The organism is Bradyrhizobium sp. (assembly GCF_035935975.1).
Lineage (GTDB): Bacteria > Pseudomonadota > Alphaproteobacteria > Rhizobiales > Xanthobacteraceae > Bradyrhizobium.
Genome location: NZ_DASYWN010000055.1, coordinates 227452 through 282484, shown reverse-complemented (window position 1 = coordinate 282484; position 55033 = coordinate 227452). Strand labels below are relative to the sequence as shown.

The 55033-nt window shown below is 63.6% G+C and carries 59 protein-coding genes and 1 tRNA gene (2 of these 60 running past the window's edge); 34 read left to right on the top strand and 26 right to left on the bottom strand.

Annotated elements, in window-relative coordinates; translation table 11 throughout:
- Positions 1-34, bottom strand: partial view of a DMT family transporter gene (locus VGR99_RS34945; RefSeq protein WP_326904499.1) — the 5' end (the start) only. Its footprint begins 842 nt before the window's first position; 34 of the gene's 876 nt are visible here — the first part of the coding sequence; the start codon lies at positions 32-34; its stop codon lies off the left edge, out of view.
- Between the two features lie 153 nt (positions 35-187).
- Between VGR99_RS34945 and VGR99_RS34940 the strand changes: the two genes are divergently transcribed.
- Positions 188-586, top strand: coding sequence for a RidA family protein (locus VGR99_RS34940; protein WP_038955466.1), 399 nt, complete (start codon positions 188-190; stop codon positions 584-586).
- A gap of 55 nt (positions 587-641) precedes the next feature.
- Here the strand turns inward: VGR99_RS34940 and VGR99_RS34935 are convergent, their stop codons facing one another.
- The 3 genes from VGR99_RS34935 to VGR99_RS34925 all read right to left on the bottom strand — a co-directional run bounded on the left by VGR99_RS34935 (position 642) and on the right by VGR99_RS34925 (position 2253).
- On the bottom strand, positions 642-1187 hold the full coding sequence (locus tag VGR99_RS34935; protein ID WP_326904498.1) for a hypothetical protein: 546 nt from the start codon (positions 1185-1187) through the stop codon (positions 642-644).
- Entirely contained in the window at positions 1132-1482 is a 351-nt protein-coding gene (locus VGR99_RS34930; RefSeq protein ID WP_326904497.1) for a hypothetical protein, read from the bottom strand. Before VGR99_RS34930 ends, VGR99_RS34935 begins: the two co-directional genes overlap by 56 nt.
- Before the next feature lie 183 nt (positions 1483-1665).
- Entirely contained in the window at positions 1666-2253 is a 588-nt protein-coding gene (locus VGR99_RS34925) for a formyltransferase family protein (RefSeq protein WP_326904496.1), read from the bottom strand.
- 189 nt (positions 2254-2442) lie between these two features.
- Between VGR99_RS34925 and VGR99_RS34920 the strand changes: the two genes are divergently transcribed.
- The gene (locus VGR99_RS34920) at positions 2443-2727 is read left to right on the top strand and encodes a hypothetical protein (RefSeq protein ID WP_326904495.1); all 285 of its coding nucleotides are present in this window, start codon (positions 2443-2445) and stop codon (positions 2725-2727) included.
- A gap of 337 nt (positions 2728-3064) precedes the next feature.
- A complete protein-coding gene (locus VGR99_RS34915) occupies positions 3065-3295 on the top strand; it encodes a hypothetical protein (protein WP_326904494.1) in 231 nt (76 codons plus the stop codon).
- Positions 3296-3300: 5 nt separating this feature from the next.
- Here the strand turns inward: VGR99_RS34915 and VGR99_RS34910 are convergent, their stop codons facing one another.
- The gene (locus VGR99_RS34910; protein ID WP_326904493.1) at positions 3301-3603 is read right to left on the bottom strand and encodes a hypothetical protein; all 303 of its coding nucleotides are present in this window, start codon (positions 3601-3603) and stop codon (positions 3301-3303) included.
- A gap of 206 nt (positions 3604-3809) precedes the next feature.
- Here VGR99_RS34910 and VGR99_RS34905 point away from each other — a divergent pair, with 206 nt between their 5' ends.
- Positions 3810-4025: a hypothetical protein gene (locus tag VGR99_RS34905; protein WP_326904492.1), complete on the top strand. Its 216-nt coding sequence runs from the start codon at positions 3810-3812 to the stop codon at positions 4023-4025.
- Between the two features lie 7 nt (positions 4026-4032).
- Here VGR99_RS34905 and VGR99_RS34900 read toward each other — a convergent pair whose 3' ends face one another.
- The 3 genes from VGR99_RS34900 to VGR99_RS34890 form a co-directional block, all read right to left on the bottom strand.
- Complete coding sequence (locus tag VGR99_RS34900; protein WP_326904491.1) at positions 4033-6078, bottom strand: acetoacetate--CoA ligase; 2046 nt, start codon at positions 6076-6078, stop codon at positions 4033-4035.
- Positions 6079-6398: 320 nt separating this feature from the next.
- The gene (locus VGR99_RS34895; protein WP_326904490.1) at positions 6399-9053 is read right to left on the bottom strand and encodes an autotransporter outer membrane beta-barrel domain-containing protein; all 2655 of its coding nucleotides are present in this window, start codon (positions 9051-9053) and stop codon (positions 6399-6401) included.
- Between the two features lie 530 nt (positions 9054-9583).
- The gene (locus VGR99_RS34890) at positions 9584-9811 is read right to left on the bottom strand and encodes a hypothetical protein (protein WP_326904489.1); all 228 of its coding nucleotides are present in this window, start codon (positions 9809-9811) and stop codon (positions 9584-9586) included.
- 246 nt (positions 9812-10057) lie between these two features.
- Between VGR99_RS34890 and VGR99_RS34885 the strand changes: the two genes are divergently transcribed.
- Positions 10058-11143, top strand: a complete 1086-nt coding sequence (locus tag VGR99_RS34885; RefSeq protein WP_326904586.1) for an AI-2E family transporter — start codon at positions 10058-10060, stop codon at positions 11141-11143.
- 98 nt (positions 11144-11241) lie between these two features.
- Positions 11242-11634 (top strand): NUDIX hydrolase, encoded by a 393-nt coding sequence (locus tag VGR99_RS34880; protein ID WP_326904488.1) that lies wholly within the window; start codon positions 11242-11244, stop codon positions 11632-11634.
- An 83-nt stretch (positions 11635-11717) separates the two neighbouring features.
- Here the strand turns inward: VGR99_RS34880 and VGR99_RS34875 are convergent, their stop codons facing one another.
- The 4 genes from VGR99_RS34875 to VGR99_RS34860 all read right to left on the bottom strand — a co-directional run bounded on the left by VGR99_RS34875 (position 11718) and on the right by VGR99_RS34860 (position 13968).
- Complete coding sequence (locus VGR99_RS34875; RefSeq protein ID WP_414645208.1) at positions 11718-11963, bottom strand: hypothetical protein; 246 nt, start codon at positions 11961-11963, stop codon at positions 11718-11720.
- Between the two features lie 188 nt (positions 11964-12151).
- Entirely contained in the window at positions 12152-12391 is a 240-nt protein-coding gene (locus VGR99_RS34870) for a hypothetical protein (protein ID WP_326904486.1), read from the bottom strand.
- Positions 12392-13172: 781 nt separating this feature from the next.
- Positions 13173-13343, bottom strand: coding sequence for a hypothetical protein (locus VGR99_RS34865; protein ID WP_326904485.1), 171 nt, complete (start codon positions 13341-13343; stop codon positions 13173-13175).
- Between the two features lie 154 nt (positions 13344-13497).
- A complete protein-coding gene (locus VGR99_RS34860) occupies positions 13498-13968 on the bottom strand; it encodes a hypothetical protein (RefSeq protein ID WP_326904484.1) in 471 nt (156 codons plus the stop codon).
- Between the two features lie 301 nt (positions 13969-14269).
- Between VGR99_RS34860 and VGR99_RS34855 the strand changes: the two genes are divergently transcribed.
- The gene (locus tag VGR99_RS34855) at positions 14270-14935 is read left to right on the top strand and encodes a hypothetical protein (RefSeq protein WP_326904483.1); all 666 of its coding nucleotides are present in this window, start codon (positions 14270-14272) and stop codon (positions 14933-14935) included.
- Between the two features lie 86 nt (positions 14936-15021).
- Here the strand turns inward: VGR99_RS34855 and VGR99_RS34850 are convergent, their stop codons facing one another.
- Both VGR99_RS34850 and VGR99_RS34845 read right to left on the bottom strand, forming a co-directional pair.
- Positions 15022-15507, bottom strand: coding sequence for a hypothetical protein (locus VGR99_RS34850; RefSeq protein WP_326904482.1), 486 nt, complete (start codon positions 15505-15507; stop codon positions 15022-15024).
- A 227-nt stretch (positions 15508-15734) separates the two neighbouring features.
- Complete coding sequence (locus tag VGR99_RS34845) at positions 15735-16238, bottom strand: hypothetical protein (RefSeq protein WP_326904481.1); 504 nt, start codon at positions 16236-16238, stop codon at positions 15735-15737.
- Positions 16239-16723: 485 nt separating this feature from the next.
- Between VGR99_RS34845 and VGR99_RS34840 the strand changes: the two genes are divergently transcribed.
- From VGR99_RS34840 to VGR99_RS34770, 15 genes are all read left to right on the top strand, one after another.
- Positions 16724-18100 (top strand): site-specific integrase, encoded by a 1377-nt coding sequence (locus tag VGR99_RS34840; protein ID WP_326904480.1) that lies wholly within the window; start codon positions 16724-16726, stop codon positions 18098-18100.
- Complete coding sequence (locus VGR99_RS34835) at positions 18093-18434, top strand: hypothetical protein (protein ID WP_326904479.1); 342 nt, start codon at positions 18093-18095, stop codon at positions 18432-18434. Before VGR99_RS34840 ends, VGR99_RS34835 begins: the two co-directional genes overlap by 8 nt.
- Before the next feature lie 86 nt (positions 18435-18520).
- Complete coding sequence (locus VGR99_RS34830) at positions 18521-18733, top strand: hypothetical protein (RefSeq protein WP_326904478.1); 213 nt, start codon at positions 18521-18523, stop codon at positions 18731-18733.
- Positions 18730-19104 carry a transcriptional coactivator p15/PC4 family protein gene (locus VGR99_RS34825; protein ID WP_326904477.1) on the top strand — a complete coding sequence of 125 codons (375 nt, stop codon included), beginning with the start codon at positions 18730-18732 and terminating at the stop codon, positions 19102-19104. The genes VGR99_RS34830 and VGR99_RS34825 overlap by 4 nt, the downstream gene beginning before the upstream one ends.
- Positions 19101-19337 (top strand): hypothetical protein, encoded by a 237-nt coding sequence (locus VGR99_RS34820; protein WP_326904476.1) that lies wholly within the window; start codon positions 19101-19103, stop codon positions 19335-19337. Before VGR99_RS34825 ends, VGR99_RS34820 begins: the two co-directional genes overlap by 4 nt.
- Positions 19337-20596, top strand: a complete 1260-nt coding sequence (locus tag VGR99_RS34815) for an AAA family ATPase (protein ID WP_326904475.1) — start codon at positions 19337-19339, stop codon at positions 20594-20596. The genes VGR99_RS34820 and VGR99_RS34815 overlap by 1 nt, the downstream gene beginning before the upstream one ends.
- A gap of 821 nt (positions 20597-21417) precedes the next feature.
- A complete protein-coding gene (locus tag VGR99_RS34810; protein ID WP_326904474.1) occupies positions 21418-21606 on the top strand; it encodes a hypothetical protein in 189 nt (62 codons plus the stop codon).
- A gap of 4 nt (positions 21607-21610) precedes the next feature.
- On the top strand, positions 21611-21829 hold the full coding sequence (locus VGR99_RS34805) for a hypothetical protein (RefSeq protein WP_326904473.1): 219 nt from the start codon (positions 21611-21613) through the stop codon (positions 21827-21829).
- Positions 21830-21897: 68 nt separating this feature from the next.
- Positions 21898-22257, top strand: coding sequence for a hypothetical protein (locus VGR99_RS34800; RefSeq protein ID WP_326904472.1), 360 nt, complete (start codon positions 21898-21900; stop codon positions 22255-22257).
- Between the two features lie 258 nt (positions 22258-22515).
- Positions 22516-22917 (top strand): hypothetical protein, encoded by a 402-nt coding sequence (locus tag VGR99_RS34795; RefSeq protein ID WP_326904471.1) that lies wholly within the window; start codon positions 22516-22518, stop codon positions 22915-22917.
- Positions 22918-23059: 142 nt separating this feature from the next.
- Positions 23060-23266: a hypothetical protein gene (locus VGR99_RS34790; protein WP_326904470.1), complete on the top strand. Its 207-nt coding sequence runs from the start codon at positions 23060-23062 to the stop codon at positions 23264-23266.
- Complete coding sequence (locus VGR99_RS34785; RefSeq protein WP_326904469.1) at positions 23263-25620, top strand: hypothetical protein; 2358 nt, start codon at positions 23263-23265, stop codon at positions 25618-25620. The genes VGR99_RS34790 and VGR99_RS34785 overlap by 4 nt, the downstream gene beginning before the upstream one ends.
- The gene (locus tag VGR99_RS34780; protein ID WP_326904468.1) at positions 25617-28094 is read left to right on the top strand and encodes a hypothetical protein; all 2478 of its coding nucleotides are present in this window, start codon (positions 25617-25619) and stop codon (positions 28092-28094) included. Before VGR99_RS34785 ends, VGR99_RS34780 begins: the two co-directional genes overlap by 4 nt.
- Positions 28094-28516: a hypothetical protein gene (locus VGR99_RS34775; RefSeq protein ID WP_326904467.1), complete on the top strand. Its 423-nt coding sequence runs from the start codon at positions 28094-28096 to the stop codon at positions 28514-28516. The genes VGR99_RS34780 and VGR99_RS34775 overlap by 1 nt, the downstream gene beginning before the upstream one ends.
- Positions 28509-28964 (top strand): hypothetical protein, encoded by a 456-nt coding sequence (locus tag VGR99_RS34770; RefSeq protein WP_326904466.1) that lies wholly within the window; start codon positions 28509-28511, stop codon positions 28962-28964. The genes VGR99_RS34775 and VGR99_RS34770 overlap by 8 nt, the downstream gene beginning before the upstream one ends.
- 7 nt (positions 28965-28971) lie before the next feature.
- On the opposite strand, the gene VGR99_RS34765 is transcribed toward VGR99_RS34770, so the two are convergent.
- Together VGR99_RS34765 and VGR99_RS34760 are read right to left on the bottom strand one after the other, a co-directional pair.
- A complete protein-coding gene (locus VGR99_RS34765; protein ID WP_326904465.1) occupies positions 28972-29355 on the bottom strand; it encodes a hypothetical protein in 384 nt (127 codons plus the stop codon).
- A 15-nt stretch (positions 29356-29370) separates the two neighbouring features.
- The gene (locus VGR99_RS34760) at positions 29371-30000 is read right to left on the bottom strand and encodes a DUF6680 family protein (RefSeq protein ID WP_326904464.1); all 630 of its coding nucleotides are present in this window, start codon (positions 29998-30000) and stop codon (positions 29371-29373) included.
- 129 nt (positions 30001-30129) lie between these two features.
- Here VGR99_RS34760 and VGR99_RS34755 point away from each other — a divergent pair, with 129 nt between their 5' ends.
- The 3 genes from VGR99_RS34755 (at position 30130) to VGR99_RS34745 (ending at position 32227) form a co-directional block, all read left to right on the top strand.
- Positions 30130-30357 carry a hypothetical protein gene (locus VGR99_RS34755; protein ID WP_326904463.1) on the top strand — a complete coding sequence of 76 codons (228 nt, stop codon included), beginning with the start codon at positions 30130-30132 and terminating at the stop codon, positions 30355-30357.
- A gap of 48 nt (positions 30358-30405) precedes the next feature.
- Positions 30406-30768 (top strand): hypothetical protein, encoded by a 363-nt coding sequence (locus VGR99_RS34750; protein WP_326904462.1) that lies wholly within the window; start codon positions 30406-30408, stop codon positions 30766-30768.
- Positions 30769-31375: 607 nt separating this feature from the next.
- Complete coding sequence (locus tag VGR99_RS34745) at positions 31376-32227, top strand: hypothetical protein (RefSeq protein WP_326904461.1); 852 nt, start codon at positions 31376-31378, stop codon at positions 32225-32227.
- Positions 32228-32861: 634 nt separating this feature from the next.
- Here VGR99_RS34745 and VGR99_RS34740 read toward each other — a convergent pair.
- From VGR99_RS34740 to VGR99_RS34730, 3 genes are all read right to left on the bottom strand, one after another.
- Positions 32862-32937 (bottom strand) — tRNA-Lys (locus tag VGR99_RS34740).
- 326 nt (positions 32938-33263) lie between these two features.
- Positions 33264-35927, bottom strand: coding sequence for a glycosyltransferase (locus VGR99_RS34735; protein WP_326904460.1), 2664 nt, complete (start codon positions 35925-35927; stop codon positions 33264-33266).
- A 215-nt stretch (positions 35928-36142) separates the two neighbouring features.
- Entirely contained in the window at positions 36143-36739 is a 597-nt protein-coding gene (locus VGR99_RS34730; RefSeq protein WP_326904459.1) for a beta-1-3, beta-1-6-glucan biosynthesis protein, read from the bottom strand.
- A 223-nt stretch (positions 36740-36962) separates the two neighbouring features.
- Between VGR99_RS34730 and VGR99_RS34725 the strand changes: the two genes are divergently transcribed.
- Complete coding sequence (locus VGR99_RS34725) at positions 36963-38630, top strand: beta-(1-6) glucans synthase (protein ID WP_326904458.1); 1668 nt, start codon at positions 36963-36965, stop codon at positions 38628-38630.
- Here VGR99_RS34725 and VGR99_RS34720 read toward each other — a convergent pair.
- Entirely contained in the window at positions 38590-38970 is a 381-nt protein-coding gene (locus VGR99_RS34720; protein WP_326904457.1) for a hypothetical protein, read from the bottom strand. The two genes, VGR99_RS34725 and VGR99_RS34720, sit on opposite strands and share 41 nt — an antisense overlap.
- Before the next feature lie 114 nt (positions 38971-39084).
- A complete protein-coding gene (locus VGR99_RS34715) occupies positions 39085-40473 on the bottom strand; it encodes a hypothetical protein (RefSeq protein WP_326904456.1) in 1389 nt (462 codons plus the stop codon).
- Between the two features lie 174 nt (positions 40474-40647).
- On the opposite strand from VGR99_RS34715, the gene glmU reads away from it, so the two are divergent.
- On the top strand, positions 40648-42003 hold the full coding sequence (glmU, locus tag VGR99_RS34710; RefSeq protein WP_326904455.1) for a bifunctional UDP-N-acetylglucosamine diphosphorylase/glucosamine-1-phosphate N-acetyltransferase GlmU: 1356 nt from the start codon (positions 40648-40650) through the stop codon (positions 42001-42003).
- 48 nt (positions 42004-42051) lie between these two features.
- The gene (locus VGR99_RS34705; protein ID WP_326904454.1) at positions 42052-42246 is read left to right on the top strand and encodes a hypothetical protein; all 195 of its coding nucleotides are present in this window, start codon (positions 42052-42054) and stop codon (positions 42244-42246) included.
- A 12-nt stretch (positions 42247-42258) separates the two neighbouring features.
- Here the strand turns inward: VGR99_RS34705 and VGR99_RS34700 are convergent, their stop codons facing one another.
- Entirely contained in the window at positions 42259-42474 is a 216-nt protein-coding gene (locus VGR99_RS34700; RefSeq protein ID WP_326904453.1) for a hypothetical protein, read from the bottom strand.
- A gap of 220 nt (positions 42475-42694) precedes the next feature.
- Here VGR99_RS34700 and glmS point away from each other — a divergent pair, with 220 nt between their 5' ends.
- The 3 genes from glmS (at position 42695) to VGR99_RS34685 (ending at position 46360) form a co-directional block, all read left to right on the top strand.
- Positions 42695-44521 carry a glutamine--fructose-6-phosphate transaminase (isomerizing) gene (gene glmS / locus VGR99_RS34695; RefSeq protein WP_326904452.1) on the top strand — a complete coding sequence of 609 codons (1827 nt, stop codon included), beginning with the start codon at positions 42695-42697 and terminating at the stop codon, positions 44519-44521.
- Positions 44522-44610: 89 nt separating this feature from the next.
- Entirely contained in the window at positions 44611-45387 is a 777-nt protein-coding gene (locus tag VGR99_RS34690) for a DUF502 domain-containing protein (RefSeq protein WP_326904451.1), read from the top strand.
- Between the two features lie 115 nt (positions 45388-45502).
- Positions 45503-46360 carry an NAD(P)-dependent oxidoreductase gene (locus tag VGR99_RS34685; RefSeq protein ID WP_326904450.1) on the top strand — a complete coding sequence of 286 codons (858 nt, stop codon included), beginning with the start codon at positions 45503-45505 and terminating at the stop codon, positions 46358-46360.
- Positions 46361-46370: 10 nt separating this feature from the next.
- On the opposite strand, the gene VGR99_RS34680 is transcribed toward VGR99_RS34685, so the two are convergent.
- Positions 46371-46892, bottom strand: a complete 522-nt coding sequence (locus tag VGR99_RS34680) for an AAA family ATPase (protein ID WP_326904449.1) — start codon at positions 46890-46892, stop codon at positions 46371-46373.
- A 253-nt stretch (positions 46893-47145) separates the two neighbouring features.
- On the opposite strand from VGR99_RS34680, the gene panE reads away from it, so the two are divergent.
- Positions 47146-48075: a 2-dehydropantoate 2-reductase gene (gene panE / locus VGR99_RS34675; RefSeq protein WP_326904448.1), complete on the top strand. Its 930-nt coding sequence runs from the start codon at positions 47146-47148 to the stop codon at positions 48073-48075.
- Positions 48076-48097: 22 nt separating this feature from the next.
- Here the strand turns inward: panE and VGR99_RS34670 are convergent, their stop codons facing one another.
- Complete coding sequence (locus VGR99_RS34670) at positions 48098-48772, bottom strand: HEAT repeat domain-containing protein (RefSeq protein ID WP_326904447.1); 675 nt, start codon at positions 48770-48772, stop codon at positions 48098-48100.
- A 1-nt stretch (position 48773) separates the two neighbouring features.
- Positions 48774-50882, bottom strand: coding sequence for an ATP-dependent DNA helicase RecG (gene recG, locus VGR99_RS34665; RefSeq protein ID WP_326904446.1), 2109 nt, complete (start codon positions 50880-50882; stop codon positions 48774-48776).
- Positions 50883-51066: 184 nt separating this feature from the next.
- Here recG and VGR99_RS34660 point away from each other — a divergent pair, with 184 nt between their 5' ends.
- Together VGR99_RS34660 and mfd are read left to right on the top strand one after the other, a co-directional pair.
- Complete coding sequence (locus VGR99_RS34660; protein WP_326904445.1) at positions 51067-51357, top strand: succinate dehydrogenase assembly factor 2; 291 nt, start codon at positions 51067-51069, stop codon at positions 51355-51357.
- Entirely contained in the window at positions 51354-54872 is a 3519-nt protein-coding gene (gene mfd, locus VGR99_RS34655; protein ID WP_326904444.1) for a transcription-repair coupling factor, read from the top strand. Before VGR99_RS34660 ends, mfd begins: the two co-directional genes overlap by 4 nt.
- 117 nt (positions 54873-54989) lie before the next feature.
- On the opposite strand, the gene VGR99_RS34650 is transcribed toward mfd, so the two are convergent.
- Positions 54990-55033, bottom strand: partial view of an SDR family oxidoreductase gene (locus tag VGR99_RS34650; RefSeq protein WP_326904443.1) — the 3' portion only. 796 nt of this gene lie beyond the right edge of the window; 44 of the gene's 840 nt are visible here — the last part of the coding sequence; the start codon falls outside the window, past its right edge — the gene reads right to left on this strand; its stop codon occupies positions 54990-54992.

Here is a 55033-nt window from a genome sequence, read left to right as displayed (position 1 = left end):
GTGCAGCCATCGGTTTGGACGGTGTCGTGCTCATCGGGCGGAATGCAGGGAGAGTTGAAGCTGAGAGGACGGCCGGTATCGGCGACATCTTGGCCGTTTGCAACGGCCAAATCTGCGGATGCAGCGATGCAGGGCGGCGTGCTAAGGCTTGGCTGAACAACGACAAGAAAAGGGGAGAACTTCGCTCATGCAAATCCTGCAGCCGGCCGAATGGAAGAAACCTCGTGGCTTTTCCCATGGCGTCGTGGCCGAAGGGCCGGGGCGCTGGGTGGTGCTGGCCGGACAGACCGGCGGCGACGAGACCGGCAATTATGCGCCCGACATGGCCGCGCAGGTCGCCACCGCCCTGAAGCGGATCATCAAGCTTCTCGGAGAGGCCGGCGCCGGCCCCGAGCATATCGTTCGTCTCACCTGGTACCTGACCAGCCGCAGCGAATATGAGGCTGCGGGCGCCGGCATCGGCGCGGCCTGGAAGGAAACGCTGGGGCGCAATTTCCCGCCTTCGACGCTGCTCTATATCGGCGGTCTCGTGGACGAGCGCGCCAAGGTCGAGATCGAGGTCACCGCCTTCGTCCCGAACGCATAAAAAAATCGGCCCGGCGATCTCGCCGGGCCGATTGTCGTCTGACCGTGCTGTCGTCTTACTTCGACAGCGAGATGTTGGCGCCGCGGAACTGGCTGTCCGCGCGCATCGTGACATTCTGCCTGTTGCCGCTCGTCTTCAGCGAGATGTTGGCGTTGAAGCCGGCGGTGGAGGCGACCAGCTCGTAATTGCCGCCGGCGCCGCGGCCCTGGAGCGAGCCGGAGATGTTGCGGCTTGCCTCGGACCAGCTGCCGGCGATGGCGCCGCCCTCAGCCCTGACATTGGCGCCGAGGTTGAACTTGTAGGCGTCGCTGGCGCAGGTCAGCGACATCTCCATGGTCGGTCCGATCGGGGCGTATTTGGCCCGGCAGCGGATCCGCTCGGTCGAGCCATCGTCCAGCGTGACGGTGCCGGCGCCGCTCCAGTTTCCCGCGAGCGGGGCAAACGGGCCGGACTGGGCCTTGCTTGCAGAGTTGACGAGCCCCGCCGCAAACAAAACGGCGGCCGCAATCAGCAGCCGCCGGTTCCAGGCGCGAGCCTCGATAGGTTTATTGGCGCGATGCTTCCCACCGCCCGCTGCATGGTATGCCTGCAGATGCTCCATTCCACTTCCCCGATCCGGCGTTGCCGTTGAGTTGACCGTTGGCATATGCACCATTGATCGAAACTTTCACAAGTCCCCCGCTACCGATGGTGCCGGAAACGTTAGCGCCGGGCGCGGTGATCCTGCCGTCGGCAACCGTGAGCATGGAGCTCGCGGTCGGCTCGCAGGTGCCGCTCTTGGTGACGATGGTGACCTGCCAGTTGCCGTCATAGGGGCTCTGGGCGAAGGCGGGAGCGGCGAGGGTGCCGGCGAAAACCGAAGCGGCACAGAACGCCGCGATGCGAGCAAAACGCATGAATTCCGTCCTTGAATCTGTCTGATATGCTGACGCTTATTCGGACAAAATGTGACGGAAATTTGTTGCGACGCCAAACCGAAAATTGTTCCTGTGGAAACAATGGTTTATTTGCGTTTTTGGCTCCAATTTTCGAAGCAGAATCAATGCCCCTTCACGTTAATCGTTAACATGAGGAGAGACTCAGGACAGGCTCGGCGCCGAGGTCGCGAACTGCTCGTCCTGAGTCTTGGCCGGCAGCGCCTTGTGGACCTTGACGTAGTCGATCACGTCGGCCAGCAATTTGAGCCCGAGCGGTGCCAGCGCGCGCTCCCAGAGCTCGCGGGCGGTCTCGCCCTTCTTGACGAAGCACCAGTCCTGGGCGGCGATGGCGCCGGCGTCCATGCGATCGGCGAGATGGTAGATCGTGCCGCCGGCGATCGGATCGCCTTCCTTGATGGTCCATTCCACCGCCGCCTTGCCGCGGTGACGCGGCAGCAGCGAGGGGTGATAGCCGATGCCGCCGAACCTGGCTGCGGCCAGGGCGTCCTTGCCGATCCGGGCATGGCTATGGGCGGTGATGATCAGATCGGTGTCGGGGGCGATCTCGGAGGCCACCACGAGCTTGGGATTGGCCTGGACCACCACGTCGATGCCGGCCGCCTTGGCGGTCGCGGCCAGGCGGTCATCCGCATCGGCGACCACGACTTGCACGACCCCGACGCCGTGCTCGCGGAGCATGTTCAGTGTGGTCACGCCGAAATGGCGGGAGCCGACGAGGGTAATGCGCATGGGTGTCCGATCCGTCTCGCAGCTGCGTTATCCTCCCGATAACACGTCCGGACGCCCTGTCACCATCTGTGGGCCGTTTGAGCCGGTTATCAACAATGCGCCGGGCGCGGGGCGCATCAAATTGGCGATTGCGCAGCCGGCTGCTCCGATGCTTCCATGCGCGGACTGCACCGTGTCGGGAGCGAGCGCATGCGAAGCCCGTGGTTTTTCCTCCTATCGGCACTGATCGTGGCCGGCCCGGCCTGGGCTGGCGGGCCTTACCCGGCAGTGCCACCCGAGATCGGGGTGGCGCCGGTCATCGGCCCGACCTGGGATGTCTATCGCTGCGTTGGAGGGGTGCCTTACAATTTCTACTTCGACGCCTATTACGGCGAGGAGCCGCCGGCGATCTATCGTGGCTACGCCTATAGGCCGTATTACCGCTACAGCGCCTACCGCAAGCTGCCGCGCAAGTACTTTTGCGTCGTCGATTAGCGTTGCAGCGCTGCCACGGTCGGCAGCAAATGATCAATAAGACGGTTCCTCCGTTTCATTTTTAACAGAAGGAATCTCTTGTGTGCGGTTAGAACCAGCCCATCCGGGGCTGGCCAAATTTGATCACGGACCCGTTTTCGAACCCGGCTTTGGCCGCTGGCGTGATCGCCAGCGGCTTTTTCATGCCGCGCGTCACGAAATCATCAGACGGTAATACGTTCTCAACCTGCTTGTCGTATCGACGAATCCGTCGCGGATTTGTATTGCGTACCGCGACACCGAAAATGTCCCGCCGGCGTGGGTGCGCCGCGCGGGTTTTTTTCGCCGGGACCGATGTATGCCGAGCGCAATTGAGCAGATCGTGGACGCCTATGTGCGCCTGAAGAACCGCCGTGGCCTCGACGAGCTCATGATGCACAGGCAGCGGCTCGCAGTCGATCTGAAGAGTCGGTCCGGCAAATTTGATTTCAGTCTGCCGATCGACAAGATCGACGAGGAGATCGCGATCATCGAGGCTGGACTGACCAGACTAGCGGCGGATGCATCTGGTGCGCCGCGGTTCCGTTAAGACGCTCAGTCGCGCCGGCCGCCGTCGATGACGGTGAAGAGCGGACGCGCCGGCGTCGGCTCCACCAGCAGCTCTTCCACCAGCGCCGTTGCCGCATCGACATATTTGCGCGTCGGCTTGTCGAGCTCGCGCTTGGCCTCGTCGTCGAGCGCAACCTTCGCAGCCTCGACCAGCTTGCGCATCCGCGCCGCATGATCGTCGCCGGCCGTCAGCGTCGCGCGCGCCAGCGAGCGCAGCACGAACAGCTCGCCCTCGAGGCGGAGCAGACGGTCGTTCAGCCTGGTGAGGATGGCGTTGAGGTCGGCCATGTCAGGTGTTCGTGGCGGAGGTTCCATCCTGATCTAGCCGCGATCGGTGAACGGAGTGCAAACGGCACCGGTGCAATTCGGCCGATCGGCGGGACCTGCCGCACCCGCAATGCCGCCGATGTGACCGAACGTGACCCGCACGGCCGTGGGCTCCGTGGTGGTGGCGCACCACATCGGGAGGCGGGTGGACGTCTGGAGCACGTTCAATGCGGTCTGTCCTGGCCCTCGCTCTCTTGATCTCGCTGTGCGCGCCGGCGCTGGCCGCGCCGGTCCATCATGCTGCGCCAAGGCACCGTCATGTCGTCATTCGTCCAGCCGAGGACGCGCCGGTGCCGCCCGGCTGGTACAAGTTTCCGGGATGGCCGCCGATCCCGCCGTCGGAGAACAGGAACCTGGATCCCTCCAATTTCGGCGGCGCCTGACGGCCGCTCACGCAGACCGGGCGAGATAATCGCGCGCGAAGGCGAGGTACCAGTCGAGGCAGGCGGGATTGGCCATCGCCTCCTTGTTGATGACCTTCTCGACGGGCTGGCCGAGCAGCAGCTTCTTGATCGGCAGCTCCTGCTTCTTGCCCGAGAGCGTGCGCGGGATCTCGGCGACGGCAAAGATCTCGTTCGGCAGGAAGCGGCGGGAGAGGCCGGCCTCGATCGCCTTGTTGATCTTCGCCTGCATCGCGCCGTCGAAGGTGACGCCCCCGCGCAGCACCACGAACAGCGGCATGTAGCTGTCACGGCCGAGATATTCGAGATCGACGACGAGGCTGTCGAGCACCTCAGGCAGCGCCTCGATCGCGGAATACAGTTCGCTCGTGCCCATCCGCAGGCCGTGGCGGTTGATGGTGGCGTCGCTGCGGCCATAGATGATGCAGGAGCCGTCCGGTTCGACCTTGAGCCAGTCGCCATGCCGCCACACCGGCCCGCGGCCCGTGCCGTCGAAATTGTCCGGGTAGGTCTCGAAATAGCTGGCACGATAGCGGGCACCGTCCTTGTCGTTCCAGAAGTAGAGCGGCATCGACGGCATCGGCTCGGTGCAGACGAGCTCGCCGACCTCGCCGATCACCGCGCGGCCCTGTTCGCTGAAGGCCTCGACGGCCGCTCCGAGCAGGCGGCACTGCATCGCGCCGGGCGTCTGCGGCAATTCGCGGTTGCCCCCGATGAAGGCGCCGGCGAAATCGGTGCCGCCGGAGATGTTGGCCCACCAGATATCGGCCTGCGCCTTGCTGCCGTTGCGCTTCGACAGCGCCGCGAAGCGTTCGTTGAACCAGGCTTGCGTGTCGGCGCTCAGCGGCGAGCCGGTCGAGCCGAGGCAGCGCAGCCGCGTCAGATCGCCGGCGGCGGCAAGATCGATCTCGGCCTTGGCGCAGTTGGCGAAGAACGCAGCGCCTGCGCCGAAGAAGGTCGCTTTCGACTGCGCCACGAAGCGCCACAGCGTGGTCCAGTCCGGCTTGTCCTTGGCGCCGCCGGGGCTGCCGTCGAAGATGCAGCAGGTGGTGCCGCTGAGCAGGCCGCCGACCTGGCTATTCCACATGATCCAGCCGGTCGACGAGTACCAGTGATAGCGCTCGCCGAACGAGTTCTCGTGATAGGAGCAGCCGATATCGTTGTGCAGGCCGAGCAACGCCAGCACCACGATGACGATGCCGCCATGGCCGTGCACGATCGGCTTCGGCAGGCCGGTGGTGCCGCTGGAATAGACGATCCACAGCGGATGATCGAACGGCAGCCACATCGGCTCGAACGCGTCGATCGCAGCGCCCGTCCTTGCGGTGATCTCGGAGAGCAGAGCGTCCGGCGCCGCGGGCGCGGCGGCCTCGCTGTGCAGGATGACGTGTTCGACACTCGGCAGCGATCGCCGCAGCTCGGCGACGACATCCTTGCGGTCATGCTTGCGACCGGCATAGGTGACGGCGTCGCAGGCGATCAGCACTCTCGGCTCGATCTGCTTGAAGCGGTCGATCACGGCGGGCGCGGCCATGTCGGGCGCGCAGACACTCCAGACCGCGCCGATGCTGGCGCTTGCGAGAAACGCGATGATGGTCTCGGGGATGTTGGGGAGGTACGCCGCGACGCGGTCGCCGGGCTTGATGCCCTTGTCCTTGAGGTGCAGCGCGAGCGCGGCCGCCTTGCGCCGCAGCTCAGGCCAGCTGGTTTCCGTGAGCTTGCCATCCTCGCCGCAACTGACGATCGCGGGCAGGCCGGCGGCATGCGCCGCGTCCACGTGCCGGAACACCTGCCGCGCGTAGTTCATCTGCGCGCCGGGAAACCAGACCGCGCCGGGCATCTTGCGCTCGGTGATGACGGCCGCGAACGGCGTCGGCGATTGCAGATCGTAATAGTCCCAGATGCTGCGCCAGAACGCGTCGAGGTCGCGCACGGACCATTGCCGCATCTCCTCGTAAGTCGCGAAGGTGAGGCCGCGCTCTACGGCGAGCCAGTTGCGATAGAGGGCGATCTGGGGAACGAAAGGTGCGGTCATTGCGTAACGGCTTCAGTTGCGGGGAGGGGAATTTATGTCGAAAACAACCCCATGCACAGTAGCGGAAACATTGAAAGCGCTCGCTTTTTTCAGTCGGTGCCAGGCGGCCCTTCTCGAGCCGTATCCAACGCGAACAGCCGAGCGGATCTCGACTGCGCGGCGCATCGCGTCGTCTGGATTTGACACGTCGGGCAAAACACTGGCAGAGTGGCATCATCGGAAATTCGTAATACCCGCGCGGGGAAACCCGCCGCGGGTTTTTTCATGTCGGGGCGACCGTCATGATCGAAAGATCGCTGATCGACAAGCGAAGTCAGCGGCTACCACGCATACCGCACCGCGCCCTTGGCGGCGTAGCTCCTCGTGACGTCGGAGAACTCGCCCTCGAAGGTGGCGGCGGCGGACCAGCCGTTCAGCCATCTCATCTCGCCCGAAACGGTGGTGAGGGCCGAGTCATGTGCCTGCGCCGCGCCGCCAACCACGAAGCTTGCGCCCGGCAGCGTCTGGAACGTCGCGGCGATCGAGCGGTCCGGATTAAAATCATGTGCCCAGCCGAAGCGGCTGCGCAGGGTCAGGATCGCGCCTGTCACCGCGTAGGATTTGTCGGCGCGGATGCCGAGTTCGCTGCGGGTATCGGTCACGCTTTTGGCGTTATAAGCCAGCGCGAAGCCATTGGCCCCGGAGAGAACGCTTTCCGCGTAAGCCGGCAGATCGAAGTTAGTGAACTGGGCCGCCGCGTAGGGCGTGATGCCGATGCCGCCCATCCACGGCGTCACGAAGCGATTGCCCGCCTCGACGCGCCCCGAATAGGCGTTGGCGTTAAAGCGCGCCTGCAACTGATCGATGCCGGCGACGGTCACGGTGCGGTTGGTGGTGATGTCCTGCCAGCCATAAGCCAGCGCACCGGAGATGTAGACAGAGCCGGCACTGTGCTTGACGAAGGCGCCGGCCTGGAACAGGTCGGAACGTCCCGTGCCGCCATTGGCGACACTGAAATTGGTGCCGCCGCCGGCCAGCGTGAACCCCACGATTGTGCGCGGCGACAATAGATAGTCCGCGCCCACCGCCGTTCCGAACACCCTGCTGGTGGCGCTGTTCGTGCCCAGCGCAGCATTGCCATCGGTGGTTTGTGAGCCGCCGAAGCCCGCCGCCCACACGCTCCAATGCGGATCGTAAACGGTGTTTCTCATCGGCGCCTTGCCGTAAACCGCACCATAGGCGTCGCGTTCGTTCTTGCTGCGCCGCTTGGCGTCGGAGGTGTTGTAGGCGCGGGCATCGCCGTCTTCCGCATAAGGCGTCGCATTCGTCGTCGATGCCGGAGCATTGCCGCGTCCGTCAATGAACGGATCGAGCAGCAGGCCCATGAATTGACCCATGGCATTGAACGTCGTCTGCTGCGATCCAGTAGCAGCCTCGCCAGATATTTGTGTCAAGCCCGCCGGTGTCAGCCCGCCGAATACGATCGGGATGCTGCCATTGCTGTTGAAGAAATTGATGATGGCGTTGCCGACTTGCTGCTGGTTGCCGGAAAGCCCGCTACCGGGAGGCAGCCCGGACGGGGGGACGAAGTCGAGCGACAGATCGAGAAAGGCATGCGTCGGATCGTAGCTCAACGACGTCTTGAAGCCCGACGGCAGATTGACGCTCGTCACAGTGGGATTGAACGTGCCGCTGACGCTGCCCGCGTTCAGGATCGTGTACCTTTTCGCGACATAGCTGCCGCTGGCAAAGAACGCCTCTACGCTCGTCACATTGATCTGTGCGGAGCCGGTCACATTCGCGAAGGTTGACGTCGTGGGGTTGATGTTGACGACGTAAAGTCCCTGCAGCACGAGGCTTGCCAGCGTTAGCGAGGTGCCCGGTGAATTGCCGGGCGCAAGGATGCCGTTCGCGATCTCGGTGGCGCCGACGACGCCGGTACCGCTGAGCATGCCGAAATTGGTGGCACCGGTCAGCAGATTGCCGCCCATGACCAGGACTCGTGACGACGACGCGATCGAACCATCAACGACCAGGGAGCCGCCGAGGACAACAGTCTCACCCGTGTAGGTGCTGTTGCCGGTCAGAATCAGCGTGCCGGGCCCATACTTGGCGAGGGCTCCGGGGATGCCAGAGCCATCGGCGATGCTGCTCGATAGGGTGGTGATGACGCCGGCGTCGGTCAGGATCCCGCCTGCGTTTTTGATGGCTACATTGCGCGCACTTGCGAAAGTTGCGGTGGTCTCCAGCGTGCCGCCGTCGAGAACAAGGGAACCCGTAGAGGCGCCGAGGTTGTTGTCGGCCGAGACCGCCAGCGCCCCGGATACGGTGGTGCCGCCGGTGTAGGTATTGGCGCCCGAAAGCGTTATCGGGCCGGAGCCGACCACGGTCAGCGAACCGCCGACGCCGGAAATGACGCCGCTTACGTTCGCCGAAAGATTGTTGCTGCCGACCGTGAGCGCTTTGGCGCCGAGTATATAGCTGCCCGCCCCTTCAATCGAGCCTGCGGACATGCCCGCGGCGGTCAGCCCCGAAATGTCGAAAGTGCCGCCGAGATTGGTGATGAAGCGCGCGGTGCCGCCGGTGCTGTTGTCAAGGAATGTGGTGGAGGCTCCGGAATTGGTCGTGATGGTGGCGCCACCGGCCGTGCTGGCGTTGGTGAAGGAGAGAGTATTGTTGTTGGTGATGCTGGCGGTGCCGCCGCCGCTGAGGACGATGCCGGCGCCATTGAACTGCAGGGCGTGGCCGTTGGTGAAGGTATAGCTCGACCCTCCGGGATTGAACGTCCAGCCACCGATCGTGGTGTCGCCCGAGAATGACAGCGCTGTGGTGCTGGACGTACCAAAGAACGCGGTGCCGGTCGGCACCGTGGCCGGGCTGGTCCAGTTGGCGTTGGCATTGAAATCGAAAGTTCCGGCAACTGGACCAGCCACCGTCGCAGAATTGCTCCAGGTCGCATTCTGCGCGGCCGCCGGCGACGCCGCGAGCAGCAACACCGAGGAGGCCGACAGCGCCGCGTTCCGTACAGAAGGCCGGCCAAAGCGGTGTGATCTGACGAGCGATGCCGCAGTGTGGCTACTGAGCCTCGTTCCGCGCAGGACCGTCCTTCGACGACGGGCCTTTATCAGCAACAGCACAATCCGTCCCCTCGCTCGCGTGTCGACCATGAGGCCGCGCAACATTCGAACAACCGCCGTTCGCGCGCAACGCGGATCGGGGCGGCAACTTATGATTGTTGGTGCGGTGTGGCAATATTGTTGCTACCCGTTAATCGGATCGGGCGAAGCGCGCTGTAGCGAGTCCGCGCCTTCGGGAGCGTGATCCGGTCGCGGACGGGCTTTTTTCTGCGGTGCATGCTTCCGCGCCCCAGCCAAATCCCGGAATCTTTAAGTTGATCGCGATCCGTCTCGGTTCAGATGAACAAGGTGCCAGGCATGATGCCGAGCTTGAAGTGATGACGGGTTTCAGCGTTCGCCCTTGGACGCCGTCGCGAAACGGGTTCGGCTTGCTCGCTCGCTCCGCAGGCCTACCACCCAACGCCCGCCCAGCGCCGTCCGAACACCGGCGGCTTGGTCTTCACCGCCTGCCAGCCGAAGAAATGATGCTTGCCGGACCAGCTGTGCACCACGCCGCTGCAGATGCTGCATTTGAAGCTGCCGGTATGCGCCTCGCTGTGCTCCTCACGTGTCGCGGTGTAGTTCATGCTGCAACCCGCGCAGGTGAATTCTTCGGTCGTCCAGATGCTGTTGGCCATTGCAACTCGGTCTTCCCAGATGTTCGACGGCAAGCGTAGGTGCGGGCGTTTGCATCGGCGTAAACCGGCCCCGGGAAATCCGGTTAATTGCCGTTAGCCAAACCCGGCTGCGGCGTTGCCGGCGGCGTAAGCAGCCGTCGGCAGGGCCGGGCCGGGAACGCGGTCGTCTTGACGTTGGATGCGGGGCTGGCAATAACCCGGGGCTGTGCCAGTGCCGGAACCCCGCGTGATGCCGCAAGGAAAGCCCTGCCCGTGAAAAGCCTCCGTCAGCTCCTCACGGGAGAGGATATCATCCAGCTCGTGATCCGGCTTGGCCTGCTCGGCCTGCTGATCATCTGGACCTTCCTGATCATCCGCCCGTTCGTGCCGATCCTGGCCTGGAGCGGCGTGCTCGCGGTCGCGTTCTACCCGGCCTTCAGCTGGGTCGCCAAGATCCTCGGCGGCCGGCCCAAGACCGCGGCGGCGATCCTCACCCTGATCACGCTCGGCATCGTCATTGGCCCTGCGACCTGGCTCGGCATCAGCGCCGTGGACGGCGTGCGCGAACTCGCGCACCAGCTCAGCACCGGCGACCTTGCGCTGCAATCGGCGCCGGAGCAGCTCAAATCGTGGCCGCTGGTCGGCCCGTGGCTCTTTGAGCTCTGGGACCAGGCCTACACCAACATCCGCGCGGTGCTGCGCGAGGTGGCGCCATATCTGCAGCCGCTGGCCGGACCGTTATTGTCGCTCGCGGGCGATGCCGGTCTCGGCACGGTCCAGTTCCTGCTGTCGGTGTTCGTTGCCGGCTTCCTGTTTCCGCACGGTCCCCGGCTGGTCGCGGCCGGCCGCAACTTCCTGTTCCGGATCGTGCCCGAGCAGAGCGAGCACTTTCTGGGGCTCGCAGGCGCCACCATCCGTGCGGTGGCGCAGGGCGTGATCGGCGTCGCCGTGGTGCAGGCGCTGCTGGCCGGCTTCGGCTTCAAGCTCGCGGCCGTGCCGAGCGCGGGGCTGCTCGCCTTCATCGTGCTGCTGCTCTCGATCGTGCAGATCGGTGCCTTCCTCGTGATCTTGCCCGTCATCATCTGGATCTGGACCGCCAAGGACGTCACCACGGCGCTGCTGCTGACGATCTTCCTCGTCCTCGTCGGCTTCATCGACACCATGCTGAAGCCGCTGGTGATGGGGCGCGGCCTGACCACGCCGACCATCGTGATCTTCGTCGGCGTGATCGGCGGCACGCTCGCTCACGGCATCGTCGGCCTGTTCATCGGGCCGATCATCCTGTCGGTGGCATGGGAAATGGCGATGGCCTGGATCCGGACGGAGGACCGGGCGGGAGCGAGCGAAGGCTGAGCCCCGCATACGCTGTGATCAAAGTTCCCGGCTAACTTGTCTATTGGCCTAGACAAGTTACGATAGGCGAGATTCTGGTTTCGAGCCTACGATTAGGAATGGCGAAGTCTTCCAAGCTGGTTGCCGCAAAGCGCGGCAAGGTCTTGTTGGTCAGACGGCGATCGGACGGCCTGTGGATGTTCCCGGGCGGCCGCAAGCGCGCGCGCGAGTCCGACAAGGATTGCCTGCGGCGGGAGATCAAGGAAGAGCTGCCCAAGCTGAAGCTCGGCCGGATCAGCCTCTGGAAGGAAGTGACGGCCAGGAACAAGCGCTCCGGCCGCAAGATGAGCGATGCGATCTTCATCGCCAAGGGCGCCAAGGGCAGGCTGGCGATCGGCGACAAGAACGAGATCGACCGCGCCGCCTGGCAGAAGCCGCGCGGCATCCGCCTGACCGCGACCTCGCGCTATATCCGCGATCGCCTGTTTCCGAGGAAGCGGCGCCGGAGCTGAGGGCCGCCTGCGCTGTGCGGGTCGAGCGGGGTGCGACAAATCGCCCGGCGATGTCCCGGGGGGTAGCCTGGCTCGTCCGGCCTCTAATCCGATCGCTGCGCCGCGCGCGTCCGCCCGGCAAATCTCCGCGACGAACCCGCCTGCGGCTGCGGCGCTGCGATCCGCGCCGCTTCTTCCTCGCGCAGCGCCTTGCGCATCTTGCGGGCATCGCGCATCGCGCGCTTGATGAAGGGGTGCTGGGAGTCCTCGGCGAAGAACAGCACCACCTCGCAGCTCGGACATTGCCTGGAATAGCCGTCCTGCAATCGCCCCGCGCGATCGCGAAACACGCCCTTGCACCGCGTGCACTGAATCTGGACCGAGCTCATTCGCGGACAACAATGATCATTGGAAATGGACCGCCACGTGAGACCAGATGTCTGAAGAATGTTTGAATGGTCAGGGGAGCTGACCGGTCGCGTCTTCAGCGTTCACGGCCAAGCGGCGCCCGCCCGTCGCGATGACGGCGGGGCGCCCGCTATTGCCTGGCAGCCATCGCATCCAGGCACTGGTTGAGATAGGCGGTGCGATCCCTCGGCAGCACCTTCTCGAGATCCGCCTTCAGCGCGCATTCGCGCTGCCGCATCTGTTCGGCCCGGCGCTTCTCCGCCGCCTCGCGATATTCGGGCGCAACCTTGTTGGGATCGACCAGCGCCTGAGCGCGGGCAGCGGCGGCCAACAAGAGCGCGACGGCGGCGATGAAAATGATTGTTCTCAAATGAGCCTCCTGAAAAAGGCGCAGGCTAACGCGGGGTGTGGCGCAGCTCAAACGCAAATGCGGCGCGCCCCACCGCGGGAGCAGATCCGCGGCACTCGAATGTGACATCCGTCACGGCCAGTGCCACCGCGAGAACGTTCCGTTGCGGGTCCATCGCCGAGCTGTGATGCCGCATCAGATTGCGGCGGGACCGTTGACGCATCACCTCAGTCGAGGGGGATGTTCGACTGGATCTGGTCCGATGCGCTCAGTTCTGGCGATGGGTCTGTTGATTGTCCTGTGTACCGCTGCCAACGCTGCGACGGTGCATCACCCCCGCACACACCATCCGCGCTATCACGCGGTCGATCCTTCCGAGGTCTATCCCCGGGCGCGCTTCGCGGTCCCCGGCTGGAGCGATGAAGCGACGGAGCGATGGCTGGACAATGCCTCGTCGAATGTCGGCCGAGGAGGCTAAAAAATCGGACGACGTGTGAACCAGTTCACACGCGATCTCTGAGGCCGCTGCTATGAAGGCCTGATTGCTTTACCGATTTATATTGCTTTGCCGATTTATGCTCTGAAAACACCCCGGCGCTCCCTACCAGGCGCTGGGGTTTTTCATTTGGGCCCTAAAGCGCGATGAGATTTGGATGAATCGTCATCGCGCTTTAGGTTGTTGTTTGAGCATGATCTTTTCGGAAAATCGCTGCGCACTTTTCCGGATCATGCTCTAGCCACGCCAAGGCGTCGCGAAGCGCGATCCGGGTGGGTGATGTCTGGATGGGGCAGGCGAGGCGGCTTAAGCGGCCTGTTCCTCAAACGAGGTGTAGACCCGGCCATTTGGATCAACGATCTGAACGTCCCAGCATCCGTCCTCGATCAGCTCTTTGGCCTTCTTGAGGGCGGCGGCGAGTGACAGCCGCTTGAGGCTGACGACGCCTGCCGTGTCGAAACCGCTGATTTCAAACATGCCGTTCCTCCAGATTTTGCCGAATCCTACACCTTTCTGGCGGGTTGTCTGCCGGCTTTTTCGGGTGAAGGTCATGGAACAGCTGACTGAGGCCGTCGCCGCTGTCATCCACCGACACTGGCTCACTATCGCGTGGCAGCCTCCGGTCCGATGGCTACGGATCGACCAGCGCGCCGATCAGGGTGCATAAGATCGCGGAGTTGCTCGTAGTCGCAGTGCTGACTCTGACGAATGGAAAGCGTCCCTGGCCGACAAGCCATTCCGTGGTCATATCAAAAAACGCACTGAAGTCCGAGTTGGGTACGGGCCCGGTGTATGCGACGTTAGGAAGGGGTAGCGGTAACCAGCGTTGGAGGGCGTTTGGAATGCCATCCGTTGAAACGAACAAGCCGCCGACGTAAATGGGCTGCGTGGTTTGAATTTTGCAGTGCAGCTTTTTGACCATCACCATCTTGTTCGCTGGCGTCTGGGAAAAGAACACGCTGCAATTGGTTTGGCTGCTGCATGTGCCGGTGATCGTTTCGTCATAATATGTGCCGACGACGACAGGCGCTGCATGGGCCTGACTTCCAGCAAAGAGCGCCGCGGCAACAGCAGCCGATGCGGCAAATTCTGCAAAACGCATTTTGATCTCGAAATGTGAGCTGTGGGGTAGCGCTGAGACTGGGCATTGGTAGGTTCCCGCCCCGGAATGGTTCAAACCTGAGTTGGAGATCGCGGGGCTCCTTTCGAAGCGCCACCGCAGGCGCCGTCGCGTAGGCCCCGTAATCTGCCGGGCTGGCTCGACGCGTCCGGCGGCCATTTCGCTAACCTGGAATTAAGCGAAAAAGCCCACAATTTTCGACAGTTGTAAGTGAGTGCTGCGTAAAGGAGGGGTCCGCAAGGACGTTCCGGCGTCGGCCTCCTTTTGCTCGCTCATGAGGTCAATGCACGTGACCACGACATCCGAAGCGCAAGGCCTTGTCGAACAACTCGACCCCGCAGCACTGGCGCTCGTCGCGGCGCCCGAGCCCGCAGTCCCGGAAGCTCCAGCACCGATCAAGCCGTCCAGCCGGAAATCGGTTCTGGCCCTGTCGGTGTGTGCCCTGGCCATCAATGGCGCGGCGGCCGTCTACACGTGGCCGTCCGATCTTCGGTCGCTGAATGTCAGCCGTCTGGCCGAACTGCTTCCGCGCTGGGACGCTCCCGCGCCGAAGGCGGACCCAGTCGTCGCGGCCCTGAGGGACATCCAGTCGGCTCAGCAGCAGCACACGGCCTCGCTGCAGGAGAACAACCAGGCCCTGCAGCAAAATGCGGCCCTGATGCAGCAGGATTCGATGGTGCTGCTCTCGCTGCGACAGAGCATCACGGACGAGCGGGTCGATGTGAGGAAGATATCCTCGCAGCTTTCCACGCTGATCGCGAAGGTCGACATGCTGCAGAGCACGATGATGTCGGACGTCACGTCCTCGATCCGGAAAGCGCATGCTCGCTATGGACTGCCCGCAGCGCTGCGCAAGCGGATGGTCCGGCAGTCGAAATCCGTCGGGCCCGTTTCGGTGGGAGGAGCCCCGCTGAGCACGCCGGCGACAGTTGCCGCGCCGGAGAGCTGAAGACACCTCAGGCTTGCCAATACGCGCTTTGGCGAGCGCGGAGCGCTTGCAGACCATGGCCCTGCCGATATTCTCGGTAAGGTGGTTCACGTGGGCGGTGGAACCATCGTGCCGGTTATGCTGCAACTCAAGCTAACCCCCTGTGTGTCGCCCGGGATCGTCTGGCCCGACAGCACCACATATCTGTTCGCGCCGACGAAGAAAAAAACGTTCTGATCGAAGTTGTAATAATAGAATCCGTTTGCTGCGTTCGCGGTGACCGGTGGAAATCCGAGAAATACGCTCCGGAGCACGGTGCCGCCCGAACCCGGAGGTGCCGTCCAAACTTGAAAATACATCAGCTGAAGTTGCGCGCGCGTCGTAACGCTGCAGTACACGTGATTGATGGAAAGGAAGGCGTCCGACGGAGTTGGCGATGAGACGCTGCTGCAGCGATTCGTGCTTGGGCAGGACACGCCTGCAAAAATGTCTTCGTAGTAGAGATTAGTGAGCCGCTGGACCTGTCCAGCTTGCGCCGGAATGAGCGAGAATGTTCCCACAAGGAATGCGAACAATCGAATTGCGTTCAGCATCTTGCCGCTCCCAATTTTGCTGCCCGCTTGAAATCCAGCGCGGGCCGCAGTCGTCCGACGCCGGGAGGGTGTGCTGCAATACCCCGGCATGGATGAGTCCGAGCCGGCCGGTAAAGGTTCAGCAAGCAACGACCAAATTCGTCGCAGGCCCAGCCCAGGCCATGGAATTCGGGATCCGGAGAGGATATGGCCCGCCGGTACGCGGCGGCAGGCCTTGTGCCTTTACGTCAGTCGTCCGACAAATTGCCGACGATGACGCAATCGGCGCTGACCTGGAAAGGGCTGGCGTTGCCGCAGCTCATCTGGAAATTGGCGTTCACGAAGCTCGAGGTGGACGCCTGAATGTACGGATAGCGTCCCTGTCCAATCAGGAAGCGGGCGTCCGTCTCGAACGAGTAGAAGTACAGGTTTGCGGCGAAGAGGGCAGGTCCCAGACTAAAACTCACGCCTCGTCCGAGACTCCAGCCTCCCGATCCCGTCGAGGCGCTCACCATCGCCGTTGCAAGGGGCTGGCTGCTGTTGATGGAGCAGTTGACCTTCGAAAGCATCAGGAGGCGATCTGAAGGAAGTTGCGAGAAGTTCACTTGGCAAGTGTAGTTTCCGCTGCAACTCGTGCCGACCTGAAGGTCGTCGTAATAGGTGCCATACCTGACGGGCGCCGCGTTCGCCTGCGTGCTGATGATGAGCGTCGTGGCGATAGCAGTGAATTTGGCGAAAGGAGCAAAACGCATTTTCGACCCCCAAATGAATAAAGCAGATGCCGCATCTTCGGAGCTATCTGAGGGGCGTGTGTAACCTGCTCCTGACGAGCCGCGCATCAACCAAACAGTTGAGGCAGTTGGAGCGCGTTGATCACCACGACGCCGCGCAGGCGGCCATCTGGTCGAGCGTCATCTTGAGCGGCCGGCCCCGTCGGCATGCGCAGGCGTGTGGCGTCGGGCAGGGCGAGGCATTCGACCAACGATGACGCCGAATGCGAGAGCCGTCGATGTTGTTGGTGAGCGCGCTGGGGCTCGAACCCAGGACCCCGTGATTAAAAGTCAAGATTGGTGCGTTTTGCTAAGTCATTGACGAAGATTCTCTTTTCGCCTTGGGTTAGGAAATCCCCCATAAAATCAGGAGCTTTCGTGGAAATCTGTTGACGTCGACTTGAACCTCGCTGAATCTCACGCCTGTTTCGATGTGCAGACATATTGCAGACACGGGCGCGCGAACAATGCAGAGCATCAGCGAAAAGATCGTGGCCGGGCTCGAGCCGAAGCTCGACCAGAAGGGCAAGCCGCGGGCGAGCACGCTGCACTACTTCAGCGGCGCCACACTCCAGGGCAAGAAGGCGCCGGCGGGCTTTGCCGTTCGGGTGACAGCGGCAGGGACTAAGGCGTTCGTGCTTTTCCACAGGAAGAACGGAAAGGGTTATCTCGAAACGCTCGGCCGGTGGGACGCGAACGAGCAAGGCGGGTCGCTGACGGTGCGAGACGCGATCGTGAAGGCTGACCGGTTGGTGAAGGATTTCACCAAGGGCAACCGAGAGGATCCGCGGCCCGAGCGCACCAGGCGCATAGAGGACGGCGACAACCCGGAAGGCCTGAAGGTCGGCGGCGCCTTCGATCCAGACGCGGATGAGGCCGATCGCGAGCAGAAGCATCCGGGTCTGCTCGACATGTTCGTCGACCGCTACTGTCGAAAAGAAGCAGGGCTGAAGAGCGCAGACCAATATGCGAGTACCTTTCGGCGCCTCGTCGCTCCCGACATCGGGGATTTGCCGGTGTTCGGGGAGGGGAGGCTTCGGCGCTCGCACGTCGTCGACATGCTCGACGAGATCGAGGACGAGAACGGGCCCGTAATGGCCGACCGGACGCTCGCCTACCTGCGCAAGGCGTTCAATTGGTTCCAGGCGCGCGACGAGGACTTCACCAATCCCATAGTGAAGGGGATCCGGCAGGTGGGCGCCAACTCTCGCGATCGCGTGCTCACCGACGACCAATTGCGCGACCTGTGGGCGGGTTTGGACATCGTCGAGAACGTGCCGGCCTGCTATCCGCGCTTTGTGAAGTCACTGCTCCTGACAACCACGCGTCGCAATGAGGCCGCGCTGATGCACTCCAGCGAGCTCGACGGTGACGACTGGACGATTCCAGCCGATCGCTACAAGACCGATATTGACCATGTCATCCCGCTCAGCGATGCCGCGCGCGACCTGATCGGGGAGAAGCCCGCCGGCGCCAATGGCAACTCCTGGTTCATCTTCACGACGACCGCGGGCGCCAAAGGCTTCAGCGGCTTCAGCAAGGCGAAGCGCGAGCTCGACAAGGCGATCGCGAAGATCCGGACCGAGACCGGCCGCGAGCCAATGCCTCATTGGGTGCTGCACGATCTGCGCCGGACGGGGCGGTCGCTCATGTCCCGAGCCGGCGTTCCTGCGGACCATGCGGAGCGGTGCCTGGGTCATGTGATCGGTGGCGTGCGTGGCGTCTACGACCGCTATGCCTATCTCGAAGAGAAGCGGGCCGCATTCGAGAAGCTGGCTAGTCTGGTCGCACTCATCCTCAATCCCAACAAAAGACCCGCATCAAGTGCGGTGAGCCATGACTAAGCGGAAAGCCAGTCCGCAAAAGCGTGGCCGCAAGCCGATTCCCGATCTTTGGCGACGAATTGTCCTTACACGATGGGAGGAGTTCGAGCCTGCGGCAAAGCTCGGACCTGAAATGCGCTTTCATCGGTTCTGCACGACCAACCGAGTGTTGCTTCGTCGGCTAGGTATCAACGTCGGGGAGTATCAGGTGCTGAAAAACCTGCTGACGAGAGCGCGCAAATCGCGGAAGGAGGCAGCCGCCGCGCGCATGGCCCGCAAGGTCTATCTGAAAGAGGCCGAAAAATTTGCGCTCGGCTTGCGTTCATCATTTAGGCCGCTTGGCGACCGGAATTAAAGTTACGGCTCCCGGATTTAAAGTTACGGCGCGTCGACGCTCAAATCATCGATGTTCGTGAAAGTTCAACTCACGGACACCAGCAGATGTCTGACTTTCAAATTGACGGATACAATCCTCGTCCAGCGACGGCCGCGAAGCTCGGTACGATCGTCCGCGGTCGCCCCTACACCGAGCGCACGTTGATTAATTGGGAGCTCGACGGCAAGGGGCCTCCGGTTACACGCGTCGGCCGCGCCGTCACCTACTTCTGGCCCTCCGTCGAGCGCTGGCTGCGGCAGCAGGAGAGGGCCGCATGACCGTGCCCTCCCGCTGGAACAGCAGGCGAGCACGGCAGGCGATTCGGAAAGGTGATCTGGACAATCACCCCGATATCGCACTCGCCATCGGCCTGGCAACGCACCCTGGTGACCCACTCGCTGAGGACATCGTCACCGGCGACATCTGGAAGGGACGCCGGCGCGTCAATCATGTCCGCGTGACGCTCAAGCGGTTCGAAGGCCGGCCGATTGTCGACGTGCGGCAGTTCTTTGTCACCGCCCAGGGGCGCAGCCAGCCAACCACCCGCGGCGTCGCGATCGACGTGCGGCGACTGCCCGAATTGCGCAAGGCGCTGGAGAAGGCTGAGGCCAAGGCGCTCGAGCTCGACCTAATCGAGGCCGCGTCATGAGCGTGCATGTGAAGGTCCCGGAGCGTCTTGTGCTCGGTGATTTCGAGGATTTCCTCGAGATCTGTGGGTTCGAGGCCTGGTACGTCGAGCGCGGATGGAAATCGAAGCAACTCGCGGTCGACCAATTGCAGACCTTGGCCGAGCTATGGGGGCTCATCGACGACGTCGGGCAAGACCGCGTCCAAGCGGTCATGGCAGCGCCATTTGCCGAGTTGGCGGGAGGGCCTGCCTAATGGACGCCCTTACCGAAAAGCCATGGCTTCAAGATCCGATGTACGGCGGCATGTCCGCCGAGGCCGCGGAGGCGAGCTGGCGAGCAGCAGAAGCGCGCCGGGAGGTCGATGCAGATTGGGAACGTCAATTTGGGCCGCCTCACGAGGCCTACCCGGAAAGCGCCGAGGGCGAACCAATCACCGATATGCCTCCGCCGAACGCATCGCAGCCCGCCTATGCCGCGATCACGCCCGCGTCGTGGAAAGGCACCGAGCCGGAGCAACAGCGCTGGCTGGCCAGCGCTCGCGTTCCCAGCGGCGATCTGACCATCATGTCCGGGAACGGTGGCAGCGGCAAAACCGAGATCATCACCCAACTGCTCGTGAACGTCGCCGCAGGGCTGCGGGACTGGCTGGGATGCACGGTCGAGCCCGGGCCCGCGCTTTTCCTGAGCTGCGAGGAGCCCGAGCACAACATCCGCGATCGCGTCGAGCGCATCTGCAAGCACCGCTGCATCGATCCCTACCGGCTGCCGGACCTGCATTTGCTGTTTCCAGACCTGGAGAGCACGTGGCTGGTGCATGCAGGAAAGGATGGCCGGCTGTCCCGCGCGCCGCTGCTGGATTGGCTTGAGGCCTGGATCGTTGGGCACAAGCCGCGCCTGGTCGTGATCGACAACGTCGCCGCGGTATTCGACGGCGAGGCCATAGCCCGCCGGCAGGTGCGCGCGTTCCTCGCTATGCTTCGCAAGATCGCCCGGGAACATGACACCGCGATCGTGCTGCTCGACCATCCGTCAGTGCGAGGCATGGCCGACGGCAGCGGCACGGCCAACTCGGTGGATTGGCGCAACAGCGTGCGCTCGATGCTGCATCTGTCGGACCCTGAGAAGGACGATCCGGATGCCCGGACCCTGACTGTCACGAAATCGAACTATGGCCGCACCGGCGACAGGACGACGCTCCGCTGGGGCGGATTGACGTTCACCACCGCCATGGCCGGCGAGTCCTCGCCTTATCGCGCCGCAGCTGATCGCGAGGTCGATGAACTGTTCCTGCGGCTGCTCGACCGCTTCGCCGCTCAAGGCCGCACCGTCAGGCCGAACACCGGCCGCGGAAGTGCGCCTTCCGAGATGGCCGATGAGCCCGATGCTGGCGGCGTCAAGACCGAGGCTTTCCGGGCCGCCATGATCCGGCTGCTCAAGGCCGGCACCATCAAGATCGTCGAGAGCGGCCCACCGAGCAAGCGATCGAAGCACCTGGAAAGGGCCACATCGTGACCTTCGATCGCCCCTGCCATCGGTCTTCGATCGGTGCGAACGCCTATGGCATCGCCCCTGCTGTCGCCCCTGCCATCGGGTGCGAACGCCCATTCGATCGGGTGTGTTCGATCCCCCTTATACCCTATAGCGATCGAAGCCCTCGCGCGCGGCTCCGGGCACCGCTCGTGCGGCCCCGCATTCGAACACGGCTGCGCTTGCGCTCCGCTCGCGTTCAAACGCTGGCACCGACAGCTCCTCAACACGACATCAGCCAGTCAATCCGATCCGGTCTCACGTCACCACCGTGATGCTCGCGCATCGAGCAGCAATCGTGGCATTCCATCGGGAAACCGCACGCGGGTAGTGGCTCAGAGAGGTCACAAAATAGGTGTCTTGCGTGAGACCGAGCCGATCCAGAAGTTTGGCGGCTTGGGGAGAGCAGGGCCGTTCGCTCGATATGATGGTGCCAGGCCGCGAGATCGGGCACCTGCCGCATGTGCAGCATCGATCCCTGTAGACATACCGCAGACTTGAATTTCGTGACATTCACAAGTCCCTGCAAATCAGCGACATTCCACGGCGGACCACGTGATTGAAGATCACCGGAAAGGGTTTTCGCGCGCGATGCTAACCACGGTTTTCACTCTGCTGGATCAGTCGGCGCGCGCGAGGCCGGGGGTGGCCTCGCATTCGGAGGACCCGCGCAGAGGGCACCGGGGCCCGAAAAGTGGTCGTCGATCCAGGCGCAGGTGTCCCGCCCAAGCGATCGCCCTCTCAATCACCCGACCCCCATTTTGTTTTTTTGGCCCGATTTTTCTGACCACTGAAGGAGCGCTCCAATGAAGGTCATCCGCCATCCCGATCCGCCGGCGCCGAAGTCTCGTCCGATCATGAAATTCGCTGCGCCGCCTCCGGCTCCCCCGCCGCAGGCGCATCCGAAGGTCCGCTCTTCGAACGAGGTCGCTGCGCATGCGGTCCGCGTCGCGTCGACCCCGGGCAGCATCAACCCGAAGCAGATGGTGTTCTGAGGCGATGGCGAAGCTGATGATTGAGCTGGATCTGCCGGCGAGCGAGACGCGCGCGATCGAGCTGCACCATGCCGAGACGGCACTCCGGATCGCGTTGCAGGACATGAAATCGCACGGCGGCCGGAAGCACGGCCAGCACGAGATCAGCATCCCCGGCGATGCGGCCGGCGGCGAGCGCGTGACGCTCGGGACGTGGAACTACGAACCTTCAGCGGAGGCATGACGATGGAAAGAGCAGCGAACTATTGGGAACGTGAAACGCCCCGATACCGGGTTACAATTCGCGGTGGCGTGACGCCGCCGGCAAAGAGCCGCTTTCGGTTTGAACCGCCGTTTGCGAGCTCCACGGACTCGAACGAGTGGCAGTACGGCGAGCGGCCGTATGCGGAGGGCGAGATCATCGAGACGCGCGCCTGGCCGCATGCCAGCTTTTTTCCGCTGAACGAGTCGGCGAAGCAGGTGTTGGCATTCTTCAAATCGCGGCAGAAGTCCCGGCTGCCCCTCTCGCCCTGGCAAGGCGATCGCGTGCGGCTGACTGACGGCCTGGGCGGGCCGCAGATCCAGCCGGCAATCGTCAAGCCCGAGCCGTTCGACGCGCGGCCGCAGCCCGCCACCGGCTTCCAGCCGCATCTGAAGATCTCGGCCGCCTGAAGCGCAGTGAGCGATCTCGCGAACGATGTCGGGAGCGATGAAGGGCCGCGGCCGCACCATGTCCGCGCCCCAGGGTGCAGGTTCGGCTGGAGCATCTCGCCGAACATCGAGCGAGCTTCCCCGGCTCGCCCGAAGCGAACGCGGTGCGAAGAGCCAACGCCGTCCAAGGCAAGGCGAAAGGCACGAACCCCGGCACCGAGCACTTTCTATGCCGAGATTACCGACTATGCCGGCCTGCGCGACGCTCTGAGACGTAGGGTGGAACAGCTCAACGTCTCTCGAGAAAATCTGGACCAGGTCTCCGGCCTTCCCTCCGGATATTCGGGAAAGCTCTTGGCGCCGTACGCCAGAAAGAAGATCGGTCAGCTTTCTCTCGGGCTCTTGCTGAAGGCCGCGGGCGTGAAAATGGCGCTCATCGATGATCCCGAAAAAAAACGCAGGGCCGCCACGGTGAGCGAGTTGGACAGCCTGCTGAAGGCGGCCGGTCTCATGATGGTTCTGGTTGAAGATCAGGAAGCCCTCGCACGCGTGCAGCCGCTTTTCAGCGAGAGAGATTCGAAGCAGGTGCGGCTTAATAACAGCGCCCGCACGAGCAAGGGCAGCAGCCGCTCGTCGAAGAAGCGTGCATCAGCCGAGTGCGTTGCGCCGCCCTGCCGCTGAATCATCCTCGCGCGCATCAGCCCGCTCGGAAGGCGGGATGCGCGGACGCCGCTTTCCCGAACCTCCATGGCGCCCGGTGTTCATCTGAACACCCTTTCACGCGCAGGGCTTTCCGACCGGGTCGCCATGGAGACCTGCGGCCGTGCCCGAGACGAACTGGAAATTCATCACCAAAGCCCCGCGAGCCTGCGGCCCGCTGCTGCTGCGAACCGGCAGCGGCAACTTGGATGGCGTCTTTATCGGCCACCAGGACCCCGATGACGGCCGCTGGTACAGCAGCGAGGGCCACATCGTGTTGCCTCGCTACTTCGCTCAGATCCCCCTGTTTGATTGCGAGGAAGGGGCATGAACCTCCTCCGTCGCATCATCCTCGTCATCGCCACGCTCGCCGGGCTGAGCTCGGCGCTTGCTCAGGCTCCGGGACCTGTCCCGGCCGTCTTGGACAACGAGCGGCGAACGTCATACTCCCTTTCCGGGTCGACCTGCTCATGCACCTTGAACTACTCGGTCTATGGCGACGGTGTTGACTATTGGAATTGGATCGAAGTCTGGCTCAACGGCGTGCGCGTCAACTACAACGACGCGACCTATGGCTGGACGATCACCAGCCCGTCCGGCTCGCTTTCGAACCTCGCGCGTCCAATCACCAATGCGGTGCTGACCTTCAACAATTCGCAGACCGGCACGGTGCAGATCGTCGGCGCGCGGCGGCCGCGGCGAGTTTCGCAATTCAGTGAGGGTGCGGGCGTCTCCGCGCGCGATCTCAATCAGGCACTCAGCGACATCGTCACGCAGAACCGCGAGACATGGGACAAGATCAACGACGTTACGGGGCGCGGGCTCATCTCTCAGCCCGGCGTGACGCTGGGCACGCTCCCGGTGCCATCTGCCTGCTCCGGGAAGTATCTGTCGTTCGACGTCACCGGGTTGATCCCGCAGTGCTCAGGCGGCGGCCCTGGTTCGGGAAATGTCATCGGTCCGGCGTCGAGCACCATCGGCCACATCGCAACCTGGGCGAACACGAGCGGAACGCTTCTTGCCGATAGCCCATTTCCCTTCGCCTATGCGAAAAGCCTTGGCATCAAGCAGGATGGCGTGGCGCTGACGGCGCCCGTATCGATCACCTCTGGTCAAAATGTCCTGACCGTTCCGGGTGGATCGTTCACCGCGAGTGACGTCGGCAAGGCCATCATCGTTCCTGGTGCTGGCGCATCGTCGGGTTACCTGGTCACGACCATTTCGGCATACTCGGACCCGCAGCATGTCAACCTGACCGCCAACGCGGGCACGACGCTTTCGGCTTCGTCGAAAACGATATCCTACGGGACGGACGACAGCACCAATATCGCCAGCGCGATCACAGCGGCGCTCAACGGCGGTTTCTCGATCGTCTTCACCGATGGTCTGATCTTTCACTCGGGCACGATCAATTGGGGCTTCAATCGCCTGAACGTCTTTGCGCTTGGCAACAATGTGAAGTTCCAGCACGTCGGCAGCGGCATCGCTCATAATTTCAACGGCATGACCAACTATCCCGGATCGCAGGGCGCAATCAATGCGCGCTTCGGCGGCCCGGGTAAGATCAAGCTCTGGGGCAATCCTGCAACGTCGGGCGGCGTAGGCCTGACGACCGAAGGCGCCCATATCGACAATTGGCATTTCTCGACAATGGATATCGCGGTTCACGATGCCATCAAGGGCGTCGTCTGTCGCGACACCGGCCTCGTCGGCAGCTCAGCGGTGGAAACCCGGTTCGATATCCGCGTCAGCAACAACGCGGACGGCGCCTTCGCGATGGTGCCAACCACGGGGCTCGACTGCGCGGGTCCGGTTGCCTCGACTTTCGAACATCTGATCATCGAGGGCACGGGGCTCAATACATCGAGCGTGGCCGCGATCCTGACGGCAGCGATCAACAACCACTTCAACGCAGGCACGATCGAGAGCACGACAGGGACCGGTCTTACGTCCGATAGCGCTTCGTCGCGCAACACCTACAACAACGTCGACATCGAGGCGAACGGGACACGCGACTGGGACATCTCGGAAAAGTATCCCGTCATCATCAATTCGGCCGGCGCCGGAACGACGGGTGGCAACCGGTTCAATACGACCAATGCGATGTTGCTGGGCGGCAAGTTCCAGAGCCTGACAAACAACGACAATACGCTCTGGTCGAACGGCACCGAGTTTGCCGTGGCCTGCACCAATAATGGCACGAACACCACGATCATCAATTCGATCGGAGGGCTCTGCATTGCAGTCGAACAAGCAGCTTCGATCCTCGGAAACAAGACGATCAACACCGACAACAGCGTCGTCCTGAAGATCGCGGGCGTTGACGTCACGACGGCGTGGTCGACCTACACGCCGACGCTTACGGCAACCAGCGGCGCCTACACCACCGCCACCGCGACCGGCCGATACAAGCAGATCGGAAAAACCATCCATCTGCAGATCGACATCACGCTGACGGCGATCAACACGGCAACTGGCGCCATCATCGCGACCTTGCCGGTCAATTCCCGCGCCTCGCAGTTCGTGGGGCATGCCATCGAGTACAACTCAACCAACGTCGATGGCAGCGCCGTCATTCTCGGCGGCACCGACGCGACGAAGTTGCAGATCCGCAAATATGACGGCACCAGCTTCCTGGTGAACGGCAACAAGATCGTCGTTACCATGGCCTATGAAATCCCATGACCCAGATGATCCCCGGCGTACAGCGGGATTTCTCCTTCGGAGAAGTGGACGTAACGCTCAAATGGGCGGATGATCATCCGGCGCGGAAGGCCGGCTTGAGGCAGGCGAGAAATACACGTCTCCTCAATGCGGGCGGCCTGAGAAATCGCAGCGGCCGGCGCGCGCTCTATCCCGTCACGAACGGCTGCACCCGTACCGACGAGATCACCATCGCGCCTGGCGTGAACTACAAGCTATCGTTCGGCAATGGACGGCTGCAATTCATCACGCCGGCCGGAGTCGTCGTGAACGAATTCACGACGCAGGGAAATGGCGCGGCTCTCCCGTGGACGACCGGCACGCTCAAGAACGTGGTCTATGCGGTCCTCAATCAGTCGGTTTATGTGACGTACGCCGGGATGCGGCCTCAGGTCTACACCTATGACGGTGCGGCGCCATGGACCGCATCTGACTACAATGAACTTGTTGTCGGCAGCAGTCAGAAGCGCACGCCATTCTATAGGATTTCCCCCAAGAACGTTTACGTCAAGCCGAGCGCCGCGCTCGGTACGATCACCGTAGACTTCTCGGCCCCGATCGTTGTCCCGGGCATGGTCGGAACGCGTATCCGATATGCAGGCCGACAGATCCTGCTCAATTCGATCAACAGCGCGACCCAGATGAACGCAACGGTGATTGAACCGCTGCCGCCGAGCCAGACGCTTTCGCTTTCGACCGCGCTCGGAAATTTTGCGATCGGAGACGTGGTCCAAGGGACCGTCTCCGGCGCATTGGGGATCGTGATCTCAACGTCAAACTCTCAGTCGATCCAATATGCGTATCCGCCCTCGGGAGGCAGCCCCAGCGTTGGCGATACGGTTGCGGGCCTCACTTCCGGTGCCGCGGGCGTCGTTACCGGAATAACAGGGATTCTCAATACGGTCTTGATCATCGCCTTGAGCCCCGGTCCGGCATTTGCCGCTGCAGAAGTCATAGGAGGATCACCTGGTTGGTCAGCAAACATCACCAGCGTGAGCCCAACGACGCTGGGCGTCCAGCTCCTTGCTTCGAGTGGAAACACCCGGTTCTTCGCGACGCCAGACAACGTTGTTGGGCCGTCAGGCGCAGGCAACATCTCGGCTGTTTCCGTCGGGGTGCCGCAATCGATCGGTGTTTGGGACGAAGAGGTGATGAACGACTATCGCGGATTCCCCGCTTCGGTGTTTGTCGATCAGTTTCGCCTCGGCTTCTGCAATTTCCCGGCCGTGCCGGGTGGCATCCTGTGGTCGGCCATCAACTCGCCGACGGACGTCTACGCGAATGACGCATCATCTCCGGACAATTCGATCTTCGAGATCGCGCCAGACAAGACGCAGGTTTACTACGTCGTTCCAGGCCCGGAAGGATCGGAGTTCGTTTTCTGCGATCGGGCGATCTACTACATCCCGATTTCAGCGTCTAACCCGCTGAAGCCCGGAAGCGTCGCGTTCCAGACGCTTTCGGCAGACGGTTCAGCGCAGGTGCAGCCGCGTCTCGCGCAGGAGGCGATCCTGTATGCGAACGCCGGCCAGAACTCAATGATGGCGATCATCGCGACCGGTGCCTATTTGCGCCCGTTCAACACCAAGAATCTTGCCGAGTTTCACGCGCATCTGTTCTCGAGCATCACGGCGATTGCTTGCCCGTCAGCGGATGGGACGTTCAACGAGCGCTACGCCTACGTCATGAATAGTGACGGATCAATCGTGGTCGGAAAGTACGATGCGACAAGCCTGGCTGCTGACAGCGTGCCGAAGGTGGGTTGGGTGCCGTGGTCTGGGTCGGCTGCCCTGTCGTGGGTCTCGGCGCACAGTGCCAACATCTTCTTTACCGGCACCTATTTCGGGACAGGCATTGTCGAGGTGCTCGACGACACGGTCTATCTCGACGGTGCGCTGAGCGTGAACTCGCTCCCGGCCGCGTTCACGCCGCCGGGAGGGAAGGGGCCGCTGTGGTGGATTCCGTCGCAGACGGTAGCTCTGATGGATCAGAGCACGCGTTCGATGGGGACGTATCAGATCGACGCCAACGGTTTCATCATCCCGCAATTCAAAGGTGGCGAGGACCTGACCGTCGCGTCTCTGATAGCTGGGCAATCGTGGACAATGGCGGTAGAGCCATTCTGCCCCAATCCGCCACCCGGCGCCGAGATCGGCCTGAAGATGAGGTCGGTCGCCAACTTCGCAGCGAGCGTCATCAACTCGACCGGCTTCGTGTTCAACTCGCTGTTCAGCGGCAAGCAAACTCCTACTTCGCCGGCGCTGGGCGACATTACGGCGTTCCGCCGCGTCAACGCCTACAACCAGGGCGACGATGCGACGAAGCCGCCGTTCCTGCGCGAGACCGTAGAGCTCTGGTCGCCGACGGGATCGACCTACGACCCGCGTGTGTCGATCATCAAGGACACGCCTGGGCCCTTGATTGTTGCCCGGCTTGCTATGGAGGTAACGGCCTGATGACCGCTGCGATCGCGAAGACTGATCGACCGAAGCCGATTTCACAGAAAGTCCGCGAGGCAATCGACGCCATGGTCACGGGTCAGGCCAAGACGATCACGGCCGCGGCTGAAGGCGTGGGGGTTACCCGTGAGCATCTGAGCCGCGAGCTCAGCAGGCCGCACATCGCCGAGTTCATGCAACAGAAGGTGCGACGTCATCTTGCCGTGGCCACCACTCGAGCCGGTGCGGTCAAGGTCGATTTGCTCGATAGCGACAACGCCATGGTCAAGGATCGGGCCTCGAGCTTCATTCTCGGCCTTGCTGGGATCCAGCCGGCCAATCAGCCGAGCGTCAATGTCAGCATCGAGGTAAAGGCCGGCTATGTGATCGATCTGTCCGACGACCCCGCGCCGCCGCTGAAGGTCATCGACCATGTCTGAAAAGCCCAAACCGATCTCGGCCAAGGTCCGAGCCGCCATTGACGCCATGGTTGCCGGCGACGCCAGAACTATCACCGATGCCGCGGTCAAGGCCGGCATCAGCCGGGAGCACCTATCCCGCGAGCTGTCCAAACCCCACGTAACCGAACACTTACGCCAGAAGATCAAGCGCTCGCTTGCCGTCGGAGCCGCCCGCGCCGGTGCCACCAAGCTCGCCTTGCTGGACAGCCCGAACGAGATGGTGAGGGATAGGGCTTCGTCGTACGTGCTCGGTTTGATCGGCATCGTGCCAGAAGCCTCGCCGGTCGATCGCTCGGCCGCTCAACTGCCAGGTTTTCAGATTGTGATCGTCCCGCCGCCCGGCATTACCGCTGGCGCGCCGCGCGTCATCGGTCCGGAGCCGGTGCGGCAGATCGAGCAAGCTACGGGTAAAGTCGAGCAGCGCTAGGCGCGTGTTAGTTCTTCTCGTCTTGCGATGGTCTCACTTTTGAGAGCTCTCGCTGTATTCCAGCCTCGACTTCTTCTAGTTTTTCGGCGGTCCACGTCGCCGTCTGCGCTTTTGATCTTGCCACGAGCCTTTCAAGTACGGCAGGAACTTCCTTCACAGGAGCTTCAATGCCTCTCAGGCCAAGTTCGGCTTCCAAATCGTCGTACAGCTGTCGGCTGAGGGCCGGCGTGGCGTCCGCCATCGCGGTCAGTTGCGCGATCCATTGAGCTTTGATCTCATCCGTTGGTGTCGAAGCAAAAGCGCGGCCGCGTTTCAGGTAGGACTGTGTCGCCTCCATTTTGGTGTTTTCAAACATTGCCAAAATTTCTTCGGTGAGCTTGTCATTTGACATACTTTGCCTCCGCCCTCACTTGATCTCCTTGATCCGAAGAGCACCACTCTTCTCATCGTAAGCGCTGGCGGCTTTTTTTATGAAATCGACCTGCGCCTTAGCGAACTCTGGAGTGGTTGGTAGCTCCTTGATCGCCATAGGTATTGAGGCCTGCCCTTTGAAGGCCTTCCCGAGACCATCGAGAATCACTCCGATTGACTGATCGCGTTCGAAAGCGCCAAGGGGGTGATAAATGCCGCGTCTTAGCTGTTCGGATGTCAGGGAAGAATAGCCGACGGCCTTAGCCATTGCTGCAAGCAACTCAACGAGCTTGTCTTCCACACGCTGGCTCCAGGCTGCCTGCAAAGCTACGTCGGCACCAACCGGAGGAGCGGTATTGTAGATCCCAAGCAGCTCATGCCACGTGTTGATGACTGCTTGATCCCGGCTGCGGAAAAACAGACCGGGCAGAAACTCTATGTCGATTAGGTTCAGCGCCCTCACAAAGTCTTCGTTGAGCCTCGTCGCGCGATTGGCCATGAGTGCAATGAAGAGGCGCTGCCGGCGGTTCTTCCGATCAGTGGTTCTCTCGATGATTTTTTGGGTCTGCACGGCCAATATTGGGCCAGCCAGCGTCACAAATACCACCCACCACTCGACCGACATTCTTTGTCCCCCAGCCCGTGCAGAGTGTTCCGCAACCGAAGGGCGAGCGCAAGGGGGCATCACAAGAGTTAATTGCCACGACGGCCAATTTGAGCCACTAATCCCAGAGTGAACAGGAGTTCGTCACACATGTTCGAACAGCGCAGCGTCGAAGATCTGATGAAGATTGCTACAGCCGGAGGGGGCTTCAAGATGGATGCGAGCAAGCGATCGACAGAGGACCTGATGAAGATCGCCTACTGTTCCAAGACAAGTGGCGCCCGTCTGACATTTACGAACATGGGTCATCGGCAAACCATTGACCTGATGAAGATCGCTTCGTCCGGCGGCGGTACCGTCTCTTTCGAGGCTGGCTAGATCTGCGTCGTGCCCGCTTACCTTGTTCGTATCATTGAAACCCGCGACTTGGTCGGGATCTTCGTCGCCGAAGACGAGGACGATCTTGCAATCGCGGTCGACGAATGCACAGACGTCCCTGACTGCGAGTATGTCGAGCTTCCGGCCGGCGGCATCATGTGGACAAGTCCGGCCAAGCCGGTGCCGCTGCAGACCGGCGATCCAGAGGACGACGAATCCGAGCCAGAGGAATTTCCTTGGGCCGGTGCCTCGCTCACCGAGCGCTGGTGGTACATCGCCTACGGAATGGATGAGGTCGAGTGGACACCGTTTGCAGATGATCCGCCGCGGCCACCTCGGACCGAGCCGCTAACGCGAAAGCCGCTGAGGCCGGGCAGGGTGATCCCGTTCAGGAAGCGGCGCGCCGAGTAGGAGTTGAGCCGGGCCGCCGAGTGGCCCGGCGCCTCTCTATTTGGGTTCACGCGTTTGATGCATTTGAAGTCCCAGGCGCATCGCAACATCTGTGACCTTTTTTCGGGCCAGATCTTTGCATGCGACGGGAACGAATTCGTCGACCAATTTCATTACGTTGTCGGCGAAGGCAGTCGCACTCTCGGTTCGCTGGTGCATGTCGTCGAGAAGCTTCTGGGTCTTCGGATTTGGATGTTGCATCGCACTGCCCCTCCGCTGGCGTGCATGATAGACGGCGCACTGGCTCCCCGATAGGGGATGGATTTTTTAAGCAAATCAGCGGATGATGCCGGTTGGGTGTGAGAGCCCGGACCAGTGATATCGACCGCTTTCCCTGCAAGGAATTGCCCTGTCGCCTGCAAGCGATGGGCGGCGGTTGACCGAGCCCCTTGAGGCTCAACGGACGCGCTTGGCGGCGCGGTACCGACCGGACCTTTATGGCCGGGGCGTGCCGTTCTGTCCAGAGGGCTTCGGCCCTTAAAAGCGGTGCACCTGTCTCACTGGCAGGCTCTCACCCCCCGGCTGCCCGGTCTGTCACCGGGCGCGGCTGTGAGAGGCCGAGAACCCAGTGAGCACCATCATGAAAGAAACGTTAACACGCGGAAATTCCCCGCCGATCTCCCTTGTGTGCGATGCGGCCACGCCGGCCAGCGAAGAGCCGACTTCCACAACAAGAAGGAATTTCCTTATGAATGCCCTGGTCGCCTTGCCGATCCTCACTGCCGTTCCTACCACGACGGCCGATCTGCCCCGCATCGCAAAGGAGCTCCCGCCGTCGAACGTCAGGGAGATCAGCTTTGTGCCGGCGGCTCGTCCCGACGCGGAACTGCTTGCATTGGTCGACGAATACGTCGTTGCCGAGCAACGATGGTGCGATCTCAACACCGCGGTCGACCGCATGGAATGCGACGATCACCGTAAGCGGATGCCTGACGTTCTCCAGCGAACTGAGGCCGATACGCAGCTTGGGCTCCCCAGCCTTGTCATACGCGATGCCTGGGATTGTCCGGCCAACGTCAACCAGCTCCGTGAAGAGAGATGGCCCGTCGGCACGCGTACCGGGACCCCCGACAATATGACGTTTAGATTCCAACTGCTCCCGCCCTCTCCCGAGGCGCGCGCGCGTGCCGACGAGATTATCGCCGCATTTGAGAAATGGAACGCAAAGCGCCGTCCGCGCGGCTTTAAGAAGCTGGAGCGGGAGCGGGACAAGGCCTTCGAGATCTACGCTGATCTCGAAGAGCGAATTGAGGCGACCCCAGCCGCTACCATACAGGGTTTGATGGCGAAGATCCGCTGCGCGCAGGCCTATTCGAAAGCCAGCGACGCATCTGGCATCTCGTTCGATGGCGGCGGCTGCGGAGAGAGGATGGCGGGGTCGATCTTCTGCGACATCGAGCGGATGGCCGCCGGTGCCTGAGTTGCGTTTGGGCCCGCCGGTTCACGCTGGCGGGCCCTTCACATTGCCAGATGAGAACACCGACCGTATATTTCGTTCGGAGGTACCTGTGGCTTCTTCTCTGACATTCGGCTCGATCGACGGCGATGCGTTCGTCTGGACTCCAGGCGAGGCTTGGATCTGCTCGGACGGCAAATGGTCGCGAGCAAACTCAGCCGAGGTGGGAATGGACGGCAGAGTGCTTTCCCGAGACGCATTCCGGGCCAAATTCGCTTCGTTGCCACCGCTCCCGAGCAACGCCTTCCATTCAGGTGAGAGACGAGCCGAAGCGCGATAGACCAGCCGGGTCACGCCGGCGGGTCCCTTAATGGATCTCGTCAGTGCCTCGCGTCACCACGGCCAGGCCTAGAAGGCTGACGATCACAACCGCAACCCCGCATCCGATCCAGACAAGCATCTCGACGCCCCCCAACAGCCGGGGAGGACTATTCGGCAGATGCTTTGCGGTGTGAATCCTCGATCGAGGAGGGCGGCAGGATTACCCCTGAGTCAAATTGACTCACCCTCGCGCGCGCGGCAATCGATTTGCAGACACGGTGCAGACACGAGGCTTTTTCGGGTCGGTCAATTTCGCGGCTAAGTTATTGATTTGGCTTGGTGAGCGCGCTGGGGCTCGAACCCAGGACCCCGTGATTAAAAGTCACGTGCTCTACCGGCTGAGCTACGCGCTCCCATGGCCGCTGGATGGCTTTCTGCGAGATCGCCATCGTTGTCGGACATTCGAGAAACATGTCTTGCCGCTGCACCTAAACTGGCGTCGCGGGGAAAACCGGCTGTTTCCGGATCATGCTTTCGGCCCGCGCTGTGTAGGGGGAGTGGCTGCGGAGGTCAATAGCTTGGGTAGCTGCCAAAACTCGTGGCAGGAGCCGGATTTGCTCGCGGTATCCGTCGTTTAGACTGGAAATCTCAACCTGATTGGCGAGGGGCTATCCACGCTGAACACTGCCGACGGCTGTCGGCGCTGACGTCTTGCCCGCGCCGTGCGGTGTTCGCCCCGTCAGTTCGCTTCGCGCCGGACCTCGTTCGGCACGGCCTGCGGCGTGCCGGCGGGGGTCGGCAGGGCGACGGGGCGCAGGCCAATCAGCTCGGCGGTGCGGATCGCGCTGTCACGCCAGAACTGGAACGAGTTGATGCGGCTGAGCTCGAGGATGGCGATCGCCACCGCCGCCAGGAACGGCAGGCTCTGCAGCACCAGCACGCCGGCGAAGATGTAGATCTCGGTGATCTGCCGGAAGCTGTTGGAGGCCACCAGCACGCCGGCGCCGACCAGGAGCAGGGTGCCGATCACGGCCTCCCAGAACGCCTGGAACTCGATCGACATCCGGGACAGGCCGCCCTTGGAGGTGCGCGCGAACGCGATGTGCTCGGTGATGAGACCCTGCGCGACCGCGCGCGACACCGTCCATTGCACGCTCATCGCAGCGATCATGGCGCCCAGCATCTGGCCGGGTTTGATCGCGACGCGCGCGCGGTACATCGACAGGAAGTGCGCGAGCGAGACGATGAAGGCGCCGATGATCGGCAGCGTCAAAATCTTGTCGGGGATGGCGATGTCGGCGAAGGCGACGATCGGCACCCAGACGAGGTTGAGCAGCGCCACGACCACGCCGAGGCTTTCGGCCCCGAGCCAGTTCAGCCAGCCGAGCCCGTATTCGCGCTTCTGGTCGGGCGTCAGCCGGCTCTTGCCGGGCAGGAAGTGGCGCCAGTGCTTCTTCACGATCTGGAGGCCGCCATAGGCCCAGCGGTGACGCTGCTTCTTGAACGCCTCGTAGGTGTCGGGCAGCAGGCCCTGGCCGTAGCGGTAGCGGGTGTAGTGGGTGGTCCAGCCGAGCTCCTGGATGGCGAGGCCGAGATCGGAGTCCTCGCAGATCGTGTCGGATGACCAGCCGCCCGCCATGTCCATCGCGGCGCGGCGGATCAGGCACATCGTGCCGTGCACGATGATGGCGTTGGCCTCGTTGCGCTGGACCATGCCGATGTCGAAGAAGCCCGCATATTCGCCGTTCATGATGTAGTGCATGATCGACAGATCGCCGTCGCGGTGTTCCTGCGGCGCCTGCACGAGGCCGACGCGCGGATCGGCGAAAGCCGGCACGAGGTCCTTCAGCCAGTCGGGGTCGACGACATAGTCGGCATCGAGGATGCCGATGATCTCGGCGTCGACGGCGGTACGGTCCATCGCGATGCGCAACGCGCCGGCCTTGAAGCCCTGCACCTTCTCGGCGTTGATGAACTTGAAGCGTTCACCGAGCGCGCGGCAATGATCCTGGATCGGCTGCCAGAAGGCGGGATCGGGCGTGTTGTTGATGATGACCACGCATTCGTAGTTCGGATAGTTCAGCCGCGACAGCGCATCGAGCGTCTGCTTCAGCATCTCGACCGGCTCGAAATAAGCGGGGATGTGGATCGAGACCTTCGGATAATAGTTCTCGGGCACGTCCTCGACCGGCTTGCTCTTGGCGAGCAGCCGCTGCGGCGGACGGCCGAGGGCCACGGCTGCGATCTCGTCGATGCGCGCCATCGCGATCAGGACCAGCGGAACCAGCAGGATCATGCCGAGCGTCAGCGCGAAGGCCGAGCCGAAGATGAAATAGTGCCCGTTCCAGAATGCGAACACGGTCGCGGCCCAGGCGCCGACGCCGTTGGCGGTGGCCGACAGCAGGAACGCCTGCTTGGCGGTCGGCTTCTCGATCCGCAGGATCGGCAGCGACAGCAGGATGCCGACCAAGAGGGCGATCGTCATCAGCTTCCAGTAGTCAGGGTTCTCCACCGGACCGGTCCAGGCGAATTTCGGCTCGCGGCTGGCGTTGAGGATGCCCCAATAAGGACCAACGCCGCCCTCAAAGTACTTCCAGGGCTGATCGATCGCTTCGACGATGTTGTATTCCATGCTCATCGCGTTGGCACGGCTAACGAAGTTGCGCAGGGTCAGCGCCTGCTGAAACGGACCCGGGTCGGCGCTGCGCAGATTGTAGCCGGCGCTCGGCCAGCCGAATTCGGCGATGACGATGCGCTTGCCCTTAAACAGATCGCCTAACAAGTTGTAGATGTAGACAGCCTGGTCGACCGCCTGATCCGAGCGGAAATTCTCCCAATAGGGCAGGACGTGGGCGGCGATGAAATCGACGTTGGAGCCGAGGTCCGGATTGTCGCGCCAGATGTTCCAGATCTCACCGGTGGTGACGGGCACGCGCACCGCGCTCTTCACCTTCTTGATCATCTCGATGAGGTCTTCGACCTTCTGCTCGCCGCGGTAGATCACCTCGTTGCCGACAACGACGCCGTTCACGTTGCTGTTCTTGCGAGCGAGTTCGATCGCCGCCTTGATCTCGCGCTCGTTGCGATCCTCGTCCTTGTTGATCCAGGCGCCGACCGTGACTTTGAGACCGAACTCGGCGGCAATCGGCGGAACCAGCTCGTTGCCCTCTGTCGCGGCATAGGACCGGATGGCCCGCGTGAGGGTCGAGAGCTTCTTCATATCGGCGCGAATCTTGTCGGGATCGACGTTGTGGTCGACGACATGCCCCGGCTCGAACGGCGTGTAGGAAAGGCTTGGCAGCAGGCCCTTGAAATCGGGCGCGGGTTCCCTGTCGCGCAAGACTCCCCACAGCCCAGCGTGAAGCGCGGAGACGAGCAACAGAACGGCGGCGACAACGCGCATCGCGGCTAAACCAAAAGGGGCTGAGGTGGCAGGGAAGCGGATCCGACCCCGAGATCCGACCGAGTCCGCGGCAAATGGAGCATACCTCTGCCGCGCGGTTTCTCAACTGTCATGGGCTCATGTCCTTATCAGGGCATGGCCTTTTCGGAATGCGTGGCAGTGCCAACCGTCTCTATCGCCGATCGTTCCTGAACGACAGCTGAAGCGACGTGCGATTATTTCTGTGGCGCGGGCGACGGGCTTGCCGCAGGCGAGGGGCTCGCGGCGGGCTGCGGCGCCTGCGCGTTGCCGGTGGTCGGCGCCGCCGGCTGGGAGGCGCTGGCTGCCGCCTGCTGCGGCTGGGAGGCCGGATTGATCCAGCAGGCGTGCACACGGCTGTCCAGGGTCTCGGCGACCTTGGGATCGATCTGGCCGCCGAAGCGGGTCAGGCAGCGGAAGGCGGCCTGGATGTGGCCGCCTGGGCAGCCGAAGCGGTCGTAGAGGTCGAGATGGCGGAACGCGGTATCGAGGTCATCCCGCCACATCAGGCGCACCACGCGCCGGCCGAGCCAGACGCATTCGGGATTGCCGGCCGGGCCGTTGATGACCTGGGCGGCTTCGGCGAACTCGTCGGTGCGGCGCTGGTTCTGGGCGGCGTCCTTGGCGGCGGCGTCGGCGGGCTGGGCGGCGGCCTTGCCCTGGTCCGGGGCCGGCGTGCCGCTCTGGGCGAAGGCGCCACCGAGGCCGGCCAGAGCAAGCAGGGAGGAGACGGCCAAGGTGGCGGCGAGCTGCCGCAGGACCGCATTTCGTGACTGACGCACCCGTTGCCGCATGAATTCCCCAATTTTCTCCGCTAACCGCCCACGTCAGGATCCCGCGGACGCGCGGTGATGGCGTCCAAATGGGTCTCCAATGCGGCGGAAAATTCCCGGCGAGTCTGATGACCTGTATTTCGAATTTTGTCCAGCAAAGTCACGATCCTAGGCCTCTGTCGAACGGCCGCAGGTAAATTCCTTAGGGGAGTGGGGGATCCACCCCGGCCTCACCCCTTGGCAGATGGCGTGCGAGCAGGTAATCGACGGCCCTTCGCGGAGGACGGAACCGATTTCTCTTCGTACGCCACTGGCGCTTCTGCTCGTCTCATTGGGGGTAATCGTTGCCGTGTGGTGGTGGCTTGCCACGCCGATCACGCTCGCGCGCGCGCCGATCGATCCCGCCGAAAAGGTTCAATGCGTCTCCTACGCGCCGTTCCGCGGCGAGCAGTCGCCGCTGAACGCATGGACCCATATCGAGGCCGACCAGATCGAGCAGGACCTCCGCCAGCTCAAGGAGATCACCGACTGCGTCCGCACCTATTCGATGGAGAACGGTCTCGACCAGGTGCCGGCGATCGCCGCCCGGATCGGCGGGATGAAAGTGCTCCAGGGCATCTGGCTCTCCAGCAACCGCGCCAAGAATCTTGACCAGGCCGCGCTCGCGGTCCGCCTCTCCAAGGATTTCCCCGGCGTCATCACCAGCATCATCGTCGGCAACGAGGTGCTGCTGCGCGGCGAGATGACGACGCAGGACCTCGTCTCCATCATCCGCTCGGTGAAGGCGCAGGTCAGCGTGCCCGTGACCTATGCCGACGTCTGGGAGTTCTGGCTGAAGAACCGCGAGGTCTATGACGCGGTCGACTTCGTCACGATCCACATCCTGCCCTATTGGGAGGACTTCCCGGTCAAGGCGAAATTCGCCGCCGCCCATGTCGAGGCGATCCGCGAGCGGATGGCGGTCGCGTTTCCCGGCAAGGAGATCCTGATCGGCGAGACCGGCTGGCCGAGTGAAGGGCGCATGCGCGAGGGCGCGCTGCCGTCGCGCACCAACCAGGCGCGCGTGGTCTCGGAAATCCTCAGCCTCGCAAAGGCGCAAAAATTCCGCGTCAATCTGATCGAGTCCTACGACCAGCCGTGGAAGCGAAAGCTGGAAGGCACCGTCGGCGGCTATTGGGGTCTCTATGACTCCGTGCGCCGGAACCTGAAATATCCGCCGGGCCAGCCGATCAGCAATTTCCCGTACTGGAAATGGTACATGGGCGCGGGCCTGGGCCTGTGCGTGCTGGTGTTCGCGGTGGCGCTGATCACGCTGCGCCGGCGACCGTGGACGCCGCGCTTCTCGGCCTGGCTCGGCGTTGCCATCTCTGCGACCACGGCGGGCAGCCTGCTCGGGATCGGCGTCGACAAGATGTACTATGAGAGCTACGGCATCGGCGGCTGGCTGCATTGGGGTGCGCTGCTGCTTGCCGGCATCCTGTCGCCGATCTTCTGCGCGCAGGCGATGGTGATCGGCCGGAGCCTGCCGACCTTCCTCGATCTGCTCGGTCCGCGCGAGGGCCGGAAATGGTCGAAGCTGACGGCGGTGCTGTGTCTCACGCTGGCGGTGACCGCAGTGATCGCGGCGCAGACCGCGCTCGCCTTCGTGTTCGACCCGCGCTACCACGACTTCCCCTACGCCTCGCTGACGATGGCGGTGGTGCCGTTCGCGCTGTTGTTGACGTTGAACCGGCCGCAGATCGGCCAGCGTCCGATCGCGGAGGCGGTGTTCGCGGGCGTGCTCGCGCTGTCGGCGGTCTACGTGCTGTTCAACGAGGGCCGCGACAATTGGCAGTCGCTGTGGACTTGCGCGATGTATCTGCTGTTCGCGCTCACGCTGTGGCGGGCGCGGGCCGAGCAAATCCAAGAATGAGCAGGCCGATCGCAAGGCCCGACAGCACGACATTGTAGAGCACGATGCCAAGGCCGGCGGCGGCGATGCCGACGGTGAGCAGCACGATCGACGGCCGCAGCAGGTTCAGCGTCGCCACCACCAGCGCGACGATGCCGAACACCGAGTTCTTGAACAGCACGGTCGAGACCGAGCGCGCCTTGCAGATCAGCGTCTGCAGGCCGGCGTCGCAGGCAAGTCCGACGGTCGAGAGCTCGATCCCGAGATAGCGCAGATAAGTCGCATAGCCGACGGAGACGAAGCCGACGACGATCAGGAACTGCACCTGGTAGGGCGTGAGGCGGAAGGGCTTTTTTGTCATGGCCGCAATATGGTCGGGATGGGAGGAGGGGGCAACAGGCGCAGGGAAGTTTCCTGCGAATTCACGCAAGAATGTGCGGTCGAACTGGCTCCCGAAACCAAGCGTTCGAGGCGATTATCGCCTGAAGAACGACGACAGCGTCGATCCCGTCGTCGCGGTCTCCGGTTTTGCCTGAGCCGCCGGCTGCGGGGCTGCAGGAGGCGGCGCGGGCGCGGGCTCCTCACGCTTCGATGAGCGTTTGGAGGAATAGCCGCGGCGGTGCTTGTCGGGCTTTGCGGCGGGCGCGGGAGCCGGCGTGCTCTCGGCCTGCGGGGTGGCGTCCTGGGTCTTGTCGGAGGGCTTCTCCTGAACCCGGTCCTGGGATTTGTCTTGTCCCTTGTCTTGCCCCTTCTCCGAACCGCCGCGCATCGACAGCCGCTGGCCGTCGAACACGGTGGTCTCGCAATGACGGTCGCCTTCGGCGAGGCCGGCGCAGAGCTTTGCGGCCGCCGCGGCGTTGATCAGCGGGCCGGCACCGAGACGCAGCTGCATGCCGAGGCCGCCGGCGCCTTCCTTGATCATGATGATCGGACGGAGCGCTGCGACTTCCGGATTGGATTTGGTGACGCCGCGCCAGAGCGCGCGCAGGCCGTCGAGCGAGTTGGCGCCGCCGAGGTCGATTGCAAAGCGCGTCTGCTGGACCGCGATCGCCGGTGCCTCGCTCTCGGTTGATTCCGGTGGCTTGGCCACTGCGGCGACTTCGGTCGGGACGGGCGCCGGCTCGGGCTTCTTCTCGGCGGCCTTCTCATTCGTCTCGGGCTGAACCAGCCTGGAGGCGGCCGGATCCGGCGGCGCCATCATCGACTTGGACGGCAGCAGCGGCAGCATCGGCAGGGCCGACGTCGTCACCGGCGCCTGCGACACGAGCGAGGCGGCGGCCGCGGTCTGTGGCGGCAAGCCCGCCTGATCCCTGGCGACCTCCTTCAATGTTTCCTTTGTTTCCTTGGCGGCCTCTGCGCGCGGCTTGTCGTTCGCTGCTGCCGGCGTCGAGGCGACCGGCGCGACATTGGGGGCCGGTGGTCCAACCAGGCTGGCGTCCTGCGGCTTCGCCGCCGAGGCTTGCGCCGCGCCTGCGTTCTGTTTCGCGATCGTGCCGGTGACGGAATCGAGTCCCTGCTCAAGCATGGTGACGCGCGAATAGAGCCGGTCGCGATCGGTGTTCAGCGTCTCGATGGCGGAGGCGAGGCGGCGCGCCTCGTTCTGGCTGTCCTTGGTCAGGAGCTGCAGCCGGTCGGCCTGGCGCGCGAGATCGGCGGAAGCGACCTGGTCGCGCCGCCAGCCGAGCTGGGCCTGGTTGGACATCACGGCGAGCACGACGGCGCCGATGGCCGTAACGCCCCACGTGCCCAGCCGCCACATCATGCGGCGGTCGAACGCGCTTTCCTCGGCCAAAAATCCGGAGAACAGCCCGCCGGTCTCCTTGTCGCCGAAGGCGTCCGCCAGTGGGTCGGAATCCTTTGCCATGAACGTTAAGTGCCCAGCCCTTGTCCGGCTTCCCCCGAATCAATCAGGGAACATTAACAGGAAAACCCACTCGCACTTGAATTCCGGGCGTTTGCGGGGGTAGCAAGGCGGGCAGCTCATGAGGGCGTTCCGCCCGTCGCGCCAATTGATTCGGCCGTATCTGACAGGATTTCGATGACCGCCCGTTCCAGCCTCACGATCGTGCTCGCCGCCGGCGAAGGCACGCGCATGCGATCAAGCCTGCCGAAGGTGCTGCATCCCGTTGCGCATCAGACGCTGCTCGCCCATGTGCTCGCCGCCGCCCCCAAGGGAGCCGGCACCTCGCTCGCCGTCGTGATCGGCCCCGATCATCAGGCGGTCGCCGATGAGGCCAAGCGCATCCGTCCCGACGCGCTGACCTTCGTGCAGAGCGAACGGCTCGGCACCGCGCATGCGGTGCTGGCGGCGCGCGAGGCGGTCGCGCGGGGGGGCGACGATCTCCTGATTGCGTTCGGCGATACGCCGCTGATCTCGGCCGAGACTTTTGCCCGGCTGCGCGCGCCGCTCGCCAAGGGCGCCGCGATCGCCGCGCTCGGTTTTCGCGCCGCCGATCCCAACGGCTATGGCCGCTTCATCGTCGAGGGCGACCGCCTGGTTGCGATCCGCGAGCAGGCCGACGCCAGCGATGCGGAGCGCGAGATCGATCTGTGCAATGCCGGCGTGATGGCGATCGACGGACGCCGTGCGCTCGAGATCCTCGAGAAGATCGGCAATGGGAATTCCAAGGGCGAATATTATCTGACCGATGCGGTCGGCATTGTCCGCGACAAGGGATGGGAGGCCGTGGTGATCGAGACCAGTGAGGACGAGGTGCGCGGCATCAACACCAAGGCGCAGCTCGCCGAGGCCGAAGCCGTGATGCAGGCGCGCTTGCGGAAAGCGGCGATGGACGCCGGCGTCACGCTGATCGCGCCGGAGACGGTTTACCTGTCCGCCGATACGATATTCGGCAAGGACGTCACCATCGAGCCGTTCGTGGTGATCGGCCCCGGCGTGTCGATCGCCGACGGCACGGTGATCCACTCGTTCTCGCACATCGTCGAGACCACGCTCGGCAAGAAGGTCTCGATCGGCCCGTATGCGCGTTTGCGGCCCGGCACCTCGCTCGGCGACGGCGCGCGGATCGGCAATTTCGTGGAGACCAAGGCGGCGACGCTGGAGGCCGGCGTCAAGGTCAACCATCTCTCCTACATTGGCGACGCCACCGTCGGCGCCAATTCCAACATCGGCGCCGGCACCATCACCTGCAACTACGACGGCTTCAAGAAGCACAAGACGACAATCGGGCAGGGCGCCTTCGTCGGCACCAACTCCTCGCTGGTCGCGCCCGTCAAGATCGGCAACGGCGCCTATATCGGCTCCGGCTCGGTGATCACGCGCGACGTGCCCGACGATGCGATGGCGCTGGAGCGCAGCCAGCAGACCATCCGGGAAGGTGGCGCGGCGCGTTATCGCGAGTTGAAGACCGGCGGCAAGAAACCGGAAAAGTAAGCGGCTGAATGCCGATCCCTGATCGGCATCGCCTGGGACTGTGTGCGCATGGACGACGAGGACGAGACCTGGGATACGATCAAGTTCTTCGTCGAGTACGTCATCATTCCGCCGGGCCGATGGGTGCTGGAGCAGTTCGGCGTGCACCCCCGGGACGAACATGAGACCGCGTCGCTGTTCACCGGAATAGCGTTCTGGGTGCTCGTCGTCTTCCTCGTGTTCGCCCTGGTGCTGGGGTGGTGAGGCGCACCGCTATCAGTCGTCGGCGAATTCCGAGAAGATCGCGCGGGTCAGGCGCCAGCCGCGCGGCTTGGCGCGCTTGGCCGGCTCGCCCTGCACGTGCTTGACGAAAACCGGCTTGCTTTCCTTGCCGCGCTGGGGCGGCGGCCAATGGGCAAGGTGCGTGCCGGTGGTTTCGCTGGCGCGCACGGACATCGATGACAGACCTTTGCGGTCGGACGAGCTCTTCATGGCCTTGGTCTCCTGACCCGGAATCGTTGGTCAAACTTGTTGACAACAAGTTAATGCACGCGGTTTAAGGCCGGCCAATTCGACGCAGTCGAATTCGGATGCGTGCTGACGATGTCTCAATCAGCAATAATTATTGAGTATCTGGTTCCTTAGGAACTTCGCTAAAAACTGAGCGCGTCGTTTTGGCGATTTTTCGACGATTTGGGGGATATTGATCCGCATGTGCGGGATTGTCGGCATTCTCGGGCGCGAGCCGGTTGCAGAGCAATTGGTGGATTCGCTCAAACGTCTTGAATATCGCGGCTATGACTCCGCGGGCGTCGCCACGCTCGAGGGCAAGCTGCTGGCGCGCCGCCGCGCCGAGGGCAAGCTGAAGAACCTGGAGAAGCGGCTCGAAGCCGAGCCGCTCAAGGGCACCACCGGCATCGGTCACACCCGCTGGGCCACCCACGGCAAGCCGACCGTCAACAACGCCCATCCGCACGCGACCGAGCGCGTCGCCGTGGTCCACAACGGCATCATCGAGAATTTCCGCGAGCTTCGCGAAGAGCTCGAGAAGAACGGCACGGTGTTCCACACCGAGACCGACACCGAGATCGTGCTGCATCTGGTCGACGATCTCATGACACGCGGCAACAAGCCGGTGGAAGCGGTGAAGCTGGCGCTGGGGCGCCTGCGCGGCGCCTTCGCACTCGGCTTCATCTTCGCCGGCGACGACGACCTCATGATCGGCGCCCGCAACGGCCCGCCGCTGGCGATCGGCTATGGCGACGGCGAGATGTATCTCGGCTCCGACGCCATCGCGCTCGGCCCGTTCACCGACACGGTGAGCTATCTCGAGGACGGCGACTGGGTCGTGCTGACCCACAAGAGCGCCACGATCTTCGACAAGGACGGCCACGCCGTCCAGCGCGAAAAGATCAAGCACGCCGCCTCGACCTCGCTGGTGGACAAGGCCAATTACCGTCATTTCATGGCCAAGGAGATTCACGAGCAGCCGGAAGTCGTCGGCCACACCCTGGCGCGCTATGTCGACATGGCGAGCGAGCGCGTCTCGCTGCCGGTCAAGCTGCCGTTCGACTTCAACGACATCCGCCGCATCAACATCACCGCCTGCGGCACCGCGAGCTATGCCGGCTTCGTCGCAAAGTACTGGTTCGAGCGCTTTGCGCGCGTGCCGGTCGAGGTCGACGTCGCCTCCGAATTCCGCTACCGCGAGGCGCCCTTGCGCAAGGGCGATCTGGCGATCTTCATCTCGCAGTCCGGCGAGACCGCCGACACGCTGGCGGCGCTGCGCTATGCCAAGGCTGAAGGCGTCCACACGATCGCCGTCGTCAACGTGCCGACCTCGACCATCGCGCGCGAGAGCGAGACCGTGCTGCAGACGCTGGCCGGTCCCGAGATCGGCGTCGCCTCGACCAAGGCGTTCACCTGCCAGCTCATGGTGCTGGCAAACCTCGCGATCGCGGCCGGCAAGGCCCGCGGCGAGCTGTCCGACGCGGACGAGACCAAGCTGGTCCACGGCCTCGTCGAGATCCCGCGCCTGATGTCGGATGCGCTCACCACCGAGCTCCAGATCGAGAAGCTTTCGCGCGAGATCTCGAAATCGCGCGACGTGCTCTATCTCGGCCGCGGCACCAGCTTCCCGCTGGCGCTGGAAGGCGCGCTGAAGCTGAAGGAGATCTCCTACATCCACGCCGAGGGCTATGCCGCCGGCGAGCTCAAGCACGGCCCGATCGCGCTGATCGACGAGACCATGCCGGTCGTCGTGATCGCGCCCTATGACCGCGTGTTCGAGAAGACCGTCTCCAACATGCAGGAGGTCGCCGCCCGCGGCGGCAAGATCATCCTGATGACCGACGCCAAGGGCGCGGCGGAGGCGACCGTCGAGTCCCTCGTCACCATCGTCATGCCCGACATGGCGGCCGCCTTCACGCCGATGGTCTATGCGGTCCCGGTGCAGCTGCTCGCCTATCACACGGCGGTCATCATGGGCACCGACGTCGACCAGCCGCGCAACCTCGCCAAGTCGGTGACCGTGGAATAGGCAGAAGGGACAAGGGTCGCTCGCTTCGTAATCTTCCAAAACCTGCTAGAAGACCCTAGCTTGAGCGTAGCGACCGACCTGGAACCCGAATGACCCCCCGAGACGACGCGCCTGCGCCGCTTGATCCTGCGCCGGAACCGCATACCGGCCTGATGGGCCGTTTCCGCAATTACTTCCTGACCGGCCTCGTCGTGACGGGGCCGATCGCGATCACGCTTTATCTGGTTTGGTGGTTCGTCACCTGGGTCGACGGCGTGGTGCGGCCCTTCGTGCCGCAGGCCTACCGGCCCGAAACCTATCTGCCCTACGGCGTCCCCGGCTGGGGACTGATTGTCGCATTCTTCTCGCTGACGCTGGTCGGCTTCCTCGCCGCCAACCTGATCGGCCGGACGCTGGTCGATGTCGGCGAGACCTTCCTCGGCCGCATTCCGGCCGTGCGCGCCATCTATCGCGGCCTCAAGCAGGTGTTCGAGACGCTGTTCTCGGGCAAGGGCTCGAGCTTCCGCAAAGTCGGCCTGGTCGAGTTTCCCTCGCCGGGCATGTGGTCGATCGTGCTGATCTCGCAGTCGCCGAATGAAGAGGTCGCGCGCAGCCTGCCGGGGCAGGAGGAGCACGTCTCCGTGTTCCTTCCGTGCTCGCCGAACCCGACCACCGGCTTCTTCTTCTACGTGCCCAGGAGCAAGATCATCGAGGTCGACCTCACCGCCGAGGACGCCGCGACGCTGATCATGTCGGCCGGCGTGGTGCAGCCGGGCTCGGCGCCCGACCCGAAGAAAGCCGCCGCGCTCGCCGGCATGGCGAATGCCGCGCGCATCGCCAATGCGTCGGCCCTGCCGCCGCAGCCGCAGCCTGCGAAGGTGGAGTAGGGCCATTCCCTTGGCAGATGGCCGCAGGTCACGCGGCCGTTCGCATCCTCTGCTAGTCTCCGGTCGAAATTCGTTGTTTGGAATTCGACTTTTCGAATTCGACCTGGAGTGCACGATGTCCAAGACCATTGCGATCCTCGCCCCCGGCGCCATGGGCAGCGCCGTGGCCCGCCGCCTCAGCGAAAACGGCGCGCACGTGCTGACGTCCCTGAAAGGGCGCAGCGAAGCGACGCAAAAGCGCGCGGCCGATGCCGGCATGATCGGCGCCGAGGACGAGGCGATCGCGGATGCCGACATCATCCTCTCCATCGTGCCGCCGGGCGAGGCTGTGGCTTTGGCTGAACGGCTCGCCGGACTGATCGTCCGGCGCGAGAAGAAGCCGGTGGTCGTCGATTGCAACGCCGTCAACGTCGACACCGTGCAGCGGATCGAGGAGATCATCGGCTCGGCGCAGGCCCCGTTCGTGGATGGCGGCATCATCGGCTTCCCGCCGCAGCCCGGCGGCAAGAGCCCGGCCTTCTACATGTCCGGCGAGCACGCCATGGACGTCGCGGTGCTCAAGGATTTCGGCCTCGATGTGCGTATCGTCGAAGGCCCGGTCGGCGCGGCTTCCGCGCTGAAGATGTCCTATGCCGGCATCGTCAAGGGCCTCGCCGGCATCGGCTCGGCCATGGTGGTCGCGGCGACGAAAGCGGGCGCGGCGGACGCGCTGCGCGACGAGCTTGCACTCAGCCAGCCCGCGATCCTGGCCCGGCTCGAAGTCGCGCTGCCCGATATGCTCCCGAAGGCCTATCGCTGGGTCGCGGAGATGCGGGAGATTTCAGGCTTCCTCGGACCCGATCATCCGGCCAGCCAGATCTATGAGGGCTTTGCGCGCTGGTTCGAGCACCTCGCCGAGGACGTGAAAGGCGAGGCTGTGGATGCGGAGCTGATGAAGGCGTTCGCGGCGAGCATCGCGAAGAAGAAATCCTGATCGTCCGGCCTCATTCGCCGTGCACTGAAACGGACTCCAGAAAGCCCTGGATGTCCCGGTCGCGCCGCAGGCGCACGACCGGGACTTCGGGGCCGTATTGCAGGCGCTCGGCCTCGATGACCGGCACGCGCTCGGTGTCGTAGCGCCACGCTTCCTTCATCAGCTTCCAGTCGAACTGCTCCGGGCATCCCTCGGGCAGATCAGGCCTTGTCCTGTCGCGATCGAAGGCGGAGCGCCAGAGGATGCGCCACTGGCACAGCCAGCGCGGACGGTCGATGACGACAAGGATATCGGCACGCGCGATGGTGAGATCGAACGCGAGTCCGGAGAAGCTGCCGTCGATCACCCAGGTATCGCCGGCGATTGCCGCAGCGACGCGTGTCCGAAAGCTTGCCGTGTCGGACGGCTTCCAGCCTGACTGCCAGTAGAGCACGTCGAGATGAATGACAGGCAGGTCGAGCTTTCGCCCGAGATTGATGGCGAGCCGCGTCTTTCCGCTTCCCTGGGAGCCAACGACGATGATCCGGCGCATGGAAGCAGGATTTCATAAAGTCGGCCGCTGCAAAAGGGTAAGTCATCTGAACCGACTCTCTCCACGCCGTCATTGCGAGCTCCGCGAAGCAATCCGGAATCTCTCCACGGATGCAGTCTGGATTGTTTCGCGGAGCCTGTCATCGGGCCGCGCTACGCGCGGACCCGTTGGCTCGCAATGACGAGGAGGAGACGGCGCGAGGCCCATCTGTTAAGACGTCTGCCGAAGCAATTTCTCTGCGATGGGAGTTCGAATGAGACTGCTCGTGATCGGCGCAGGCGCGCTTGGCGGTTATTACGGCGCACGCGTGGTGCGAGCCGGCGGCGACGTCACGTTTCTGGTGCGCTCCGGGCGTGCGGAGCAGCTTCAGCGGAACGGACTACAGGTCGTGAGTCCGCACGGCGACTTTGCCGTGGAGCCGAAGATCGTCCTGGCCGATGATCTCAAGGAGCCGTTCGACGTCGTGCTCGTCGGCGTGAAGGCCTATTCCCTCGATGATGCGATGGCCCAGTTTGCCCCGGCGGTCGGCCCCAACACGATGATTCTTCCCATCCTCAACGGGTTGAAACATCTCGACGCCCTGATCGCGCGGTTCGGCGCGAGCTCCGTCCTCGGCGGGCTCGCGAATGTCAGTGCCGGGCTCGATGCGGACGGCCGTGTCGTCCAGTACATGGCCAACCAGACGATCGTCTTCGGCGAGATCGATGGCGCCCTGAGCGAGCGTGTGCTGGCGCTGGAGACGTTGCTCCATGTCCCCGGTATCGACGTGCGCGCCAGCGAAGCGATCATGCAGGACATGTGGGAGAAATTCGTCCAGCTCAGCACGCTCGCCGGCATCACCTGCCTGATGCGCGCGAGTATCGGAGACATCCTGGCCGTGCCGAACGGCGAACAGTCGATCTTCCGCCTGTTTGGCGAATGCTGCGCGGTGGCGACCGCCTCGGGTTTCGAGCCGCGCGCACCGTTCATCGAGTTTGATCGAAAACTGTTCACGACCCTGGATTCGCCGCTCAAGGCGTCGATGCTGCGCGACATCGAGCGCGGCTCGGTCACCGAGGCGGAGCACATCCTCGGCGACATGGCCAATCGCGCCCGCGCGCTCGGCATCGAGACGCCGCTTCTGGACCTCGCCCGGGCGAATGTGGCGGCCTACGAGGTCGGACGAAAAAGGGCCGCCGGCTAAGGATCATCTTGCTTTGCTCGCCCTATTCGGAACGTTCGATGGTTCGCTTCGCGAGGAGAGCTTGGGCAGATTTGACGAGATGTTGCCTTCCGTCGCGGAAGGCAAAATCTAGATGGGACGACAATAACGGCGAGCCACAAGCGACAAGTGCTTCCAGCGCGGCCATGCGCTGGTATTCGTGCCCTGTGCCCCACGCTCGAAGCGCGAAAGGTTCCGCATGTTTCGACTGTCTACGTGCAAGGGCTAGAAGCGCTCGCCGGCTTACGTATTCATTCTCGTCGCGGAAATACCGTTCCAGAAGCGGTTCGACTTCAGTCGTGGCAAGTTCGACGCTTCCAAGAGCATCTGCAAGTTGCCATCGAGCGTCTGGCTCCTCGCAATTGAAGGATACCTTGGCCAAAGCCAAAAGATGTATCGGTCTGGCGGTCAATTCCTCCTTGAGAAGCTCCATTTCATTGTCGCGAGCAAGAATGTAAAGCAGCATTTCGATATTCGAGGAATCCCAAAGCTGTGGAGTGAGGGAATCGAGAAACGCAGCAAAGGCCTTTGTGATTGCTGGCCATTGTTGATAGTCGCATTCCCATTCGCCGGATCTCTGGCCGGCAGGCAGGCTATCGGCCCAACTGCGGAATGCTGAAACTGTCGCGGCTAAACTGGCTTGAGCATTCTCGTCGTGACCGGGCTGATGATTTGTCATTCTAACCTGCCCCGATCAGCGGGATGGCCTCGTCCCGCTCGTAGAGATACAGCAGGCAGCGTAGCGCCTCGCCGCGCTCGCCCTTCAGCTTCGGATCCTCCTTCAGGATCCGAAGCGCCTCGTCTCTGGCCTGGGTGATGAGCTGGCCGTGCACTTCCGAACGGGCGATGCGGTAGCCGGGCAGGCCGCTCTGGCGCACGCCCAGCACGTCGCCTTCGCCGCGCAACTTCAGATCCTCCTCGGCGATGCGAAAGCCGTCGGTGGTCTCGCGGATCACTTTCAGCCGCGCCTTCGACATCTCGCCGAGCGGTTCGCTGTAGAGCAGGATGCAGGTCGAGGCCTCCGAGCCGCGTCCGATGCGGCCGCGGAGCTGGTGCAACTGCGCAAGCCCGAAACGTTCGGCATTCTCGATCACCATGATGGTCGCGGCCGGCACGTCGACGCCGACCTCGACGACGGTGGTCGCCACCAGAAGGCCGATCTCGTGGGCCGCGAACTGGCCCATGACGCGGTCCTTCTCGGTGCCCTTCATCTGGCCGTGGACGAGGCCGACGCGATCGCCGAAGCGCTTCTGCAGGCTCTCGAAACGCTTGGTCGCGTTGGTGAGATGCTCGGTGCCCTCGGCCTCGGATTCCTCGACCAGCGGGCAGATCCAGTAGACGAGCTTTCCCGATTGCAGCGCGCGGCCGACGCCGTCCATGACCTCGCCGAGCCGGCTCATGGCGACGGCGCGGGTGTCGATCGGCTGGCGGCCGGCGGGCTTTTCGCGCAGCTCGGAGATGTCCATGTCGCCGAAATAGGTCAGTACCAGCGTGCGCGGAATCGGCGTGGCGCTCAGCACCAGCACGTCGACGGCTTCGCCCTTCGAGGTCAGCGCGAGCCGCTCGCGAACGCCGAAGCGGTGCTGCTCGTCGACGATGGCGAGCGCGAGGTCCTTGAAGATGACGTCATCCTGGATCAGCGCGTGGGTGCCGACCAGGAGATCGATCTCGCCCTCGGCAAGCTGCGTGATGATCTCGCGCCGCTCCTTGCCTTTCTCGCGGCCGGTGAGGATGGCGACGCGCAAGCCCGCACGCTCGGCGAGCGGCGCGATGGTCTTGATGTGCTGGCGCGCCAGGATTTCGGTCGGGGCCATCAGCGCAGCCTGCTTGCCGACTTCGGCTACCGCGGCCGCCGCGAGCAGCGCCACCACGGTCTTGCCGGAGCCGACGTCGCCCTGGAGCAGGCGCAGCATCCGCACCGGCTGTTGCAGATCGTTGGCGATCGCCGCGGCTGCCTCGCGCTGGGAGGACGTCAATGCATAGGGCAGGGCGTCGATGATCTTGCTGCGCAGGTGCCCGTCGCCGGCATTGCGCACGCCGGCGGGCCGCCGCAGTTGCGCGCGGATCAAAGCGAGTGCGAGCTGGCCCGCCAAAAGCTCGTCGAAGGCGAGGCGGGACCAGAACGGCTGGTCCGGCAAAATGTCCGTCAGCTCGACCGGCCGATGCACGCGATTGAGCGCTTCAGCGATCGGCGGAAATTTGCAGCGGCGCAGCACCTCCGGGCTGATCCACTCGGGGAGGGCCGGCAGCTTCTGCAGCGCCTGCGCGATCGCGCGGCGCAGCGAGCCGAGCGCGAGGCCTTCGGTGAGCGGATAGACCGGATCGATCCCCGAGAGTTTTGAGATCGCCTCCTCGTCGAGCACACGGTCGGGATGCACGATTTGCGGGATGCCGTCATACATCTGCAGCGTGCCGGAGACGTAGCGCTTCTCGCCCATCGGCAGCAGCTTTTCGACATAGCCGGGCTTGGCGCGGAAGAAGGTCAGCACCACGTCGCCGGTGTCGTCGCTGGCATAGACGAGGTAGGGCGCGCGTGAGTTGCGCGGCGGAGGCGGCCGGTGGCGGTCCACGGTGACCTCCAGCGTCACCATGGTTCCCTGGACCGCGTCACGGATCTTCGGCCGCGCCCGGCGGTCGATGACCTGGCTCGGCAGGTGCAGCAGCAGATCGACCAGCCGCGGCGTCTCGCTCCGGCTGAGCAGATACTGCAACAGCTTGTCCTGCTTCGGACCGACGCCGGGCAGGCTGGTCACCGGAGCAAACAAGGGATTGAGCAGGCTGGGGCGCATGAGAGCGAATCTAGGATCGTTTCGGCCCGTCATGCCCGGCTTTATGGCTGGCATCCACGTCTTTTTTCGTGCCCTGCAGCGGCCGCGAGCCATGCCAAATCGAGGGCTGACACGGCAGGTCCGAGTGGCTATATCACCCGGGCCCGGCACGTCCGGGCTTTCTGCGTTTGACTGGATTTGAGACATGACGGGAACGACACGTTCGAGCAACGGGCTGGACGACCGCCGCAAGCGGCTTCTGTTCCGCTGCTGGCACCGCGGCACGCGCGAGATGGACCTGATCCTCGGCCGCTTCGCCGATTCCGAGATCGGCAATCTGTCTGACGCGGAGCTGACTGAGCTCGAGACCCTGCTCGAAGTCAACGATCCCGATCTCTACGCCGCCATCACGGGTGACAAGGTGCTGCCAGCCGATGTCACCGGCGCGCTGTTTGCCCGCATCAAGGCGTTTCCGATTACGGACGGCGATCTATGAAACCGGGTTCGAAGTCGCCGGCCGAGCTGCTCACGCCCGGCCGCGCGCTGACGCTTGCCAATGTCGCCGAGGGCGCCGAGGGCCTGGTCGTCTCCGATCTGGCGCGGGCCATCGCGGCACGGCCGAAGAAGCCGGCCGTCAGCCTTGCCGTGGTGTGCCGGGACGGCGCCCGGATGCAGCAGCTCGAACGCGCCCTGCAATTCTTCGCGCCCGATCTGCCGGTGCTGACGTTTCCGGCCTGGGACTGCCAGCCCTATGACCGCGTCTCGCCGCATGGCGGCATTCTCGCCCAGCGCCTGACGACGCTGGCACGGCTGGCCGCGCTCACCGGCAGCGACAAGCCGCTGATCGTGCTGACGACCGTGAATGCCGTCGTGCAGCGCGTGCCCGCGCGAGAACTGGTCGCGGCGCAGGCATTGTCGGTCGCGCCCGGCAATGTCGTGCCGATGGACACCATCGTCGCCTGGCTCGAGCACAACGGCTACAACCGCTCCTCGACCGTGCGCGAGCCCGGCGAATATGCCGTGCGCGGCGGCATCCTCGATCTGTTCCCGGCCGGGCTCGAGCAGCCGGTCCGGTTCGACTTCTTCGGCGACAGTCTGGAATCGATCCGTTCCTTCGACGCCGAGACCCAGCGCACGCTGCTCGACATGCGTTCGCTCGACCTCGTCCCGATCTCGGAATTCCAGCTCGTCACCGACACCATTCGCCGCTTCCGCATGGGCTATGTCGCCGAGTTCGGCGCGCCCGAGCGCGACGATGCGCTGTACGAGGCGGTCAGCGAGGGCCGCCGCCATCCCGGCATGGAGCACTGGCTGCCGCTGTTCCAGGACCGGATGGACACGCTGTTCGACTATCTGCAAGGAGCAGCCGTCGCGATCGAGCCGCAGGCGGAGGACGCCGTCCGCGAGCGCTTCAAGCAGATCCAGGACTATTACGAGGCCCGCCGCGATGCGATGGAGCATCCCGGCGGCGGCGCCATCTACAAGCCGCTGCCGCCTGATCGGCTCTATTTGACCGATGAGGAATGGACCAGGCGCCTCGGTGACATCCCGCTGGCACGGCTGACGGCGTTCTCGGTGCCGACGGATGGCACGAGTGTCGTCGATGCCGGCGCCCGCAAGGGCCGTGATTTCGCGCCTGAACGTAACGACACCACGGTCAACGTGTTCGAATCCGTGGTCGGCCACGTCATGGCGCTGCAGGCCCAGCGCAAGAAGGTCGTCATCGCGCTGTGGAGCGAAGGCTCGCGCGACCGCATGACCTCGATGCTGCGCGACCACAAGCTCGCCCACACCACCAGCGTCAACGCCTGGCGGACGGTGCAGGCGACTCCGCGCAACGAGACCATGCTCGCCGTGCTCGGCCTCGAAAGTGGTTTCGAGACCGACGAGATCGCGCTCATCAGCGAGCAGGACATTCTGGGCGACCGCCTGGTGCGGCCGCGCAAGGCCAGCCGCAAGCTCGACAATTTCATCTCGGAGGTGACGAGCCTCACCGCGGGCGACATCGTCGTCCATGTCGATCACGGCATCGGCCGCTTCATCGGCCTGCAGACCCTCGACGTCGCCGGCGCGCCGCATGACTGCCTCGAGCTGCATTATGCCGCCGAGACCAAGCTGTTCCTGCCGGTCGAGAACATCGAGCTGCTGTCGCGCTACGGCTCCGACCAGACCACGGTCGAGCTGGATCGTCTCGGCGGAAGCGGTTGGCAGACGCGCAAGGCCAAGCTCAAGAACCGCATCCGCGAGATCGCGGGCGAGCTGATCAAGATCGCCGCCGCGCGCCATCTGCACGAGGCGCCCAAGCTGCCGGTGCAGCAGGGCCTCTATGACGAGTTCTGCGCGCGCTTCCCCTATGACGAGACCGAGGACCAGTTAGGGGCCATCGAATCCACCCTGAAGGACCTCGAGCTCGGCCGTCCCATGGACCGGCTGATCTGCGGCGACGTCGGCTTCGGCAAGACCGAGGTTGCGCTCCGCGCGGCGTTTGCCGTTGCGCTCGAGGGCAAGCAGGTCGCGGTCGTGGTGCCGACCACGCTGCTGGCCCGCCAACATCACAGGACCTTCACCGAGCGCTTCAAGGGCTTTCCCGTGAACGTGGCGCAGGCCTCGCGCCTGGTCCCGACCAAGGAGCTCAACCTGGTCAAGAAGGGCATTGCCGATGGTTCGGTCGATATCGTCGTCGGCACCCACGCGCTGCTCGGCAAGGCCATCAAGTTCCGCGATCTCGGCCTCGTCATCGTGGACGAGGAGCAGCACTTTGGCGTCACCCACAAGGAGCGGCTGAAGGCGCTGCGCTCCGAGGTGCACGTGCTAACGCTGTCGGCGACGCCGATCCCGCGCACGCTGCAACTGGCGCTCACCGGCGTCCGCGAGCTCTCGATCATCGCCTCGCCGCCGGTCGACCGCCTCGCGGTCCGCACCTTCGTGGCCCCGCATGATCCGCTGATGATCCGCGAGGCGCTGCTGCGCGAGCGTTATCGCGGCGGCCAGGCGTTCTACGTGGTGCCGCGCATCGACGACCTCGCCGAGGTCAAGGACTTCCTCGACAAGAACGTGCCGGAGATGAAGGTCGCGGTCGCGCACGGCCAGATGCCGCCCGCCGTGATCGAGGACATCATGACCGCGTTCTACGACGGCAAGTTCGATATCCTGCTGTCCACCACCATCGTCGAATCCGGCCTCGACATTCCCAACGCCAACACGCTGATCGTGCACCGCGCCGACATGTTCGGTCTCGCCCAGCTCTACCAGCTCCGCGGCCGCGTCGGCCGTTCGAAGCTGCGGGCCTATGCGCTGTTCACGCTGCCGGCGCAGCAGAAGATCACGGCGCAGGCCGAGCGCCGGCTCACCGTGCTGCAATCGCTGGAGACGCTGGGCGCGGGCTTCCAACTCGCCTCGCACGACCTCGACATCCGCGGCGCCGGCAATCTGCTCGGCGAGGAGCAGTCCGGCCACATCAAGGAGGTCGGCTTCGAGCTCTACCAATCGATGCTGGAGGAGGCGATCGTCAACCTCAAGGCCGGCGTGTCCGAGCCTGCCGCCGACCGCTGGTCGCCGCAGATCACCATCGGCATGCCCGTGCTCATCCCCGAGGATTACGTCAGCGATCTCTCGGTGCGGCTGTCGCTGTACCGGCGCCTTGCCGATCTCGACACCGAGGAGGAGATCGAGAATTTCGGCGCCGAGATGCGCGACCGCTTTGGCGTCTTGCCGGACGAGGTGCGCTACCTCTTCAAGGTCGCCGCGATCAAGGCGTTCTGCCGCCAGGCCAATGTCGAGAAGATCGATGCCGGCCCGAAGGGCGCGGTCATCGTCTTCCGCGACAATTCCTTCGCCTATCCCGATCGCCTCGTGACCTTCATCCGCAGCTACGGCCAGGCCGCCAAGGTGCGCCCCGACATGAAGGTGGTGTTCCTGCAGGACTGGGAGACGCCGGAAGAGCGTCTCGCCGGCACCACGGAGATCATGCGGCAACTGGCGCAGCTCGCGCAGAGCAAGAAGGCGGCGTAGGCGCGGGGCGAGGTGTAGGGCGGGCGAAGCGAAGCGTGCCCACCAATCCGGTGTTGTTGAAAGATGGTGGGCACGGCGCTACGCGCCTTTGCCCACCCCACGGCAGTGAGGTTGTGGCTACGACGCCGCGCCGTCTGTCGACTTGGAAAGGCCCGCGTAAG

Bases quoted from the DNA above. Each gene is read 5' to 3' on its own strand.
- VGR99_RS34780 (WP_326904468.1), top strand. From the start codon at position 25,617: ATGACCCAGATGATCCCCGGCGTACAGCGGGATTTCTCCTTCGGAGAA.
- VGR99_RS34735 (WP_326904460.1), bottom strand. From the start codon at position 35,927: ATGCGCGTTGTCGCCGCCGTTCTGTTGCTCGTCTCCGCGCTTCACGCT.
- glmS (WP_326904452.1), top strand. From the start codon at position 42,695: ATGTGCGGGATTGTCGGCATTCTCGGGCGCGAGCCGGTTGCAGAGCAA.
- VGR99_RS34850 (WP_326904482.1), bottom strand. From the start codon at position 15,507: ATGCTGAACGCAATTCGATTGTTCGCATTCCTTGTGGGAACATTCTCG.
- VGR99_RS34830 (WP_326904478.1), top strand. From the start codon at position 18,521: ATGTCTGACTTTCAAATTGACGGATACAATCCTCGTCCAGCGACGGCC.
- VGR99_RS34925 (WP_326904496.1), bottom strand. From the start codon at position 2,253: ATGCGCATTACCCTCGTCGGCTCCCGCCATTTCGGCGTGACCACACTG.
- VGR99_RS34805 (WP_326904473.1), top strand. From the start codon at position 21,611: ATGGCGAAGCTGATGATTGAGCTGGATCTGCCGGCGAGCGAGACGCGC.
- glmU (WP_326904455.1), top strand. From the start codon at position 40,648: ATGACCGCCCGTTCCAGCCTCACGATCGTGCTCGCCGCCGGCGAAGGC.
- VGR99_RS34880 (WP_326904488.1), top strand. From the start codon at position 11,242: ATGGCGAAGTCTTCCAAGCTGGTTGCCGCAAAGCGCGGCAAGGTCTTG.
- VGR99_RS34845 (WP_326904481.1), bottom strand. From the start codon at position 16,238: ATGCGTTTTGCTCCTTTCGCCAAATTCACTGCTATCGCCACGACGCTC.
- VGR99_RS34905 (WP_326904492.1), top strand. From the start codon at position 3,810: ATGCGGTCTGTCCTGGCCCTCGCTCTCTTGATCTCGCTGTGCGCGCCG.
- VGR99_RS34755 (WP_326904463.1), top strand. From the start codon at position 30,130: ATGTTCGAACAGCGCAGCGTCGAAGATCTGATGAAGATTGCTACAGCC.
- VGR99_RS34865 (WP_326904485.1), bottom strand. From the start codon at position 13,343: ATGTTTGAAATCAGCGGTTTCGACACGGCAGGCGTCGTCAGCCTCAAG.
- VGR99_RS34760 (WP_326904464.1), bottom strand. From the start codon at position 30,000: ATGTCGGTCGAGTGGTGGGTGGTATTTGTGACGCTGGCTGGCCCAATA.
- VGR99_RS34775 (WP_326904467.1), top strand. From the start codon at position 28,094: ATGACCGCTGCGATCGCGAAGACTGATCGACCGAAGCCGATTTCACAG.
- VGR99_RS34720 (WP_326904457.1), bottom strand. From the start codon at position 38,970: ATGACAAAAAAGCCCTTCCGCCTCACGCCCTACCAGGTGCAGTTCCTG.
- VGR99_RS34700 (WP_326904453.1), bottom strand. From the start codon at position 42,474: ATGAAGAGCTCGTCCGACCGCAAAGGTCTGTCATCGATGTCCGTGCGC.
- VGR99_RS34725 (WP_326904458.1), top strand. From the start codon at position 36,963: ATGGCGTGCGAGCAGGTAATCGACGGCCCTTCGCGGAGGACGGAACCG.
- VGR99_RS34935 (WP_326904498.1), bottom strand. From the start codon at position 1,187: ATGGAGCATCTGCAGGCATACCATGCAGCGGGCGGTGGGAAGCATCGC.
- VGR99_RS34915 (WP_326904494.1), top strand. From the start codon at position 3,065: ATGCCGAGCGCAATTGAGCAGATCGTGGACGCCTATGTGCGCCTGAAG.
- VGR99_RS34680 (WP_326904449.1), bottom strand. From the start codon at position 46,892: ATGCGCCGGATCATCGTCGTTGGCTCCCAGGGAAGCGGAAAGACGCGG.
- VGR99_RS34930 (WP_326904497.1), bottom strand. From the start codon at position 1,482: ATGCGTTTTGCTCGCATCGCGGCGTTCTGTGCCGCTTCGGTTTTCGCC.
- VGR99_RS34690 (WP_326904451.1), top strand. From the start codon at position 44,611: ATGACCCCCCGAGACGACGCGCCTGCGCCGCTTGATCCTGCGCCGGAA.
- VGR99_RS34810 (WP_326904474.1), top strand. From the start codon at position 21,418: ATGAAGGTCATCCGCCATCCCGATCCGCCGGCGCCGAAGTCTCGTCCG.
- VGR99_RS34715 (WP_326904456.1), bottom strand. From the start codon at position 40,473: ATGGCAAAGGATTCCGACCCACTGGCGGACGCCTTCGGCGACAAGGAG.
- VGR99_RS34730 (WP_326904459.1), bottom strand. From the start codon at position 36,739: ATGCGGCAACGGGTGCGTCAGTCACGAAATGCGGTCCTGCGGCAGCTC.
- VGR99_RS34660 (WP_326904445.1), top strand. From the start codon at position 51,067: ATGACGGGAACGACACGTTCGAGCAACGGGCTGGACGACCGCCGCAAG.
- VGR99_RS34815 (WP_326904475.1), top strand. From the start codon at position 19,337: ATGGACGCCCTTACCGAAAAGCCATGGCTTCAAGATCCGATGTACGGC.
- VGR99_RS34770 (WP_326904466.1), top strand. From the start codon at position 28,509: ATGTCTGAAAAGCCCAAACCGATCTCGGCCAAGGTCCGAGCCGCCATT.
- VGR99_RS34825 (WP_326904477.1), top strand. From the start codon at position 18,730: ATGACCGTGCCCTCCCGCTGGAACAGCAGGCGAGCACGGCAGGCGATT.
- VGR99_RS34920 (WP_326904495.1), top strand. From the start codon at position 2,443: ATGCGAAGCCCGTGGTTTTTCCTCCTATCGGCACTGATCGTGGCCGGC.
- VGR99_RS34890 (WP_326904489.1), bottom strand. From the start codon at position 9,811: ATGGCCAACAGCATCTGGACGACCGAAGAATTCACCTGCGCGGGTTGC.
- VGR99_RS34765 (WP_326904465.1), bottom strand. From the start codon at position 29,355: ATGTCAAATGACAAGCTCACCGAAGAAATTTTGGCAATGTTTGAAAAC.
- VGR99_RS34670 (WP_326904447.1), bottom strand. From the start codon at position 48,772: ATGACAAATCATCAGCCCGGTCACGACGAGAATGCTCAAGCCAGTTTA.
- recG (WP_326904446.1), bottom strand. From the start codon at position 50,882: ATGCGCCCCAGCCTGCTCAATCCCTTGTTTGCTCCGGTGACCAGCCTG.
- VGR99_RS34860 (WP_326904484.1), bottom strand. From the start codon at position 13,968: ATGCGTTTTGCAGAATTTGCCGCATCGGCTGCTGTTGCCGCGGCGCTC.
- VGR99_RS34940 (WP_038955466.1), top strand. From the start codon at position 188: ATGCAAATCCTGCAGCCGGCCGAATGGAAGAAACCTCGTGGCTTTTCC.
- VGR99_RS34705 (WP_326904454.1), top strand. From the start codon at position 42,052: ATGGACGACGAGGACGAGACCTGGGATACGATCAAGTTCTTCGTCGAG.
- VGR99_RS34910 (WP_326904493.1), bottom strand. From the start codon at position 3,603: ATGGCCGACCTCAACGCCATCCTCACCAGGCTGAACGACCGTCTGCTC.
- VGR99_RS34835 (WP_326904479.1), top strand. From the start codon at position 18,093: ATGACTAAGCGGAAAGCCAGTCCGCAAAAGCGTGGCCGCAAGCCGATT.
- VGR99_RS34785 (WP_326904469.1), top strand. From the start codon at position 23,263: ATGAACCTCCTCCGTCGCATCATCCTCGTCATCGCCACGCTCGCCGGG.
- VGR99_RS34820 (WP_326904476.1), top strand. From the start codon at position 19,101: ATGAGCGTGCATGTGAAGGTCCCGGAGCGTCTTGTGCTCGGTGATTTC.
- mfd (WP_326904444.1), top strand. From the start codon at position 51,354: ATGAAACCGGGTTCGAAGTCGCCGGCCGAGCTGCTCACGCCCGGCCGC.
- panE (WP_326904448.1), top strand. From the start codon at position 47,146: ATGAGACTGCTCGTGATCGGCGCAGGCGCGCTTGGCGGTTATTACGGC.
- VGR99_RS34685 (WP_326904450.1), top strand. From the start codon at position 45,503: ATGTCCAAGACCATTGCGATCCTCGCCCCCGGCGCCATGGGCAGCGCC.
- VGR99_RS34840 (WP_326904480.1), top strand. From the start codon at position 16,724: ATGCAGAGCATCAGCGAAAAGATCGTGGCCGGGCTCGAGCCGAAGCTC.
- VGR99_RS34900 (WP_326904491.1), bottom strand. From the start codon at position 6,078: ATGACCGCACCTTTCGTTCCCCAGATCGCCCTCTATCGCAACTGGCTC.
- VGR99_RS34855 (WP_326904483.1), top strand. From the start codon at position 14,270: ATGCACGTGACCACGACATCCGAAGCGCAAGGCCTTGTCGAACAACTC.